The organism is Methylobacterium sp. J-068, from assembly GCF_022829445.1.
In the GTDB taxonomy this organism is placed as follows: Bacteria; Pseudomonadota; Alphaproteobacteria; order Rhizobiales; family Beijerinckiaceae; genus Methylobacterium.
This window is the reverse complement of the sequence record NZ_JAKSXY010000099.1, coordinates 1-53299: the sequence shown is the minus strand read 5'-3', so window position 1 is coordinate 53299 and position 53299 is coordinate 1. Positions and strand designations below refer to the sequence as shown.

Below are 53299 nucleotides of genomic sequence, written 5' to 3'. Positions count from 1 at the left end.
TCGTGAGTGTCGCGTGCCGGACGACGCACGCCGCCTATCTCGGCCTCGGCAGCAATATCGGCGACAAGGCCGCAACGCTGGCCGACGCGGTGGCGCGGCTGGCCGCGACGCCGGGGATTCGCCTCACGGCGCGCTCGTCCGATTACCGCACGCCGCCCTGGGGCGACACGGATCAGGACTGGTTCCTCAACGCGGCCATCGGCGTCGAGACCAGCCTGACGCCGCACGAACTCCTGGAGAGGGGGCTGGCCATCGAGACCGCCATGGGCCGGGTGCGCGAGCGCCGCTGGGGGCCGCGCGTCATCGACATCGACGTGCTGTCCTACGAGGGCGCCGCGATCTCCGACGCGCGCCTGATCCTGCCCCACCGCTTCGTGCGCGAGCGCGCCTTCGTGCTGGTGCCGCTGGCCGAGATCGCGCCCGATCTGCGGATCGGCCCCGAGACGGTGACCGAGGCCCTGGCCAAGCTCGACGCCACTGGCATCGAGCGGGCCTGATTTCCACCGGAATGCCGGTGTCGGCGCGGGCGTCGTGCCCGCCACCTCGGCATTGCCAACCCCGACGCAGACACTCCCCCGTCGACCAGGGCGAGCGCGCTCGGGCGCCGTGCGGGCTGAGCGAGACCGTCTCCGCTTCGATCGAGCGGAGACGGGTATCAGGGCTTCTGGGCACCGAGGAGCGTGTTGCCCTCTTCCTCCAGCAGCGGAACGTCGTAGTCCCGCAGAACCCGCTCGATATCGGCCCGGCGCTTGCGCAGGATCGTGTTGAGCGTCCGCTTCCAGTCGTTCTCTTCCATCCGCACGCCGAGCGCGATGCGGAAGGTGAGTGGCGGCCGGTCGGGCTCCTGCAGCAGGGGCATCACATGCATCGGGACGCCGCTCTGCTTGGCGAGCCAGCCGGCAGCAGGCCCCCACAGGATGGCGGCGTCGATCCGCTTCTCGGCGAGGTCCGCGATCACCTCGGCCGAGACCGTCTGGTGCTTGCGGGCCGGGTCGAGCTGGTAGGGCGCGTAGGCCTTCATCGCGCTGATGAGGCCGACCTCGCCCATTCGGTTCACCGGCGGCGTGCCGCCGATGACGCCGATCGCCTTGCCCTTGAGCTTCGGGTCGTCGAGCCGGGTGACGTCGTCGAGCTCGCCCGCGCGTGTGACCAGGGTATAGGCCGAGCGGTAGTACGGGTTCGAGTGCTGGACGAGTTCGCCACCGGCGGCCGAACCGATGATGATGTCGCACAGGCCCGTGCCCAGGGTGTTGCGGACGAAGCCCGGACCCTGCGTCAGCCAGTAGTAGCGGATCTTGACCTTCAGTTCGTCGGCGATGATCGCCGCGATTCTGTTCTCGAAACCGTCCTCCTTGCGTTCGGAGAACGGCATGTTGCCCGGATCGCCGCAGACGCGCAGCGTGTCCGTGGTCACGAGGTCGGGGAGCGATTGCGCCAACGCGGGTCGCGCCCCTGCCGAGAACAGCAGGAGCGCGAGGGCGAGGCTCGTTCGAATGCCGGTGCGGGTCATCAGCCGCCCAGGCACTCCTTCTCGGCCGTCCGGGCGGCCTCGGGCTTCTCTTCCTTGTCGGTCGGACGCACCCGCGGCATGGCGCCGGAGGCGCGCGCCTTCAGGTAGACGTAGAGGTCGTCCGCGTAGCACATGACGTTCTTGTTGTCGCCGAAGGCGGGCATGACCCGCTCCTGACCGGCCTGCGAGTCACGCTTGCCGCCGGCGATGATGCCGATGAACTCCTCGTAGTTGATCGTCTTGAGGGAGTCCTTGAGGGCCGGCGCGTAGGTCGAGCCCATGGCGTCGGGACCGTGGCAGACGTGGCATTCGGCATGATAGCGGCGGTAGCCCGAATAGGCGTACCAGTCGAACTTCTTGCCGTCATTGGTGATGTGGTAGGTCGGGTGACCTTCGGCATCGAAATACTTGCCGTCGTCGACCTTAACGGCCGCGAACTTGTCGATCAGCTTCTGATCTTTGTCGGGCGCGTTGGGATCGAGCTGGTCGGCGAGCGCCGGATTGGCCTTCTTCGCATCCTCGGAATGAACCGCGAGGGTCGAGACGGAGACGAGCGCGAGTGCCGCCAGGAGCGGACGGATGGCGGCTTGGCTGATGGTGTGCAACGACGTTTCTCCCAGGAACTCCACGTCGGCCGCAAGGCCGCGTGTTTCACGTGTTGTTCTTCCAATTCTAATCACAAAGGTGCCGGCGCGGAAACCCGCGCCGGCACCCAAGTTTCTACCGTATCGTGCGACCGATTAGTTCGGCAGCGAGAAGACGGTCAGCTGACCACCGAGGTTGGTGTAGTTCGAGAGGGCGGCGTAGCCACCCACCGCGCCGAGACCGGCGTTCGGGTCGGTCAGGCCGGCCGCGAGGCCGATGCCGGCCCAGCCACCGACACCCGACAGGATGCCGACGAACTGCTTGCCCTTGTGCTGGTAGGTCATCACGTTGCCGATGATGCCCGACGGGGTCTTGAACTTGTAGAGCTCCTTGCCGGTCTTGGAGTCGACGGCCTTCAGGTAGCCTTCCAGGGTGCCGTAGAACACCACGTCACCGGCGGTGGCGAGGGCGCCCGACCACACCGAGAACTGCTCGGCGTTCGACCACTTGATCTTACCGTTCACGCCGTCCCAGGCGATGAAGTTACCCATGCCGCCGTGGCTGTTGGGAGCCGGGTACATGGCGAGCGTCGCACCGACGTAGGGCTGGCCGGGGGTGTAGGAGACCCGGAACGGCTCGTAGTCCATGCAGACGTGGTTGGTGGGGACGTAGAACAGCTGAGTCTTCGGCGAGTAGGCCGCAGGCTGCTGATCCTTGGAACCCAGCGCCGCCGGGCAGATGCCCTTGGAGTTGGTGTCCTCACCGTTCTGCTCGGTGGAGTACTTGGCCTGGACGAGGGGGCGACCGTAGTTCTTCGAGCCCTTGTCCATGTCGACCTTGGAGGCCCAGTTCACGACCGGATCGTACTTCTCGGCGACGAGGAGTTCGCCGGTGGCGCGATCGAGGGTGTAGCCGAAGCCGTTACGGTCGAAGTGAGTCAGGAGCGGACGCTCCTTGCCGTCAACCTTCTGATCCGTGAGGATCATCTCGTTGATGCCGTCGTAGTCCCACTCGTCGTGCGGGGTCATCTGGTAGACCCACTTGGCGGCGCCCGTGTCGGGGTTACGCGCCCAGATGGTCATGGACCACTTGTTGTCGCCCGGACGCTGCTTGGGGTTCCAGGTCGAGGGGTTGCCCGAGCCGTAGTACATCAGGTCGAGCTTGGGATCGTAGGAGAACCAGCCCCAGGTGCAGCCGCCACCGGTCTTCCACTGGTCGCCTTCCCAGGACTTCAGCGAGGAGTCCTTGCCGACCGGCTTGCCGAGCGAGGTGGTCTTCTCGCCGTCCATGATCATCTGCTCGTCGGTGCCGACGCTGTAGCCGCGCCACACCTTCTTGCCCGTCTTGGCGTCGTAGGCGGTGACGTGGCACTGCACGCCGAACTCGCCGCCGGAGATGCCGACGATGATCTTGTCCTTCACGGGAAGGACGGTGGCGGTGTTGGTCTCACCCTTCTTGGGGTCGCCGTTGACGACCGACCAGTTCACCTTGCCGGACTTGGCGTCGAGCGAGACGACGGTGGTGTCGGCCTGGTGCAGGATGATGGCGCCGTCGGCGTAGGCGAGGCCACGGTTGACCGTGTCACAGCACATCACCGGGATGACCGACGGGTCCTGCTTGGGCTCGTACTTCCAGACGATCACGCCGTCCTTGTCGAGGTCGAGGGCGTAGACGATGTTCGGGAAGGGGGTGTGCACGTACATCATGTTGCCGACGACGAGCGGGGAGCCCTCGTGGCCGCGCAGCACGCCGGTCGAGAACGTCCAGGCGACCTGGAGCTGCTTGACGTTGCTGGCGTTGATCTGGTCGAGCTTCGAATAACGGGTGTTGGCGTAGTCGACGGTCTGAAGGACCTGCTCGGCCGGGTTGGCCGTGCGCTTCAGGACGTCTTCGTTGGCGAACGCCGAGGTCGAAGCGACCATGCCGGCGCCGAGTGCGAGAAGATGTACCGCTCTCATGGATTCCTCCGACAGATCTTTCAGCCGTGATCGCATGGGAAATCCATGAGACCACGCTGTGATCTGACTGTTTGCGACAGGGACGATTTAGCTCTGGTAGCGGACGCCAAGTCCTTGCTGTCGCGCCACGAATGGGCGTTGCCGGACCTGTGCGGTCAGGGGCCGCTATCCCTTTGCGGCGCCCCTCGAAACCGAAGCTTGAATGAACTCTAAGAAAAATTCCGGCGGCGTCAACTCGCTTGCGCGTCGTCTTCCTCCCGTTCGTACAAGTCCTTGTGAACGACAGGGGACGACCCATCCTTGACCATGCTGCGCACCATAAGATGGTGCATCGCAATATAGGCTCGTCCTGAGACAAAGTCTTTTGATCACCTTCCGCTTGTGCTTATGCGCCATACGCATGTGAGCGAGGCTCGGCAGCTGTGGCCATGCGACGGTGAGGGAAATTCACTGTCCTGCCATCTGGAATTTCGGATACCAGAGCATGAAGCGGCGGAAGGCGGCATCATAGTTCCGCGTCGGCCGGTCCGAGATCGCCGGATGGGGGGCTTGTCGTCGAAACGGAGGGCCATCGGCCGGCGCGGTTCGTGCGCGCTCTCGCCGCATCCGGCGCCCGCACTCGGAGGCGGGCTCGGATACTTAAGCAATGACGGACGCGCCGGATGCGCGCTTGCCTGAGAGAATCAGCTTGCGATGACGGCGGGAAAGCGGATCGCGAGTTCGGCCCGCCGGGCCTCGATCCAGGCGCGGTCGCGTGACCCGCGGGGAGCGTCGAGCGGTACGGTTCCCAGGAGGCTCGCGGGCCGACCCGAGACCAGGAGCAGCCGGTCGGCGATCTCGATGGCCTCGGCCACGTTGTGCGTGACCATGAGGACGCCCATCCCCGAGCGCTCCACCGCCGCGACGACGAGGGCGCGCAAGGAGGCGGCGGCGGTGTCGTCGAGGGAGACGAAGGGCTCGTCCAGGATGAGGATGCGCGGCTCCTGCGCGAGCGCCCGCGCCAGGGAGACCCGGCGGGCCATCCCGAGCGAGAGCGCCCCCGGATAGCGGCCGCGCCAGGGCGCGAGACCGAGCGAGGTGAACAGCGCGTCGAGGTTCCGGCCGCGCGCGCCGCGCGGCAGGGCGAGGCGGACGTTCTGCTCCACCGTGCGCCAGGGCAGCAGGCGCGGCTCCTGGAACGCCATGGCGATCCCGGCCTCGTCCGGATGCGGGGTGACGCTGCCCTCATAGGCCGCGTCGAGGCCGAGCAGGATGCGTAAGGTCGTGGTCTTGCCGGCCCCCGAGGGGCCGATCAGGCAGGTGATCTCGCCCGCCCGCACCGTGAAGGCGAGGTCGCGCACGGCCTCCACGGGCTCCCGGCCGCCGGCGCCGTACACCTTGCGGGCGATCTCGACCCGGAGGGCGGCCCCGTCTTCGGGCGCGGCCCGTCGCTCAGCGCCAGCGTCGGACATAGGCCTCGAGCCGCTGGAGGACGAGGATGTCGATGGCGATCATCACGCTCATGAAGACGATGCTGTAGCCGAGGATGGCCGCCACGTTCAGGCTCTGGACGAAGTAGTAGTTGATCGCGAAGCCGACGCCGTTCGGGCGCCCCAGCAGCTCGATCACCAGCACGATCTTCCAGGCGAGCGACAGGCCGGAGCGCGCCGCCGCCACCACGAAGGGCTGGAGCTGCGGCACCAGCACGTGGGCGATCCAGGTGCGGCGGTCGAACCGGTAGGTGCGGGCCATCTCCTCCAGTTGCGGATCGAGGCCGCGCGCGCCCTCGCGCAGGATCACGGCGACGTTCGGCAGCTTGTTGAGCACCACCGCCACGATCGCGGCCGCCTCGTTCAGCCCGACCCAGATGTAGGCCAGCACCGTGATCACCAGCGCGGGGGTGTTCAGCAGGATCAGGAGGGGCGTGTCGAGCACGAGATTGAGGCGGCGCGAGCGCCCCAGCGCGACACCGAGCAGCACGCCGAGCGTCATCGCGAGCAGGAAGGAGACGCCGACCCGCGCGAGGGTGATCCCCACATTCCACCACAGGTCGCCCGTGGCGGATTCGCGGCTCAGGAACGCGAGAATCGCGAGGGGCGCCGGCAGCAGGCGCGAGCCGGCGGCGGAGGCCGAGACCTGCCACCCGGCGAGCAGCACCAGGACGGAGACGAGACGGGTGGCGAACCCCATGGATCAGCGCGTCATCGGGTCAGCGCGTCATGCGCATGCGATGCCGGCGCGCGGGGCAGGCTCGTGCATCGCCGCCTCAGCCATTGCCGCTGCCATCGTAGTAGAGGCCGGGCGGAAGCGTCTTGCCGGGGCCGACGAGGCGGTCTCCCCCGAGCCGTGCCATCACGCCGAAGAGCGTTTCGCCGTCGCGGCGTTCGCTGGCGAGGGGCCGGCGCGGGATGCCCGACAGGTATTCGCGCTTCAGGGCCTCGAAGGTCGCCGCGTCCTCCACCGCCATCAGCGGGCGCACCACGTCCCAGGCCGTGGGATCGGCGGCCAGCGCCTCCTTGGCGGCCCGGGAGGCGCGCAGGAAGCCCGCCACCGCCTCGGGCTTGGCCTTCAGGGTCTCGTCGTCGATGAGGTAGCCGATCAGGGCCATCGAGCCCGCCGCGCCGAAGGCCCGCATGATGTCGTCCGAGCCGATCACCCGGCGGAAGCCCTTGGGCTCCAGGCGGGCGCAGTAGGTCCAGTACAGGAGCCCGGCATCGAGTTCGCCCTGTTCGAGCTTGAGGGCGAGGAGGGGCGGCGCCCCGAACGCGATGGTGGCCTGGGTCTCGAGGTCGATCCCGGCGGCGTCGCGGGCCTGCGCCTTCAGGAGCAGCCAGTTCTTGTCGAGGGGGCCGCCGGCCACGCCGAGGCGCCGGCCCTTGAGGTCGGCCAGCGTCCGGATCGGGCTGTCGCCCGGCACCATCAGCGCGCCCTCGCTGGTCGAGTAGGGAACGAACCGGATCGCGCGGCCCTCGTTGCCGAGCCGGGCGGCCCAGAGCAGATCGCCCACGATGGTGTCGACCTGGGACCCCTGGAAGGCGATCCGCGCCGCGTCGTTGCCCGCGAGCTTGACGACGTCGAGGGTGAAGCCGTTGGCGGTGTCGAGCCTGCGCGCCTTGATCACCGCGGCCTCCCACGAGACCGTGCCGAAGGGCAGGCTGCCGACCTGGAACGACGCCGATGCGGCCTCGGCCCGCCGCGCGAAGCCGCAGGACGCGAAGCCCCAGGTCACGGGGGACAGTGCCGCCGTCGCGAGCAGACCGCGCCGTGACAGCATGGGACACACTCCCTGGATTCGCGGTCGGGCGCTCGGATCGTCCCGAAGGCCGGCGCTGGTTGGCGATCTTCATAGGGGGTCGAAGTCCGGGCGTCCACAGGACGAATCGGCAAGACGTCTGGGGGTAAAGGACGCGGGGTCGGATGGTCGCCCCCTCGCCTGCCGGTTCCTCCAGGGCTCGCCACAGGTTCGCGCGAGACCTTGGGTTCGCGCGAGACCTTGCGCGGGCCCGGTGCCCGGCGCAGGCTTCGTCCGAACCGGGAGAACGAGACCATGGCGGGAACGCGCGAGGACGTGATCGACGACGCGACCATCACGGAGCGGCTGGCGCGGGAGCTGCCGGCCTGGCGCCTGGAGGAGGGCTGGATCAAGCGCACCTACAAGACCGCGAGCTGGAAGAGCACGCTGATGGTCATCAACACGGTGGGACACCTCGCCGAGGCGGCCTGGCACCACCCCGACATCACCGCGTCCTACGCCTGGGTCGAGGTGCGCCTGACCAACCACGCCGCCAAGGGCGTCACCGAGAAGGACTTCGCCCTGGCGCGCAAGATCGAGGAGGTCGTCGGCTGGCAGCCCGGCACGGAGGGCGGCGCGCTGGAAGGCACCCCCACCGACCCGCGCTTCGCCTACATCAAGCACGAGAAGTGATGCCGTCTCCGCCGCCTGATCAAAGCGGAGACGGTCTCACGCAGCCCGCGCGGCGCCTGAGCGAAGCCCAAATCCGCCATCCCGAACGCGATCCCTCAGGGATCGCCGGAAGGGATCGAACGGATTTGGTATGACGGGGGCGCCGGCGGATCACTCCGCCTGCTTCACCCGGCGGCACTCGGTCTTGAGGTAGCTCGTCTTGCCGACCTCGTCGCGCAGGTCCGTGCGAGCGATGATCTCCTGCCAGCCATTGGTGCAGCCGAGTTCGTTGGCGACCCGGACCTTGCGGACCTCGCTCGCCCGGTCGTCGGTGCAGGCCTCGATCGGGATGCCGTTGGCGCAGACGAGGACCACGGCGATGAAGGCGTTCATGGGTGATCTCCGGTCCGGCTCGGCGCCGCGTTGATTCCGGGCATGGTACGCATGCGGGGCGCCCCAGGTCTCACGCGATCGTCAGAATGTGATCGGCCGAGAAGTCCCGGCCCTCGACCGGGTTCGCGACCCAGCGGGTGCGACCCACCCGCATGTCGTGGCCCGCGTGGAAATGCCCCGAGACCCAGAGGTCGGGGCGCGCCGCCTCGGGCAGGTCCTCCAGCACCGTGGTGGCGTAGAACGCCGGAACCCACCAGGGCACGCCGGGCGCGTGGCGGAAGGCATCCGCCGCGCGCGGGCTCGCCGGGTGGTGCGTGACGCAGACCGTGGGCCCGTCATGGGGACGCGACAGGGCCTGGATGAGGCCCTCGCGCTCCCGCGCATGGGCCGCCATCGCGTCGGCGGGGGACCAGATCGTGCCGTCGCCGTTGCGGATCGAGCCCCGGAACTCGCGCGAGCCGGTGACCGGATCGGTCATGCGCGCGGCGGCATAAGCGACCGGGTCCTCCGGCGCGTCGGCCACCGTCCCGTCGAGCCAGCGCCCGGCCAGGGACCAGTCGCTCCACAGGGTCGTGCCGACGAAGCGTACGCCGTCGATGACCGTTTCGGCGCTCCGCTGGAGCAGGTGGATCGCCGTTCCCTCCCCCGCGAGCCGCGCCACCTCGTCCTCCAGGGCGGCGAGGAGTTCCGGGGCGGTGCGCCCGTCGCCGGTCGGCGCGTAATGCTCGTGGTTGCCCGGCACCAGCACGATCGGCCGTCCCCGCGCGAGGGCGACCAGGGCGGCGAGCCCGTGCTCGGGCCGGCCCTCGTGCAGGTCGCCGGGACAGACCAGCACGTCGAAGGTCTTGTGCGGGCGCGGGATCACGTCGAGGCGTCGGCGCTCGAGGTGGAGGTCGGAGATCGGGAACAGGCGCATGGCTTGCGGAGCGGAGTCTCTCAGGGAACCGGGTTCTTGGGCGGGGCTTCGGGGGCGCGGATTCCGGCGGCGCCCGCTTCGGCCGCCCGCCATTCCGCCCGCGCGGCCCGCAGGATGTCGCCCGCCGAATCGGCGTTGAGGATGGCGATGCCGGCCGCCGCGAGCAGGTCGGGCCAGGCCGACAGGGTCAGGGCGGTGGCGATGCCGGCGGCGATGATGGCGAGGTTGGCGTAGGCGTCGTTGCGTGCCGAGAGGTAGGCCGCCCGGGTCAGGCTGCCGCCGCCGGAGCGATGGCGCGCCAGCATCGTCGCGCAGGTGAGGTTCACGGCGAGCGCGCCGAGACCCGTGAGCGTCAGCGGCACGGGGTCCGGCGGCGCCATCGTGGCGAACTTGGCCCAGGCGGCGTAGGCGGTGGCGAGCGCCGGCAGCAGCAGGATCACCGCGAGGACGGCGCCGAGCCGCGCCCGGTTGCGCACGCTCCAGCCGATGCCGGCGAAGATCAGCAGGTTGATGGCCGCGTCCTCGAGAAAGTCGAGGCTGTCGGCGATCAGCGCCAGGGAGCCGATCGCCAGCGCGACGGTGATCTCGATGCCGAAATACGCGAGGTTCAGGCCCGCGACCCGGGCGACGACGGGGCGGAGCGCGGGGGCGGGGGCTGGCTGGGTCACGGTGCGTTCCTCGCGGCCGGCGCCTCTTCGCCGATAGGCGCCGCCCTGTCGAGGGGCGCCACGCGATGCGGGGATCAGGCGCCGCGGGCGATGCGCCGGTTGCGCACCTCCTTCAGGGCGCGCCGGTGCAGGGCGGTCGGGGCCGGCGCCGCCGGCGCCGTCGCGGCGGGGGGCGTCGCGCGGACCAATGCCGACAGGGCCGGGTGGAGCGGTGGGCCGTCCGGCAGGGCCGACCGCGCCGGCGCGGCGTTCCATTGGGCGGTCACCGCCGCGGGCCGGCGCGTCTTCAGGGGCGGGCGCGCCTTGCGGGACCGCCGCGGCTTCGGCGTGTGGCAAAGATCGACCGCGAAGGCGACGAGAGACGCCGCGAGGCAGCCGCAGGCCAGGCCGAGGATCTCGGGTCGCGCCCCTTCTCCCGTCATCAGGGCGACGAGGCCCGTGAGCGAGAGCGCCGCCCCGATATGTCGGGGTGCGAAGGGATCTGAATCGGTCATGCCGGGCAATATGCGGGCGGGAGATCACGGCCGCGTGAAGGCGATCGCTCGAATTGTCCGAAAACGCCGCCCGCCTCCGCGCGACTGGAGACTGGATTTGGCCGTGCGCCTGTGCGAGGCGAAAAGGGATCTTCGGCGCGGCGAACGGGCGCGCCGTCAGCGCGGGCGAGCCCCGCCTGCCACGAACGAGACGGGGGAACTGCCCATGATGCCCGAACTGCGCGTCCTGTACTTCGAGGATCTCGAAGTCGGCCTGTCCGAGACGCTGAACAAGGTCATCGCCTCCTCCGACGTGGTGGGCTTCGCCGAGATCACCGGCGACCGCAACCCTATCCACCTGTCCGAGCACTTCGCGGCGCGCACCCCCTTCGGCACCCGCATCGCCCACGGCCTCTACACCGCCGGCTTGATCTCGGCCGTGCTCGGCACCCGCCTGCCCGGCCCCGGCGCCATCTACATCAGCCAGACCCTGAACTTTCGCGCGCCCGTGCGCATCGGCGACACCGTCCAGGTCACCGTCGAGGTTGCCGAGCTGGTGCCGGAGCGTCGCCGCGCCCGCCTGAAATGCACCTGCTCGGTGGCCGGCGAGGTCGTGCTCGACGGCGAGGCCCTCGTGAAGGTGCCGACTAAGGCCGAGGCCGATCCGCTCGCGGTGCGCATGGGCGGACGCCCGGCGGGCGCCTGACGCGACGTTGCCGCCCGTCCCTACGATCGCCGTCGACGACCCGTCCGACCCGCGTCTCGAGCCCTACACGGCGATGCGCGAGCGTGATCTCGTGGGGCGCGCGGGCCGGTTCATCGTCGAGGGCGAGGTCACCCTGCGGGTGATGCTGTCGGATCGGGCGCGGTTCGGGCTCGAATCGGTCCTGCTCGCGCCGGAGCGCCTGGAGGGCCTGGGCGGCGACCTCGCCCGGTTCCCCGAGGGGAGACCGGTCTACGTCGCGCGCAAAGCCGTGATGAGCGCGATCACCGGGTTTCCGATCCATCGCGGCGTGCTCGGCGTCGGCCTGCGCGGCCTGGAGGCCGAGCCGGGCCTGCCGCCCGCCCCGGATCCGGTCCGGGTGGTCGGCCTCGTCGGGCTGACCAACCACGACAATGTCGGGGCCCTGTTCCGCAACGCTGCCGCCTTCGGCGCCGACGCGGTGCTCCTCGACGCGGCCACCTGCGATCCGCTCTACCGCAAGGCGATCCGGGTCTCGGCCGGCGCGGCGCTCACGGTGCCGTTTCAGCGGCTGGCGGATGCGGATGCGATCCTGGCCTACGCGGCCCGCCACGCCCTGGTGCCGCTGGCCCTGAGCCCGGGCGGGGGCGAAATCCTCTCCGCCCTCGCGCCCCCGGCCCGCACGCTGCTGATCCTCGGCACCGAGGGACCGGGCCTGCCGCCCGCCCTGATGGCGCGCCTGCGCACCCTGCGCATCCCGATGGCGCCGGACTTCGACTCCCTCAACGTGGCCACGGCCGGGGCCATCGCGCTCCATCATCTCGCGGCGGCGCGCTGATCCGGGCGATCCGGCGCGGCGCGACCCGTCACGAAGCGCGACATCGCGCCCCCATTGTCGCCCGCCCCGCCACGGTCAAGATTACGCGGACGGGCCGACGAGCCCTGGACGGACCATTCTCTGCGCGCCACATGCGCAGGGAGTGGGGGGCGGTGTCGAAGGAGTTGCGAGCGTTGTTGCAATCACGGGATGGCTTGCGGGCCCTGTCCGGACGCCGTGTCATCATCGTCGGCGCCGGTCCCGGCGGGCTCGCCACCGCACTGCTCCTGGCCCGTGCCGGCGTCCACGTCACCCTGCTGGAGAAGGACCCGGCCGTGGGCGGCCGCACCAAGACGGTGGAGGCGCCCGGCGGCTACCGCTTCGACATCGGGCCGACCTTCTTCCTCTACCCCCAGATCCTCGCGGACATCTTCGAGACCTGCGGCGAGCGGCTGGAGGACCACGTCAAGCTCGAGCGCCTCGATCCGCAATACCACCTCGTGTTCGAGGGGAAGGACGGGATCTCGGGCGAGATCCGCGCCACCAACGACATGGACCGGCTGGAGGCCGAGGTGGCGCGCATCGCGCCCGACGACGCAAAGAACGTGCGGACGTTCTTCGCCGACAACCGGGTGAAGCTGAAGTTCTTCAAGCCGGTGCTGGAGCAGGCCTTCCACACCCTGCGGGCCATGGCCTCCCCGGCGATGATCGCCGCCCTGCCCCACCTCCATCCGGGCCGCAGCGTCGACCGGGACCTGCAGCGCTACTTCAAGGACCCGCGCGTCCGCCTCGCCTTCGCGTTCCAGACCAAGTACCTCGGCATGTCGCCGTTCCGGTGCCCGAGCCTGTTCACCATCCTGTCGTTCCTCGAATACGAGCACGGGGTCTACCACCCGGTCGGCGGCTGCGGCGCGGTCTCCGAGGCGATGGCGGGGCTCGCCCGCCGGATGGGCGTCGACATCCGCCTCGGGGCCGGGGTCGAGCGGGTGCTGTTCGAGGGCAAGCGCGCCTGCGGCGTCGTCTGCAACGGCGAGACGATTCCCGCCGACGCCGTGGTCGTCAACGGCGACTTCGCCAAGGTGATCCAGGACCTGGTGCCGGAACGGCACCGCCCGCGCTGGCGCGACGCCAAGATCGGCAAGGCGCGCCTCTCCTGCTCGACCTTCATGCTGTATCTCGGCCTCGACGGGCCGATGCCGGAGGCGCTCGGCCACCACACCATCCTGCTGTCGGAGGATTACGCCCGCAACATCCGGGAGATCACCGACGGCATCCTGCCGATGCAGCCCTCGCTCTACGTGCAGCATGCGGGCTTCACTGACGGCGGCATGGCGCCCCCGGGCCAGACCAGCCTCTACGTGCTGGTGCCGGTGCCGAACCTGAAGGCGGACATCGACTGGAAGGCCCTGCGCGCCAGCTACCGCCAGCTCGTGCTCGACCGCCTGCGGCTGCTCGGACTCGGCGACGTCGAATCGCGCATCCGCTACGAGCGCATCGTCGACCCGACGGAGTGGCGCGACGACTTCTTCGTGCACGAGGGCGCCACCTTCAACCTCGCCCACGACCTGATGCAGATGCTGTATTTCCGGCCGCACAACCGCTTCGGACCGGGGCTCTACCTCGTCGGCGGCGGCACCCATCCGGGCTCCGGGCTGCCGGTGATCTACGAGGGCGCGCGCATCACCGCCCGCCTCCTGATCGAGGAGCTCTCCGCCGGGCGCGTCGGCGCGGCCAGCGCCGGGATTCCCGCCACGGCGCCGCTCGCCACCTCGGGCGACGCCTCTTGAGGGTCGCGGCGGGGGGCGGACTCCTCCTCCTCCTCGCGGGCTCCGGCCTCGCGAGCCCCGGGACGGCGCGGGCCGCCAGCGTCGCGGTGGAGGTCGAGGGGATCGAGCCCGGCGGCCTCCTCTCCGTGGCCCTGTGCCAGGACGGCCTGTCGGAGGCCGATTGCCGGATCGGGCAGCAGGCCCCGCCGCGCGCCGCCGCCCAGCGCTTCGTGTTCCCGGACGTGGCGCCGGGCACCTACGCGGCGGTCGCCTACCAGGACAGCAACGGCAATGGCCGCCTCGACCGGACCGGCCTCGGCCTGCCCCTCGAACCCTACGGCTTCTCCGGTGAGTCGCCGCGCTCCGCCCGGCCGGATTTCGCCCGCGCCCGCTTTTCCGTGCGCGAGCCGGCCGTGAGCGTGCGGGTTCGCCTGTCGCGCGCCCTGCCCCGCCGCTGAGCGCGCCCGCCATGACGTCCGGCCGCGAGCCGCTGCTGCGGGTGGCCGGTGCCGCCCTCGCCTATCGCGGCACCCGCGTGCTGGAGGGGGTCGACCTCGCCCTCGACGCCGGCGAGACCCTGGCGCTGCTCGGACCCAACGGCGCCGGCAAGACCTCGCTGATGCGCCTCGTCGCGGGCCGGCTCGCGCCGGGCGCCGGCCGCGTCCTCGTCGCGGGCGGCGATCCCCACCGGGTCCGCGCCGCGCGCCGGGCCATCGGCTGGGTGCCACAGGAGATCGCCCTCTATCCGCGCCTCTCGGTCGCCGAGAACCTGTCGGTCTTCGCCCAGCTCGCCGGGATCGCGCGGGCCGAGCGCTCGCGGGCCGTGGCCGCCGGCCTCGAACTCTGCGCGCTCACGGAGGCCGCCCGGCGGCCGGTCGGCCTGCTCTCCGGCGGCTACCAGCGCCGGGTCAACATCGCTGCGAGCCTGATGGCGCGGCCCCGCCTCGTCCTGCTCGACGAGCCGACGCAGGGCGTCGACCTGCATGCCCGCGCGGCGATCCACGCGGTGCTCGGGCGACTGCGCGAGGCCGGCACCGCGCTCCTCGTCGCCACCCACGATTTCGCCGAGGCCGAGCGCCTCGCCGACCGCGTCGCGATCCTGGCGCGGGGCCGCATCGTCGTCGACGGACGCCTGACCGACCTCCTCGCCCGCATCCGCGCCGACGCGCCCGAGCACGAAGTCGCCCTGGCCGCGCCCGCCGACGCCCCGGCGGAGGCGTTGCTGCGCCGAACCGGCTTCCTGCCGGTCGATACCGGCTCGACCTGGCGCGCCGGCCGCCTCGCCGGGCCGCCCCTCGACGGCGCGGCGCTTCTCGGGGCGCTTCGTGGCGCGGGCGTGCCCGTCGCCGAGATCCGCATCCGCGCGCCCGGCCTGGAGGCGCTCTATCGCGAGGCCCTCGGAGAGGGGATCACCGCATGATCTCGGCCGCGTTCCGCGTGATGCTGCTCGGGCTGGTGCGCGACCGCGCCGCCCTGGTCATGGCCTTCGTGCTGCCGACCGTGATCTTCGTCATCTTCGCGGCGATCTTCTCCGGTGCGCTCGGCGACCGCATCCGCGTTCATCTCGGCCTACTCGATCTCGCCCACACCCCGACGACGCAGCGCCTGATGCAGGCCCTGGAGGCGGATCCGTCCCTGCGGGTCGGGCGCCTCGCCGCCACCGACCTCGACGGGGCCCTCGCGGCCGTACGGCGCGGCGAGGTCGACGTCGCCCTGGTGCTGCGCGGCGACCTCGACGCGGGCTCGGCTGAGACCGGCCAGCCCGTGGTGCTGATCGAGAAACCCGCCAAGGCGCTCGCGACCCCGATCGCGCTGGGCCAGCTCCAGCGCGTCCTCAACGAGGCCCTGCCCGACGTGGTGCTGGCCCGGATCGTCGCCGACGTGGAGCGCTCGGGCAAGATCGGGCCGGACGAGCGCCGCTTCCTGAACGAGGCTTTCGCCGAGCAGCGTGCCCGCAAGGAGCCGTTCTCCTTCGCCACCCTGGTGGAGCGGCGCAGCACCGCCTCCGGCCTCACCAACGACCGCGTGAGCTACTACGCGGGGGCGATCACCGCCGTGTTCCTGCTCTTCGCCGCCATGCAGGGCGCCCTCTCCCTCGTCGACGAGCGCCAGTCCGGCCTCGCCGACCGGCTGATGGCGGGCCCCGGGGGCCTCGCCGTGGTGGTGCTGGGCAAGTTCCTGTTCCTGGTGGGCCAGGGACTCGTCCAGGCCGGCCTGATCTTCGGCGCGGCCTGCGTCCTGCACGGGGTCGACATCCTGCCCCATTGGGGCGCGTGGCTGGTGACCTCGCTCCTCCTCTCCGCCATGGCGGCGGCCCTGGCGCTCGCCGCCTGCGCGGCCTGCGCCACGCGCCAGCAGGCCCATCTCGCGGCGACCTTCGGCGTGCTGCTGCTCTCGGCGGTGGGCGGCAGCATGGTGCCCCGCTTCCTGATGCCGCCCTGGCTGCAGCAGGCCGGCTGGCTCACCCCCAACGCCTGGGCCATCGAGGGCTACCAGAACGCCCTGAGCGAGGGCTGGTGGGCGGCCCTGCCCGCCTGGGGCGTGATGGCGTCGGTGGCCCTGGCGGGTTTGGGCGTCGCGCTGGCGCTGGTCTCGCGGCGAGCAAGCTAGAACGACGCGGCAAAGCCACTGAAAGTCCGTGCCGCGACGGGTTAGCGCGTTGACCGCGCGCCCATCCGGTCTAGCTTCATGCAAGATCAGGGCTTTCGCACCGGCCCGGGGAGTGACACGAACATGCGGGCTGGGTCTTCGGTCGCCGTCGTCGGCGCGGGGTTGGGCGGCCTGGCGGCGGCCTGCGTGAGTGCCGCGCGCGGCCACAAGGTCACGCTCTACGACAAGAACGACTGGCTCGGCGGCAAGGCGGCGGTGCTGCACGAGGGCGGGTTCCGGTTCGACATGGGGCCGACGATCCTCACGGTGCCGAAGGTGCTGGAGCGCATCTTCCAAGAGGCCGGACGTAACATCCACGATTATCTCGACCTGCGCCGGCTCGATCCGCAATGGCGCTGCTTCTTCGACGACAACACCCATCTCGACCTCATGGCCGACGTGCCCACCATGGCGGCCGACATGGAGCGCTTCGCGCCCAATACCGGGGCCGGCGAGGGCTACAGGAAGTTCCTCGAAATCTCCGAGCACCTGCACGACGTCTCGAACAAGTTCTTCTTCTGGAAGCCGGTCGAGGACCTGTTCGACACGATCAACATCCGCGCCAACATGAACCCCGGCACCCTGCGGGACGTGCTCTCGCTGCGCATGGGCTCGTCGGTCGCCGGCACCATCCGCTCGAAGGTCAAGGACGCGCGCCTCGCGCAGATGCTCGATCACTTCGTGCAATATGTCGGCTCCTCGCCCTACGGCGCGCCGGCCGTGCTCTGCGCCATCGCCCACATGCAGACCGCCGAGGGCGTCTGGTATCCGATGGGCGGCACCCGTGCGGTGGCCGAGGCCCTGACGAAGCTGGCCTCCGAACTCGGCGCCACCCTGCGGCCCGGCGACGAGGTCTCGGGCCTCGCCATCGAGAAGGGCGCGGTCAAGGGCGTGCGGACCGCCTCGGGCATCACCCCGTTCGACGCCGTGATCTCGAACATGGATTCGGTGCGCACCTACCGCGAGCTGGTCGGCGGCGACGTCGGCAAGGCCTACGAGAAGAAGAGCTTCGAGCCGGCCTGTTCCGGCGTGGTACTCTATCTGGGGCTGAACAAGCGCTACGAGCACCTGAACCACCATGATTTCGTCTTCTCCCGCGACCCGGAGGAGGAGTTCGACTACATCTACCACAAGGGCGAGCCGGCCCCGGACCCGACCGCCTACCTCGCGGCCCCCTCCTCCACCGACCCGTCCGTGGCGCCCGAGGGCGGCGAGGCGCTCTACGTCCTCGTGCACACGCCGTATCTCCGGCCGCACCACGACTGGTCGAAGATGTTTCCGGCCTATCGTCAGGTCATCCTCGACAAGCTCAAGCGCACCGCCAACATGCCCGACCTCGAGGAGCGCATCGTGGTCGAGCGCCACCTGACCCCGCAGGACATCCACGAGCGCTACAAGGTGCTCAACGGGGCGATCTACGGGCTGGCCTCGCACGGCAAGTTCATGGGCGCCTTCAAGCCGGGCAACCGCTCGCGGCAGGTGCGGGGCCTCTACCTTGCGGGCGGCGCCGCCCATCCGGGCCCCGGCATGCCGATGGTGATGATGTCGGGCTGGATCGCGGCGGACGCCCTCGACACCGACGCGCGGGCGGAGGTGCGCGCCAGCGCCTGAGGGCTCCCGCGTGGCCAGCAAGGAAGCTCCGGCCCGGTCGCCCGCCCTGTGGCGGTTCATGGTCGGGTACTTCGACCGGTACGTCCGACGCCACCTCAACGCCCTGCGGCTCGCCCGCCGGGGAATGCCGCCTGACGCCGATCATCCCGGTCCGATCGTGGTCTACTGCAACCATCCGGCCTGGTGGGACGCCGCCGTCGTCATCCTGCTCGCCGGGCGGCTGTTCCCGCGCCGCGAGAGCTACGCGCCCTTCGATGCGCGGATGCTGGAGAAATACACGGTCTTCGCCCGGATGGGCGCCTTCGCGGTCGACCTCGATTCGGCGCGCGGCGCGGCCCAGTTCCTCAAGGCCTCGCGCCGCATCCTCGGCGCGCCGAACCGGATGATCTGGATCACCGCGCAGGGACGCTTCCAGGACGTCCGCGCCCGTCCGCTCGGTCTGCGCGGCGGCGTGGCGCGCCTGCCCGAGATCGCGCCCGACGCGCTGTTCGTCCCGCTCGCCCTCGAATACGCGTTCTGGGAGGAGCGCGGCGGCGAGGCCTTCGCGGCCTTCGGCACGCCCGTCTCCGGGGCCGACCTGCTCGCTCTGCCCCGGCCCGAGCGGCTCGCGCGGATGGAGGCGGACCTCACCGCCACCCTCGATGCGCTCAGCGCCGACGTGGTCTCCCGCGAGGCGGAGCGCTTCACGGCGCTGGCCTCCGGTGCCAAGGGGATCGGAGGGGTCTACGATCTCTGGCGGCGCCTGCGCGCCGTCCTCGCGGGCCGGCCCTTCGAGGCGGCCCATCGGTCGAAGGGGAACCCGGTCCCGTGATGCTCGGTCTCGCGATCCTGGCGCTGGTCTGCGCGCTGCTGCCGGGGCTGATCGCCTGGATCAACCTTTCCATCCTGCGGACCCCGGAGCCGGACCTCGACGTCCGCGCCAAGGTCTCGATCCTCATCCCGGCCCGCGACGAGGCCGGCGTGATCGCCGGGACGGTGCGGGCGGCGCTCGCCAGCGCGGGGGTGGCCCTGGAGGTCATCGTCGGCGACGACCATTCCACCGACGGCACGGCCGCGATCGTCTCGGGCATCGCCGCGACGGATTCCCGCCTGCGCCTCCTCTCGATCCCGGCCCTGCCGGAGGGCTGGACGGGGAAGAACCACGCCTGCGCACGGCTGGCCGAGGCCGCGCGGGGCAGCTACCTCCTCTTCGTCGATGCCGACGTGACCCTGGCGCCCGCCGCCGCGGCGTCACTGGCCGCGCATGCGCGGCGCACCGACTCGGCCCTCGTCAGCGGCGTGCCGCGCCAGCGCATGGGCTCGCTCGGTGAACGCCTCACGGTGCCGATGATCAACTTCCTTCTGATCGGCTACCTGCCCATGGCGATGATGCGGGCCTCGCCGAGGCCGAGCCTGGGCGCCGCCTGCGGGCAGCTCGTCCTCGTCGCCCGCGAGGCCTACGCGGCGACCGGGGGGCACGGGGCGTTACGCACCAGCCTCCATGACGGCGTGGTGATGCCGCGCCGGTTCCGCCTGGCCGGATACCGCACCGACCTCGTGGCCGCGCATGCCCTCGCCACCTGCCGGATGTATCGCGGCTTGCGCCAGAGCTGGGCCGGCTTCTCGAAGAACGCCCGCGAGGGCATGGCGACGCCGCGTGGCCTGCCCGTCTGGACCCTGCTGCTGGCGGGCGGCCACGTGCTGCCCTGGCTTCTGCTCGCGCTCGCGCTGCTCGGGTTCGGTTCCGGGCACGCGGCCTTCCTGGCCTTCGCGGCGGCCCTGGTCTCGCTGGCGACGCGCGCGGCGATCACCCTCGTCACCCGTGAGCCGGCGGGCACGGTCCTCCTGCATCCCGCCACAATCCTGGTCGCGCTGGCGATCCAGTGGACCGCGCTCCTGCGGCGCAAGGGGGCGGGGACGCCGATCTGGAAGGGACGCAGCTACCCGATCGGCGGCCCCTGAGTCTCGGCCATGATCCAGGCCGCCGTGTCGGGGTCGGCGCCGGTGACGGGAAGATGCAGGATGATCGGCGTCTCGTAGGGGTGGCGCGCCTTCAGGGCGGCGCCGAGGGCCTCGGCCAGGCCCTCCCGGCTCTTCAGGATCGCCGCCGCCTCCGCGCCGTGCTCCACCGCGCCCTTCCAGGCATAGACCGAGAGCATGCCGGGCAGCACGTTGACGCAGGCGGCGAGCCGGAGGCGCACGAGCTCTTCCCCGACTTTCAGGGCGGTGCCGGCATCCGGGAAGGTGGTGTAGACGAGAAGCGCGCGCTCCATGCTATGGGTCTCCGAACAGGGCCCCGGCGCTCCACCGGCGGGAGCGTGCCGGCGGAATCGCCGACGGACCTGGATTGGGGGACGCTGGAGCGAACGCTTCGCGTCGGCAAGTTGGTCGGCAAGGCGGAAGTGAGCCCATGGCGCGGCGTTTCGAACGGCTTGCCTTCGTCGCGAGTCCCACGGAGGACGCTCGCCAAGCCGCCGCCACCCTGATGCGCCGCTACGACCACGTGCCGCCCGACGAGGCCGACGTGGTGGTGGCGCTGGGCGGCGACGGCCTGATGCTCCAGACGCTCCACCGCTTCATGCATGCGGGCACGCCGATCTATGGCATGAACCGGGGCACGGTCGGCTTCCTCATGAACGAATTTCGCGAGGATGGGCTGATCGAGCGCCTGGAGAACACCAAGCGCAGCATCATCCACCCGCTGATGATGGCGGCGGTGGACACCGAGGGGCGCCGGCACGAGGCCCGCGCCCTCAACGAAGTCTACATGCTGCGCCAGACCCACCAAACCGCCAAGCTCCGGATCTCGGTGGACGGGCATGTCCGCCTGCCCGAACTGATCGCCGACGGCGTGCTCGCGGCGACGCCGGCCGGCTCCACCGCCTACAACCTCTCGGTGGGCGGCCCGATCCTGCCCCTGAACGCGCGGCTCCTGGCGCTGACGCCGATCTCGGCCTTCCGGCCCCGGCGCTGGCGCGGGGCCCTGCTGCCGGACTTTGCCCGCATTCTGATCGAGGTGCTGGATGCCGCGCACCGCCCGGTGGCGGCGGTGGCCGACCACACCGAGTTCCGGCGCGTCTCCACCGTCGAGACTTGGCTCGACCACGCCACGAACCTGACCCTGCTGCACGATCCCGGTCACAGCCTCGACGAGCGCATCCTTCGCGAGCAGTTCGGCTGACGTGCCCGCTTCAGAGTGCCTCGTAAACCTCCCGACCACCGCCGGTCCTCACTTTGGGCACGGCGGGGCGGCGGGTGTTTTGTGAGAGACATTCAGGCGGCGATCCGCGCCCGGTCGTCGCGGTAGCTGGCGATCAGGGCCTCGGGGATGGCGTCGAGGACCACCTCGATGGAAACCGCCCGCGTGGACTCGCGGCTGCCCTGGAACTCGGCCAGGAGGGCGTCCGGCAACGCCTCGAGGATGAGGCCGACCGGATCGCTCCGGACTTCCGGCGCCCGCGCGGCGAGGTCCGGGACCGCCGGAGCCTCCTCGACGACCGGCACCGACACCGCCTCGGCTTCCGGAACTGCGTCGGCTTCCGGAACCGCCTCGGCTTCCAGCGCCGGCACGGCCTCGGGCACCGGCATCGTCACGGGTATGGCCACCTGTGTCGGCGTGGCTTCCGGAACCTGCGTGACCAGGCGCTGCGCCTCGCGCCACTCGCCGTCGAGGATCTCGTTCCGGAGGCGCAGGGCCTCCTCGTGCTCGCCCTCCGCCGCGAGTTCGCGAGCGAGCATCCGCGCCTCGTCGCGGGCGGCCTCCGCCTCGAAGCGGGCGAGGAGCGCCATGACGCCCTGGGCCTCGGCGAAGGGCATGGCCTCGCAGGCGGTGAGCGCCCGCTCGATCATCAGGCGCGACAGGCCGGCGCCCGCCTGGGCGATGGTGCCCTGGCCGGCCTCCCGCCAGGCCGAGAGGGCGGCGGTGAAGGCCGGGAGCAGGACGGGGGGCAGGCCGGCCTTGCGGTGCAGCGCCGCGAAGGCGGCGGCCGAGGCATCCTGCAGCAGGCCGGCCACCCGGCGCGCGCTGAGGCCCGAGAGGTCGGCGAGCGCCGCCTCCGCGAAGGCCATCCGGCCCGACAGGATCGCCCGCAGGAGCAGGCCGGCATTGAGCTGCCCGTTGGCTTTCAGGTGGGCCACGAGGCGGGCGAGGTCGACGGGATGGGCGTCGGCGCTGAAGGCGAGGGTGGCGCGCTCCTGCGCCTCCCGGCTGGCGCGCTCGCCGCGCGCCGGCGTGAGCCAGCCGGCCCCCACCGCGAAGGCCGAGAGCGAGGCGGCGAGGCGCGTGGTGACGCTTTGGCGCACCTCGAGCGGCAGGTCGGGCCGGGCCAGGATTGCCTCGCGCAGGACGGCCGCGTCGCCGTGCCGCTCGACCATGCGCATCAGGCTGCCGGTGGTGATCCTGGCGCCGCGGTTGCGGGCGAGCGCGACGAGCGCCTCCGCCTCGCCGATCTCGGCGAGCGCCCCCGCGACGGCGGGCGAGAGGTTCGGGCGCCCCGCGATGGCGAGGCGGGTGGTGAGGCAGCCGATGGCGACGCCGTCGACGAGGTCGGCATCGCCGAGCACCTGGGAACGGGCGAGGACCAGCGCGGCGATCTCGGGCTGGTCGCCGGCCAGGGCGACGATGAGCGTGCGGGGCGCCGTGGCGCAGCCGGCGCAGGCTTCCGCCAGCGCTCGCCGCACCAGGCTGGAGGGATCGTCGAGGAGGGCCAGGAGGGCGGCTTCCGCCTGCCAGGCGACGTCCTCGCCGAGCCCGCCATAGAGATAGGCGCGCGCCAGCGCGCCCGCCGCCTCCGCCCGGCGCGTGGCGGAGCTGTGCTGCGTCCAGGCGAGGAACTGGCGGATGATCATGGGCCGCTCCGGATCGTGAAGAGGGACAGGTCGAGGGGCGCGCCGGACCGGGACGCGCCGGCCGAGGCACCGAATTCCGCCGGCCGGCGCGGCGGCAGCGGCGCGCCGAGGAGGGCGGAGCCCGTCGCGGGCGTCGCGGACGCGGCCTCGGTGTCGCTCGCGACGGCGGCGACGGTGTCCGTGCCGTCCGAGCGCGGGAAGTAGGTCGGCGCGCTGCGGCCGGAGCCGGCATCCTGCCGGCTCGAATCCTGGCTGGGCCCGCGTCCCTGCCAGAGCCGCGCGACGCCGGCCGAGACGCCGCCCTGCTGGCGCGGGTCGGTCTGGAACATCGAGCGCAGCCCGCCCTCGTCGAGGGAGGCATAGGCGGTCGTCACCTCGGGCAGTGCGGCGCCGGCGGAGGCCGGGGCCGTGCCCGCGCGGGCCGTGGCGAGGTGCGCGTAGAGCTCGGCCGCCCCGCGCGGGCGCCCGGACTTGTCGTAGAACAGGCTCCGATTGGCGGCGGCCGCCTCCGGCATGTCGAGGGCGGCGGCCCGGGCCGGGCTCGCCTGCGCGGTGCCGATGAGGGCGGCGGCGCCGCGCGCGCCGAGGACGTGGGCGGCGTAGAGGTCGCCCCCCGTCGGCTCGCGCCCCAGCGCCGCCGTGAGGGTCTCGCGGTTCCGCTCGGTCAGGGCGCCCGCCAGGGTGGCGGCGATCTTCGGGTCGCGCCGCAGGTCGAGGATGGTCTGCTTGGCGGCCGGATCGCTCACCGCGTAGGTGCCGTCGGCCCCCTTCGTGATCGCGTCCGCATAGGTCGAGAGGCCGAGCCGGGGGCCGGCAGTCTTCATGGTGCCGAGCCAGGTCTGCTCGATGAACTGGAACAGGCCGGTGGCCGAGGAGGTGCCGGCCTTAGCACTGGGATCGAGGGACGATTCCCTCTGGGCCGTGGCCAGGAGGTAGTCGAAGCCCGCGCCGGAGGTCTGTGCCCCGTCGCGGATCGCCGTGATCACGTCGCTCGACGCGCCCGCGCGCCCGGTGGTCCCGCGCGTCCCAGCGTCCCGGCTGGCGCCGGTCTCGCGGGTGCTGGCAGGGGGCGTGGTGAACAGGAACATGGCCGTCCGGCTGGAGGCGGGTCAAGGATGCCACCCCGCCGCGAACTTTGTTCCCGGTATGGTAAAGGAAGCTTGAAGGAGCGGGTCTCCGACCTTGATCGATCCCAGGACAGCCCGACGCCCCGAGGGGCCCGATACGGGTCCCTATCGATCGGTTCGATGGGCTGCCGGCCCCCTCTCTCCGCGGGCGCGGCGAAGGGAGGCGCCGTCACGACAGGAGCGATCCATCGGAAACGGTACGCGATGCGCGAAACGCCCCGGGATCGCTCCCGAGGCGCCATTTGACCGGGCGGCCAGTCTGATCGGGCTGGGGATGCTCGGGTCAAATTCCGTGTCGGCCCCTCCGCTCTCAGTAGGTGCCGAACTTGTAGTTCAGGCCGGCGCGCACCACCGCGAACTCGTCGGAGCGGCGGGCGGTGTAACCGGTGGTGGTCGCGTAGCTGGTGCCGGACACGTTGTAGACGGCGCCGGTGCTGTTCGAATAGGCGAACACGCCGTTGGTGCTGTTGCGGTCGAGGCTGACATAGAGGCCTTCGACCTTCAGCGTCACGGCGGACGAGCGGAAGAAGTTCAGGAACGAATCGGTGGGCAGGGCGTACTCGATGCCGCCGCCGGCGGCCCAGCCGGTGCGGAAATTGTCGCTGGTGCTGTTGGGCAGGCCGAAGCTGGAGCCGCCCCCACCGCCATAGGCGAAGCCGCCGGTGCCGTAGACCAGGGTGCGGTCGAAGGCGTAGCCGAGGCGGCCGCGCACCGTGCCGAAGTAATCGAGGTTCGAGAGGCCGTTCGGGTTGACGAAGGTCACGTCGGCGTTGGGCGTGCCGGTGAAGGTCGCGGTGTTCCGGTTGCTGCCGAAGCCGAGATACTGCGCGTCGGCCTCGACGCCGACCACGACGCCGGAGCCCGGCGTGAACTGGTAGTTGTAGCCGATCTGGCCGCCGCCCGAGAAGCCGTCGTTGTTGCGGCTGTTGCTGAAGGTCGCCACACCCGGCGCGCCGCCATTGGCGATGAGCCCGGAGGCGGCCGTGGTGGTGACGGTGGTGGAGCCGCTGGTGCCGCTGCCCGCATCGAAGCCGTAGCCCGCGTTCACGCCGGCATAGAAGCCGGTCCAGGAGAAGACCGGGACCTGCGTGAAGACCGGCGGCGCGGCGCGGCGCGGCAGGTCGGCGGCGGAGGCCGCGCCGGTGAGCAGGACCGCCACCGGGCCGGCGCGAAGAAGATGCTTGATCATGAGATCCTCGTTGTCTCCCTCGCGGGAGATGGTGAGCTCAGGGGAAGGTTTCGACCGCGGCGCCGCACGCGAACCATCGATCCCCGCGCGCGCCGGCGAACGCGCGAAGACCGATTCTCGGATGGGCGGATGCCGCGCGAGGGACCGGCTCACCCGGTCCCTCGCAGGTCCATGGCCTGACGCGACCACACCCCCTGAATGCGTGGGAAGTTTACCCACGTCAAGCCGGGCTTGGCCGTGGGCGTGCGCCCGCGCACGGCGGCGCCCTCAGGGACGGGTTTCGCGGGGCCGCGCGGAAGGCCGGCCGTCGACGTCGAGGAATACGCCCCCCGGCTACCGCCAGATCACCTTATCCCCGGGCCTTTCCTCGCCTCATTCGACCCACTCGCCCGCGCGCATCACCGGCACGGCCCGGCCCTCGGCGGAGAGGCCGTCGACGTCGATCCGGTCCGAGCCGATCATCCAGTCGATGTGGATCAGGCTGCGGTTGGCGCCGCGCGCCGCGAGGTCGTCCTCGCTGAAATCCGCGCCGCCGTTCCGGAAGCACTTGCTGTAGGCCTGACCCAGGGCGATGTGGCTGGCCGCGTTCTCGTCGTAGAGGGTGTTGTAGAACAGGAGCCCCGAGGCCGAGATCGCCGAGGAGGCCGGCACCAGCGCCACCTCGCCGAGGCGGCGGGCGCCCTCGTCGGTCTCCAGCACCTTGGCGAGCACGTCGCCGCCCGTGCGCGCGCTGGCCTCGACGATGCGCCCTTCCTCGAAGCGCACCACGATGCCGTCGATCAGGGTGCCCTGGTAGGAGAGCGGCTTGGTGCTGGTGACGGTGCCGTCGACCCGGTTCCGGTGCGGCGTGGTGAAGACCTCCTCGGTGGGGATGTTGGCGTTGCAGACGATGCCGTTGCGCGAGGCCGAGGCGCCGCCGCACCATTCGTGGTCGTCGGCCAGCCCGACCGTGAGGTCGGTGCCGGGTCCGAAGAAGCGGAGCGCGGCGAAGCGGTGCGCGTTGAGCGCGTTCATCCGCGCGTGCAGCGCCGCGTTGTGGGCCTCCCAGGCGGCCACCGGGTCGGGGCCGTCGACGCGGGAGGCCGCGAAGATCGCATCCCAGAGCCGGGCCATGGCCTCGTCCTCGGGCAGGTCCGGGAACACGGTTCGGGCCCAGGGCTTGGTGGCGGCCGAGACGATGGTCCAGTTGGTGGAGAAGTTGGCGATGAGTTCGAGGGCCGGCACGTAGGCCTTGGAGCGGGCGCGGTTGGCGCGCGCCACCTTGGCCGCATCCTGGCCCGCCAGCAGCGAGGGATCGTCCCCCGCGATGGCGAGACGGGCCGCGCCGCTGCGGTAGGCCTCGGCCATCCCCGCGTAGAGCCAGCCGGCGGCTGTGTCGAAGGCCTCGTCGGGGGCATGGGCGAAGCGCGCCAGGGTGGCGGCGTCGTCGCCGTAGAAGGTGGTGACCAGGGAGGCGCCGGCCTTGTAGGCCTGCTCGGTGATGGCGCGGGCGAGGGGCACCGTCTCCAGGGGGGCGGTGATCACGAGTTCCTGCCCGGGCCGCAGGCCGAGCCCGACCTTGACCGCGACCTCCGCGAGACGCTGCAGGCGCTCGGCGTGCTGCCCTCCATCCGGCGGCGCGGCGCCGTGGCTAGTCTGCGCGATCCCGTCCATGCCGTCTCTCCCGATCCTGCCCGAGCGTTTCAGGCTCAAGATCAGGTCTCGGGACGGCAGGTCAAGCCTTCGCGAAGCCACCTTTCGGGGGTGGGTCCGTCGCGGTGGTCAGGCCGCGCGGGACCAGGTGATGTCGCCGAGGTTCTCGCGGAAGGCGAAGCGCAGGAGATGGTCGGAGACCACGTTCTCAAGGCGCGTCAGCGCGGCCGGATCGGGGGTGGCGACCCGCATCAGCAGGGCGTCGGGGCCGGCCTCGAAGGTGCAGACACGGTCCTCGCCGAACGGCACGCGGCCGGCATCCTCGGTGGCTTCCACCGGAAACTTGTGGCTCCAGTGACGGCAGAGCTGCTTGAGGTAGCGGCTCGCCTCGGCCGTCGGGACTCTCGCCTGGGAAGTCGGCATCGAACGCGTCTCCTGTTCGGTCTTCGGTCGCGATCCGCCTCGGCGGGCCGCCTCGTCGCGATGGTGGCGTTTCTCCTCTCCAGGAGAGCGCCAAAGGGTTAAAGCCGGGCTAACCCGCCGCAGCGCACCCAAGGCTCCATCGTTGCGGTTCAGTCTCTTCCTGCGTCAGCGCAGCCGATTTATGGCGCGTTGCGGTCAACAATCTGGCGGCTCTTTGTGCGCCGCACAACATCAATCCCATTGCGGACCGCGTGGTTCCGGCTAAATTTTTGTTGATGTCGCCTCAAAGGTTTCCGCCCGGCGGATCTTCGCTCGGCACCACCTTGCCGGGATTCAGGATGTCGCGCGGATCGAGGGCCGCCTTGAGGCGGCGCATCAGGTCGAGGGCGACGGGGTCGGCGTAGCGCGCCAGTTCCTCGCGCTTCAGCAGGCCCACCCCGTGCTCGGCCGCGATGGAGCCCTCGAGGGCGTGCACGATGTCGTGCACGATCCGGTTGAAGCGCTCCCACTGGGCGAGGAACGCGGCGCGCTCCATGCCGACGGGCTGGCTCAGGTTGAAGTGGATGTTGCCGTCTCCGAAATGCCCGAAGGCGCAGACCCGCAGGCCCGGCAGCGCGGCCTCGCAGGCGCGCGTCGCCCGCCCGAGGAAGTCCGGCAGGCGCGAGAGCGGCACCGAGACGTCGTGCTTGATCGAGCCGCCCTCGGCCTTCTGGACCTCGGACAGGCTCTCGCGCAGGTCCCAGAAGGCCAGCGCCTGCGCCTCGCTCGCCGCCAGGGCGGCATCCGCGACGATTCCCCGGGCGTGGGCCCGCCCCAGCATCGCCTCCAGGACCGCGCCCGCCGCCTCGCCCGGCCGCGTGGTGGAGACCTCCACCAGCGCGTAGGCCGCGTGCGTCCCGGCCAGGGGGCGGCGGGCCCCCGCGCGGTGGCGCAGCACGATCTCGAGCCCGAAGGGCGCGATGTACTCGAAGGCGGTGAGAGCCGCGCCGCCCTCTGCCCGGAGGTCCCGGAACAGGTCGAGCGCGGCCTCGGCCGAGGCGAGGCCCACGAAGGCCACCGCGCGCGACAGCGGCCGGGGATGGAGTTTGAGCACCGCCGCGGTGATCAGGCCGAGGGTGCCCTCCGAGCCGAGGAAGAGGTGCTTGAGGTCGTAGCCCGCATTGTCCTTGCGCAGGGCCTTGAGCCCGTTCCAGACCCGGCCATCGGCCAGGACCACCTCCAGCCCGAGGACGAGGTCGCGGGCATTGCCGTAGGCCAGCACGGCGGTGCCCCCCGCATTGGTGGAGAGGTTGCCGCCGATGCGGCACGAGCCCTCGGAGGCCAGCGAGAGCGCGAACAGCATCCCGGCGGCTTCGGCCGCCGCCTGCACCTCGGCCAGCACCATCCCGGCCTCCACCGTGATGCTGGCGTTGAGCGGGTCGATCGCGCGCAGGCGGTTCAGGCGCGCCATCGAGACGACGATGCCGCCCTGCGGCAGGCCTCCGCCGACATGGCCGGTATTGCCCCCCTGCGCCACGATCGGCACGCCGGCCTCGGCGCAGGCCCGGACCACGAAGGCGACCTCGGCGGTGTCGGCGGGCCGCACCACCGCCAGGGCATGGCCCCGGCGCAGGCCGCGCGTCTCCGCGAGGTGGGGCGCGAGGTCGTCCGCCCCGGTGAGGATGTGGACCGCGCCGAGGCGTTCGCCGAGGCGCTCTAACAGGAGGTCGGGGTTCGTCACGAAGCGCGTCTCGCGGCGGCGGCGGGATGGCGCGGCCGGGTCCGCCTCCTATGATAGGGATGGCGGGACGTCCTGTGCAGGGCATGCCGAGATTCGCGCATGCCCGCGGGGCGCCGTGCCGCATCCGCTCCTCCGTCGAGGTTGGAACTCCATGTTGTCCGTGATCCCGAACCCGCCGCGCATCGCCCTGCCGATCGTCGGCAGCGACGACCTGTTTCCGGTCCGGCGGGTCTACTGCGTCGGCCGCAACTACGCCGCCCATGCCCGCGAGATGGGCAAGGACCCCGACCGCGAGCCGCCGTTCTTCTTCATGAAGCCCGCCGACGCGCTGCAGATCGTGCCCGGCGACGCGCCCGTCGACCACCCCTATCCGCCGCGCACCGAGAACTACCATTTCGAGGTGGAGATGGTGGCGGCCCTCGGGACCGGCGGCCGCGACATCGCGGAGGCGGACGCCCTCCACCACGTCTACGGCTACGCCGTCGGCCTCGACATGACCCGGCGCGATGTCCAGGACGAGGCCAAGCGCCTCGCACGCCCCTGGGACCTCGCCAAATCCGCCGATGCCTCGGCGCCGATCGGGCCGCTGCACCCGGCCTCCGTCATCGGCCACCCGACGCGGGGGGCCATCACCCTGGCGGTGGACGCGGGCGAGCGCCAGCGCGGCGACCTCTCCGAGATGATCTGGTCGCTGCCCGAGCAGATCGCGCTGCTCTCGACCTATTTCGAGCTGCATCCGGGCGACCTCATCTACACCGGCACGCCCTCGGGCGTGGGCGCGGTCCGGCGCGGCGAGACCATGACGGGGGCCATCGACGGCCTCGGCGCCATCCGGCTGCACGTGGTCTGAGGCGGCATGCTCCTCGACCACCCCTGGGCGCGGCGGCTGTTCCACCTGGGGGCGCTGGCCGCGCGCGGCATGACGCTGGGCGTGCGCGGCGTCGCCATCGACGCCGACCGGCGGGTCTGCCTCGTGCGCCACACCTACGTGGCGGGCTGGCACCTGCCCGGCGGCGGCGTCGAGGCGGGCGAGAGCGCCTGCGCGGCGATGGTCCGCGAATTCCGCGAGGAGGCCGAGATCGTGGTCGATCCCGCTCGTCCGATGCGGCTGCACGGGTTCTACCACAACCGCGCCGCGGCCGGGCGCGACCACGTCGCGCTCTACGTCGCGCCCGCCTTCTCGGTGCGCGCCCCGAAGGCGCCGGACCGCGAGATCGCGGCCTGCGCCTTCTTTCCCCTCAATGCGCTGCCGCCGGAGACCACCGCCGCCACGCGCCTGCGCCTGCGCGAGATCGCCGGCGGCCTGCCTCCGGCGGCGCAGTGGCAGGCCTGACCGGCCGCCGTGACGCCGGCAAACAGCCTTGGCGATTCAGCGCTTGCAACGCCCGGCGGAATGGTGTTTAGAGACGCCGTCCGGGGCCGCCGGCGGGTTCTTTTCCACCAGCGGCGCGGTTGTGAGCGGGTGTAGCTCAGGGGTAGAGCACAACCTTGCCAAGGTTGGGGTCGAGGGTTCGAATCCCTTCGCCCGCTCCAATTGACAGAACGGGACGACCGGAGCGAGTTCCGCCGAACAGCGGTTCAAGGCTTCGTTGAGACGATGGGCCGTCACGGTAGGCGTCTAAGCCTCGCATGACGGTCGTGAGCGGGTGTAGCTCAGGGGTAGAGCACAACCTTGCCAAGGTTGGGGTCGAGGGTTCGAATCCCTTCGCCCGCTCCAATTTTTCCAACCCAGTCGCTGCGATGAAACGCCCTCCGGGGCGTTTTCGCGTTCTGGGGGCCATGTCGCGATCGGCTGACTGGGCGCGGCGGCCGAGGGCCTTTTTCGGAAACCCGCTGTCGTTTTTAGAAACCCGGTGCCTTGGCCGCGCCGAGGATGCGCTTGGGGTGGCCCTCGTCGCCCCCCTGAAGCAGCACGACGTAGGAATCCGCCTCCGCCACCTTGGCCGCGTGGCGCGGCACCTCGAAATGGGCCGGTCGCCCCGTCCAGGGGCCGATCCGGTGCATCCCGCGCACCACGTTGATGTAGTCGAAGACCTGACCCTTGTTCTCGCCTCCGCCGATGGTGATGTGGCGGCGGCGCATCACGGGCAGGAGCCAGAGCTCGGCCTGGGCATCCGGCTTCGCGCTCGCGCCGACATCGATGCAGATGCGGTCGCCCTCCTCCCAGCTCCGGATCATGACCTGGGTCGGGCCGCTCGCCCGGGCGCGGCGCAAGGCGCGCTCCAGGGAGTTCCGGTCCGAGCGGATCATTGAGGGCTCGCCGTTGACGATGGCCTGGGGCGTGAACACCTGCCGCTCGCCGCGCGAGGAGGCATAGGCGCGCTGGCGGGTCGTGAAGGCCGGCATGCCGTAGGCGTCCTTCCAGCCGAGGTAGTCCCAGTAGGTGATCGGGAAGGTCAGGGCGATGATGCCCGGCTCGCGCGCGAATTCGCCGAGGACGCGCGAGGCGGTCTGGCACGAGGCGCAGCCCTGGCTGGTGTAGAGTTCGATCACCACCGGGGCACGCTCGGTGGCGGCGGCCCCCGTCACGCGCGCGCCCTGGGCGGCGGCCAGGAGGGCGAGGCACAGGACGACGGCTCGGCGCGGATGGGACGTCGCTGCGGGGCTCATGATCTCAGGAGACCGCCCGGTCCGCGGGAATCGTGGTCTCTCGCTCGGCCGCGCGCGCCGGCGGCTCGGCGGCGGTGGGCGCGGGCTTCGTCTCGGCTCTGGGTTTGGGCAGCATGGCGGGCCGCCAGCGCCGGTGCATCCAGAGCCACTGGCCGGGATTCTCGCGGATCCAGTCCTCGATCACCCGGGTCATGGCCTGCATCGCGCCCTGGACGTCGACGGCACCCTCGGCATCGCGCGGCAGGTCGAGGGGCGGGGTGAGTTCGAGATGGAAGCGCGTGCCCGCGCGGCGGATCACCCGGACCCCGTGCACGGGGCAATCGTAATGGCGGGCGAGCTTGCCGAGCAGCGGGTTGACGAGGACGGGCCGGCCGAAGAACTCCACCACGACGCCACGGGTGAAGTGCTGGTCGATGAGCTGGCCGAGATGGCCCCCGCGCTCCACCACGCCCTGCATGGCGAAGACGGCGCCCTGCCCCGCCGCCGCGAGGCCGCCCATGGTCTGGCGCCTCACCTCCTGCACCAGGCGGGCGGAGGCGGCGTCGTTCGGCGGCCGGAAGATCGCGGTGGCGTCGAGGCCGAACTGCGCCGCGCAGATCGCGGGCAGTTCCCAGTTCGCGAGGTGGGCGGAGAAGATCAGCCCGGGCTTCCCGTCGTCGCGCAGGTCCGCGAAGTGGTTCTCGCCCGAGACCGTGATGCGCCGGTCCGCCGACAGGTCGGCCGGGTCGAGGTCGAACAGGGTGTGGAGGTGCGCGTATTCCGCGCCGGTCCGGCCGAGATTGTCCCAGGCCTCGGCTGCGAGCGCGCGGATCGCGGCGGCATCGCGCTCGGGGAAGGCCGCCCGCAGGTTGGCCATCGCGGTGCGGTGGGCCGGCAGGAAGGGGCCGATGGTGCGGACGAGGCGGCCGCCGACCCGGCTCGCGCGCTCGGTTCCGAGGATGCGCGCCAGCCAGAACAGGGTCCGGATCAGGGGAATCATCACCAGCCCGGCGAGCCGCGGCAGGTTACGCTTCAGAACGAGGGCAAGGCGAAGCAAATCGATTTCCGTGACGCGGGGCGTTCCGGCGACGACCCTGACGTCTGGCATAATGCATTTTGCGGCGGGATGGCACCCGTGCGCGCCGCAACTCAGAGCGTCACGAGGATTTTGCCGAAGACCTTGCGGGATTCCAGACGTTCCAGACCCGTGGCGAAATCCGCCAGCGGCAGGACCGTGTCCACCACGGGCGTGATCCCCGCGGCCATCTTGGCGAGGGCATCGCGGATATTCGCCATCGAGCAGCCGAAGGACCCGGTGATCCGGTATTGCTGCTGGAACAGCTGCATCAGGTTCATGGTGGTCGAGACGCCGGAGGTGGAGCCGCAGGTGACGAGGCGTCCGCCGCGCTTGAGGCAGAGCAGCGACCCGTTCCAGGTGTCGGGCCCCACATGCTCGAACACCACGTCGACGCCCTTGCGCTTCGTCAGCCGGCGGACCTCGCCCTCGAAGCGTTCCTCGCGGTAGTTGATGACGTGGTCGGCGCCCAGCGCCCGCGCCCGCTCGCCCTTGGCATCGTCGCCCACCGTGGTGAAGACGGTGCAGCCGATGGCCTTGGCCATCTTGATCGCCGCCGTGCCGATGCCGGAGCCGCCGGCATGCACCAGGATGCTCTCGCCGGGTTCCAGGCGGGCATTGTCGAACAACATGTGCTGCACGGTGCCGAACGCCACGGGCGCGCAGGCCGCGTCGGTGAAGCTGACGCCGTCGGGCATCTTCACCACGAGGCGGGCCGGCATGGTCACGCGCTCGCGGGCGAAGCCGTCGATGTGGAAGCCCATCACGCCGGAGACGTCCTCGCAGAGGTTGTCGCGCCCCTCGCGGCAGGCCTTGCAGCGCCCGCAGGTCTGCGCGCCGTACATCGCCACCCGGTCGCCGGGGGCCAGATCCGCGACGCCCTCGCCGACGCGGACGATCTCGCCCGAGGCCTCGGCGCCCACCGTGAGCGGCAGCTTGCGCTTGGCGAAGGCCATGCCGCGAAAGCCCCAGACGTCGATGAAGTTGAGGCCGACCGCGCGCACGCGGATCTGGACCTCGCCGGGGCCGGGAACCGCCGGTTCCGCGACGTCCTCGAGACGCAGGTCGCGGTCACCGTGGAGCTGGAGGGCTTGCATGGGGCTCGTCTCTATTCGCTGGCACGCCTTGACCATGATCACCTGAAATCAGGCCGATCGCAGGTCATGACGCGCCGTCATTCCAGGTCGACGAAGGCGAGCTCGGAATCCGGAGCCGCCGGCGGTATCATTCTTTGCGCCGCCTGCGTTTCTTGATCCTGGGTTCCGCTGCGTGGACCCAGGATGGCGGTGCTTCTCGGGAAAGGTATCCGTCAGGACGACCCTTCATATGTCATCGCCCTGCCCGCTCAAGGACCGAGAGCGATACGGTCGCGGGCCCTGGCTAGCCTTCGAGGCTCTCGGCATCAACCTACGCGCTTCGTCTCACTCCGGCGAGAGGTAGCGCCGGCGCGCCCAGCCGAGGATCGGACCGGCCTTCACCCGGCACCAGGTCAGTCCGCTCGGGGTGTCGGCGGTGCAGCCGAAGCCGCGCAGGCGGGCCCCGGCCGGGGCCTGCCCCAGGGCCGGCGCGGCGGCGTCCGGCGTCTCGCGGATGCTCAGGCTCTCGCCGCGCGGCAGGCCGTCGACGCGGAAGGCCTCGGCGGCCAGGGCCGGCGCGGGCGCGAGGAGCACGAGAGCCAGCGCGGCGGGGAACGGGGACATGAGGCGCGGGGGCATGAGGCGCGGGGACATGGTGCCTCGGTCTCAGGAGCGGTGGACGCCCATCATCGCGGTCAGGCCGCCGTCGACCGGCAGCACCGCCCCGGTGATGTAGGCCGCACCCTCTCCCATCAGGAAGGCTGCGAGGGCCGCGACGTCCTCGGGCCGCGCGAAGCGTCCGGCGGGGATCTGCCTCTCCATGGTGGCGCGGTGGGCGGCGTAGGGCGCCATCATCCCGGTGTCGATGAAGCCCGGCGCGATCACGTTGACGGTGACGCCGCGCTTGGCCGACTCGATCGCCAGCGTCCGGCAATAGGCGATCAGCGCGCCCTTGCTGGCGGCATAGGCCGCGTTGCCGGGATTGGCCCGGAGCGCGGCCACGGAGCCGATGGCGACGATGCGGCCCGAGCGGGCCCGGATCATGCCCCGGACCAGGGACTTGGCCAGGCGGGTGAGCGACCAGAAGTTCACCTGCATGGCGGCCTCGGCGCGGTCCTGGTCCAGCATCGCCGCCAGGGCGTCGGAGGATTGCCCGGCATTGTGGACGTAGCCGTAGAACCCCTCCGCCTCGATCCGGTCGCAGAAGGCCTCCAGGCTCGGCCGGTCGGCGAGATCGAGGGCCTCGGCGGCGATCGCGCGGCCCGGATGGGCCGCCGAGAGGTCCGCCACGAGGCGCTCGGCCGCCTCGGCCGACGAGCGATAGGTGAAGGTGACGTCGTGGCCGGCCGCGGCGAGCGCCCGCACGATGGCCGCGCCGAGGCCGGAGGCGCCCCCGGTGACGAGGACGCGCCGGGTGGTGTCCGCGCTCATGCGGGCTCGTCCGCGAGCACGAGGCAGGTGTTCTGGCCGCCGAAGCCGAAGGAGTTCGAGAGCACGCGGCGCACGGGCACGTCGCGGGCCTCCGCCACGATGTCGAGGGGGATGCCGGGGTCCGGCACCGCGTAGTTGATCGTCGGCGGGATGCGCCCCTGCGCGATGGTCAGGAGGGAGATCACCGCCTCGACCGCGCCGGCGGCGGTGAGCGTGTGCCCGATCATCGACTTGTTGGAGGAGACCGGCAGGTCGCGGATGCGCGCGCCGAACACGGCCGCGCAGCTCATCGCCTCCATCTTGTCGTTCTCGGGCGTCGAGGTGCCGTGCGCGTTCACGGTGTCGATGGCGTCGGGCGTCGTGCCGGCATCGTCCAGCGCCGCGCGGATCGCCGCGATGCCGGGCGCCCCGTCGGGGCTGGAGCGGGTGCGGTGGAAGCCATCGCCCTTCTCGCCGCAGCCGAGCACGTAGCCGAGGATCCGGGCGCCGCGCGCGCGCGCGGCCTCCGCGTCCTCCAGCACCAGGGCCCCGGCGCCCTCGCCCATGACGAACCCGTCGCGGTTCTTGGAGAACGGCTTCGAGGCGCCCTCCGGCGGGTCGTTCTGGGTCGAGAGCGCGGAGAGCAGCGAGAAGCGGATCAGGGATTCGGGGTTCACCGAGCCGTCGGTGCCGATGCACAGGGCCGCCTTGACCTCCCCGCGCCGGATCGCCTCGACGCCGAGCTGGATCGCGGTGGCGCCCGACGAGCAGGCGGTGGAGAGCGAGATCGGCGAGCCCCGGGTGCCGAAGCGCTCGGCGATGCGGTCGGCCACCGTGCCGAAGATGAAGAGGTCGTGCCAGGGATCGAAGCGGCGGCTCGCGGCGGCGCGCTGCAGGTCGGTGTAGGTGATCGGACCGTTCTGGCCGGACGCCTCGGCCAGCGCCTGGCGCTGGGGCCACTCGATCTCCACCGGGGGCACGGCGATGAAGAGTGCGCCGGGAAAGTCGCCGGGGCGGCCGATGCCGGACTGCGCGATCGCCTCGTCGGCGGCTTCCTCCGCGAAGCGCTGCGACAGGGCGGGCGCCACCAGCGGATCGGTGTCGAGGAAGTCCACCGTGCCGGCGATGCGGGTGCGCAGCCCGTCCGTGGAGAAGCGCCGGATGGCGTGGATGCCCGAGCGCCCGGCCGTGAGGGCGGCCCAGTTGTCGGCCTGCCCCTGCCCCAGGGAGGTGACGATGCCGAGGCCGGTCACCGCCACCAGGGGGCGGCCTTTCGCGTCGCGCAGGGAATGGTTCGTCATCGCGCCGTCCTACACTCTATTTTCCACGGCCGGACCGTGCGGCGATCCTTGTCGCAGGATCAGGCCGCCGTCACCCGGATCACGCCCTCGCCGCGCCGATGGCCCACCACCGTCACCGCGACCTCGCGCAGGCCCTTCTGCGAGACCAGGGCCGCCGCCAGGGCCGTGCCGAGGGGCGCGACGGTTTCGAGCGTATGGCCGGCGAGATCGCCGAGCGCCGTCACCCGAGCGCCGGGAGCGAGGCGCGCCAGGGCCGCTCCCTCCTCGGCCGTGATCGGCGCGACGCCGGTGGCGCCCGCGATCACCGCGTCCGGGGCCTCCAGGCCCGCCGCCGCCCAGAGGGTCGCGAGGCTGGCCTCGGTGCTGCCGGGCGCGCGCCGGGTCCGGTCGCTCGCCACGGTGCCGAGGCGCGCCAGCGCCTTCGCCCCGCGCGCCTCGGCATGGTCCGCCGCCTCCAGGACGAGGAAGGCGGCGGCACTTCCGAGGATGAAGCCGGCCTCGTCCGCGCCGCCCCGGTCGAAGACGGCGCGGAAATCGCGGGCGCGCAGATAGCCGCCCATCTCGTGGATCACCATCACGTCGGGGCGCTCGGCGCTGTAGGAGCCGCCGACCAGCATGCAATCGACCTGCCCCGAGGCGATCCGCGCCTGGGCGATGCGCAGGGCGTCGGTTCCGGCGGCCTCCTCGCCCATGAAGGTGCGCGAGGCGCCCGTGACGCCGTGGACGATGCCGATATTGCCGGCGAGCAGGTTCGAGAGCTGGGCCAGGAACAGGGTCGGGCGCAGGTCGTTCTGGAGGTGTTCGTTGAGGTAGGCGCCCGGATCGGCGGCCTCGCGCAGGCCGGTGAGGATGGCGCCGTCGACCGCCGTGTCGCGCTCACCGCCGCCGGCCGAGACCACGAGGTGCATGCGCCCCTTGAGATCGGCATCGCCCTTCACCCCGGCGGAATCGAGGGCGAGGCCGGCGGCATAGACGCCGAGGCGCTGCCACGGCTCCATCTGACGCTGGTCGGACTTCTTCGGTATCTGCCCGTCGAGGGCGAGCGGCGCGACCGGATGCACCGTGTAGGGCGCGAAGGTCTCCGTATCGGTGCGCGCCGGGGCGCCCGCGTCGAAGGCCGCGAGGTGCGCGGCGACGCCCTCGCCCGCGCAGGACACGAGACCGATGCCGGTGACGACGACGTCGCGCGAAGTGTTCATCTCAGGCACAGGCTCATATCCGAGGGCTCATGCGGGCTCGCCCGCGAGATCGAACAGGCCGATCCTGCGGGCCCGCTCGCGCATCGGCGCGTCGAGCCCGGCCGGGAACGGCATGGTGCGAAAGCGCAGTTCGGCATTGGCCAGCGGCTTGTCGTCGTGGCGGATGGCCGCCTTGGTCACGGCGTAGCCCGAGCCGTCATGCTCCAGGCTGGCCTCGATCCGAAGTTCCGCTCCGGGGCCGACGAAGGAGCGGAAGCGCGCCTTGTCGACGCCCATGAGGAACGGCATCTGCCGGAAGCCGAGATGGGCGAGCACGAGGTAGCCCGAGGCCTGGGCCATGGTCTCGGTCAGCAGCACGCCCGGCACCAGGGGGTGGTCGGGGAAGTGGCCCTCGAAGACCGGGCTCTCCATCGGCACGCGGGCCAGGGCCTCGATCCGGCCGGCCTCCCGGTCGAACCGGGTCACGGCGTCGATCATCTCGAAATATTCGAGGCGCATGGCGTCCAGGGTTCCGTGCGGGCCGGTTTCGCTGCGGGCGCCGGCCCGTCCGCGGCGGACCGGGTCGGGCCGCGATGATCGGCCTGACAGGCGCGCCCCGGCATCCGGGGTCTGACGGTCAGGCTCGGCAAGTCAGGCTCGGCAAGTCAGGCTCGGTAACTCAGGCTTTGGCGGCCTTCTCGGCCACCAGCGCGTCGATGCGGGCGCAGAGGTTCTTCAGCACGAAGTACTCCTCGGCCGGCACCTTGCCCTCGTTGACCTCCTGGGTCCAACGCTCGAGGGGAAGCTTGATGCCGAAGGCCTTGTCCACCGCGAAGGCGATGTCGAGGAAGGCGAGCGAATCGATCCCGAGATCGTCGATGGCGTGGCTCTCGGGCGTGATCGTGTCGCGCGGGATGTCGGCGGTGTCGGCGATGATGTCCGCGACGCGATCAAAGGTGGCGGTGTGGGTCTGCTCGGACATGCGTTCTCGCCGTGTAAACTGGAGATCCGGCCGGAACCGGCCCGTGCCGATCTTGGCCGGAACGATCCGGCGCATGATGCCCGGTGCCCCGGTCGCGCAGCATGCCCCTCGGGCCGGCCTGCGCCGGCCCCGGATATGAAGGCGGTCCCTTACACGAGGGGGTCGGGAGGGGCAACCGTGGCCCTCACGGCGTCGCGATGGCGTCGCGCCGGCCATTCCGATCCGGCTCGGCCGGACTAGATGGAATCCTGAAACGTGGCGGGCCGCCGGCACCGCTTCGCCCGAGGTCGATCGAGACGATGGCACACGAGACGATGGCACAGGATCCGAACCCGAAGCGGCCTCCGGCCGAGCCCTTCGTGGCGCCGATGCCCGGCGCGGAGCGTGCGCCGGCGCACGCATCCCCGAATCCCCCGCCCAGCCACGCGCCCGGTCCGCTCTCCGGCCAGGGGCAGGGCCTCGCCCGCGTCGTCCTCGTCGTCGCGCTCTCGGCCCTCGGCCTCTGGGTGCTGCACCCCTTCGTTCCGGCCCTGGTCTGGGCCGTGATTCTGGCGATCGCCCTCGGGCCGCTCTACGCGCGCGCCGAGCGGCGCTGGCCGCCGGGCGGCCACAACATCGCCCTGCCGGCCCTGTTCACGGCCGCCGTCGCCCTGGTGTTTCTGGTGCCCCTCGTGGTGCTCGGCGTGCAGGCGGCGCGCGAGGCGCACGACGTGGCGGCCTGGATGCGCTCCTTCGAGAAGACCGGCATCCCGGTGCCGGACCTCCTGGCCCGCCTCCCCTTCGGCGCGGCGCAGGCGCAGGCCTGGTGGGCGGAGAACCTGAGCCATCCGGCGGCGGGCTCGGAGCTGCTGCACCGCTTCGACAATTCCTCGGTGCTCGGGGTGACGCGCAGCCTCGGGGCGCAGATCGTCCGACGCACGGTCCTGTTCGGGTTCACGCTGGTGGCGCTGTTCTTCCTGTTCCGGGACGGGCGCGCCGTGGCGGCGCAGGTTTTGACCGCCAGCGCGAAGCTGTTCGGCCCGCGCGGCGAGCGGGTGGCGCGCCAGATGGTGGCCTCGGTCCACGGCACCGTGGACGGGCTGGTCCTGGTGGGGCTCGGCGAGGGCGTGCTGCTGGGAATCGTCTATTACTTCGCGGGCGTGCCGCACCCGGTGCTGCTGGGAGCACTCACCGCGGTGGCGGCGATGATCCCGTTCGGGGCGCCCCTGGTCTTCGGCGCGGCGGCCCTGGTCCTGCTCGCCAACGGCGCGGTGGTGCCCGCCCTCGTGGTGGTGGCGGCCGGCCTCGTCGTCACCTTCATCGCGGACCACTTCGTGCGCCCGGCGCTGATCGGCGGCACGACCCGCCTGCCCTTCCTCTGGGTGCTGCTCGGCATCCTCGGCGGCGTCGAGAGCTTCGGCCTGCTCGGCCTGTTCCTCGGCCCCGCCGTGATGGCGGCGCTGATCCTGCTCTGGCGCGAGTTCACGCAAGGTGCGGACCCCCGGGCCTGAACGCCGGGGGCACGCGGGCGGAATTCCCTCAGGCCGGGCGCGGCAGCTGGCAGCTGTCGAGGGCCGAGAGCGCCTTGGCGCGGGCCGAGTCATTGAAGTAGCCGGTGCTGCGGTAGGCATCGAGCTCGCCCCGGTCGAGGCTCGCGAGCGTCCGGTTGGCGTAGCAGCCGCAGGGACGCGCGAGGGAGACCTCGGAGACGTTCTGCAGGCGGGCCTGCGTGACGGTGCAGGCGTGGCGCACGCGGCCCGTGAGGTTGCCGGCGGAGGCGGTCTTCAGCGCGGGATCGGGGGTGTAGCCCTCGAGCGACGCGGTCGGGCCGGCCTTGTTGGCATTGCAGGCGGCAACGAGCGAGAGCAGGCCGGCGGCGAGCAGGAGCCGGCCGGTGCGCGGGGCGATGAGGCGCATGGGATCGATGGGTCCGTGAAAGCGATTCGGGAACGAACCGGTTTCACGTTCGCGTCCCCGCCGCGCAAGGGCGCCGGGGCCACACCGGCCGCCAAACGCCGCCGCCCCGACGGGCCGCGGCGTCGGGCGCGGCACTCAGCCGGCGATGTCGGCGTCCTGGAAGAACTGGGCGATCTCGGCCTTGGCGTTCTCGAGGCTGTCCGAGCCGTGGACCGTGTTTTCGCCGACCGATTCGGAGAAGGTCTTGCGGATGGTGCCCTCGTCGGCATTGGCCGGGTTCGTGGCGCCCATGACCTCGCGGTAGCGCGCGACGGCGTTCTCGCCCTCGAGCACCTGGACCACCACCGGGCCGGAGGTCATGAATTCCACGAGCTCGCCGAAGAACGGGCGCTCCTTGTGGATCTCGTAGAATTTTTCCGCCTGGGCGCGGCTCATCTGGATGCGGCGCTGGCCGACGATGCGCAGGCCCGCCTTCTCGATCACGGCATTGACCGCGCCGGTCAGGTTCCGCTTCGTCGCGTCGGGCTTGAGAATGGAGAAGGTGCGCTCGGTGGCCATGGTCCGTCCGGTTGTGATCGCTCAGCCGAAAATGGCTTCGGCGCCGGGCTTATAGCGGGCGGGCTCCCCACCCTCAACCCGAGGCGAAATCGCGGGGGATAACCGGGCGGGCGGCGCGCGAATTCCGGCCATCATGGCTTTGGCGCAACAAAGCCGGAAAAACGCCCGATTGCGGACGCCTCCTGTGGTCAGACGACAACGGCCCCCTTTCCGCAGCCACGCCACACGGAGACCAGGACATGCGCGTCGCCCTCCCCGCCGCCCTCATCCTCGCCAGCCTCGTGCCCGCCTCCGCCGCACCGGCCCAGGACCCGACGGGCACCTGGCTCACCGGGGACGGCCGCGCCAAGGTCCGCATCGATCGCTGCGGCCCGGGCGCCGCCAACATCTGCGGCAAGGTTGTCTGGGCCAAGACCGCCACCAACGAGGACGGAAGCCCGCGCACGGACATCAAGAACCCCGACCCCAAGAAGCGCGCCCGCCCCCTGCTCGGCCTGACGCTCCTCGACAACCTGAAGCCCGAGGAGGCGAAGTTCTCGGGCGAGATCTACAACGCCGACGAGGGCAAGATGTATCAGGTCAGCCTGGAGCGCGAGAGCGGCTCCGAGCTGTCGGTCTCCGGCTGCCTGCTCAGGGTGCTGTGCGGCTCGCAGACCTGGACCCGCGTGCCCGACGTGAACCAGCAGGCCTCCGCCCAGCCCGAGCCCGCCCCGGTCGTCAAGGCCGCCCCGAAGCCCGCGAAGGCGGCGCCCGCCAAGGCGCCCGCGCCGGCCGAATGAGCCGCGCGGGATAAGCCGGCGCGCCTCAGACCGCCGCGAAGCCGCGCTGCACCGCTGGGCGCGCCATGATGCGGTCGAGCCAGGCCCGGACGTTGGGCAGGCCGGCGAGGTCGATGTTCTGCTTCTCGTGATACTTGGCCCAGGGCAGGATCGCGATGTCGGCGATGGAGAACGCGCCGGCCACGTAGTCCCGGTCGGCGAGGCGCCGGTCGAGCACCCCGTAGAGCCGGTGGGCTTCCGCCGTGAACCGTTCGATGGCGTAGGGGATCTTCTCCGGCGCGTAGATGCGGAAATGATGGGCCTGGCCGAGCATGGGCCCGAAGCCGCCCACCTGCCAGAACAGCCACTCGTCCACCGCGATCCGCGCCCGCTCGTCGGCGGGATAGAGGCAGCCGGTCTTGCGCCCGAGATATTGCAGGATCGCGCCCGACTCGAACACCGTGACGGGCTCGCCCCCCGGCCCGTCCGGATCGACGATCGCGGGAATCTTGTTGTTCGGCGAGATCTTGAGGAAATCCGGGGCCATCTGGTCGCCCCGGCCGATATTCACCGGCACCACCCGGTAGGGCAGGCCGCACTCCTCCAGCATGATCGGGATCTTCCAGCCGTTCGGCGTGCTCCAGGTGTGCACGTCGATGGGTTTTCCCGGGGCGTGTGCCATGCGGTTCTAAATCCAGCGCAGATCAGGCTCGTCTCATGCCCCGGATCAATCCGGAACGCGAGCCGATGGTTGCAGGGGCCGTGCCGACGATGGTTGCAGGGGGGCTGCCGGCGGCTTGGACCGGTGGACCGTGCCGCGACCCGTGTGATTGGCGCTTGCCCTCGCCCAGGGTTGTGCTGTGATGCGGCCGGCCCGCCCCCCGGCGGCGCCCAAGGTTTCCCAGGGGTCCTCATGCAGCCGTTCCGTATCCGTCCGACCGTCGCGTTGTTCGCGGCCTTCGCGCTCCTGGCAAGTGCTCTGACACCCATCGCGTCCGGCGACGCCTGGGCGCAGGCGGCGGCCGCGAAGGAGACCGCCAAGGACACGGCCAAGGAAACCACAAAGCAGCCGAGCGTCGGACAGAGCGCGGCGCGCGAGCGCCAGAAGAAGTGCGGCGCCGAGTGGCGCGCCCTCTCGGTCGCCGACAAGGCCGCGCAGGGTCCGAAATGGCCGCAATATTACAGCAAGTGCGTGAAGCGCTTGAAGCAGATCAAGGCGTGACGCGCCCGGCGCGGTCTTTTCCGCGCGGAACGCGGCCTTTCGCGCGCGCAACGAAGGAACGGAAGCCTGGCCGCCCCGGTTGCCGATCCGGTTAAGATGCGAGTCTCAACGGACGCGACGATGCGGGAACGGCAGGCGCTGCAGCGCGTGGTGGCGGTGGTGGCCCTGGTTCCGGTGGTCTCCGGCCTCTACGGCGTGCTGTTCGGGCTGAACGGGATCGGCCGTAGCGGCCTCGTGGACGTCTCGGCCGACAGCCACTTCCGCTACCTCTCGGGGTTGCACCTCGGCATCGGCATCCTGTTCTGGACCTGCGTGCCCGGCATCGAGACCAAGACCACGCTGTTCCGCTTCCTCACCCTGGTGGTGGCCCTCGGCGGCCTGGCGCGCCTGCTCGGGCTGGCGCTGACCGGGCTGCCCTCCCTGGTGATGCTGGCGGCCCTGGCCGTCGAACTGGCGGTGACGCCGCTGCTCTGCCTCTGGCAGGCCCGCGTCGCCACCCGGTCCGGCGACGTCCCGGCGCGGGAGAATGCCGGGTGAGCGAGCTGGCGCCGGCACGGTCCACCCTGTCAGACCGGGCCCTCGCGCTGGCCGAGCGCTTGGTGCCGAGGCCCGCCGCCTGGGCCTTCGCCGTGCGGATCTGGCTCGCCATGATCCTGGCGCTCTACGCGGCGTTCTGGCTGCAATTGTCGGGTGCCTCCTCGGCGGCGGTCTGCGTGGCGATCCTGGCCCAGCCGACGCGCGGTCAGGCCCTCTCCAAGGCCCTCTATCGCTTCCTCGGCACGCTGGTGGGCGCCGCCGTGGCGATCGTCCTGATAGCGCTGTTCGCGCAGGACCGGGTCCTGCTGCTCGTCTCCTTCGCGACATGGCTGGGCTGCTGCGTCTTCACCGCGCACTTCCTGCAGGACACGCGCGCCTACGGCGCCATGCTCTCGGGCTACACCGTGGCGATCATCGCCATCGCGCATATCGACACGCCGCAGAGCACCTTCGAGGCCGCCGTCGACCGGGTCGCGGCGATCACCCTCGGCATCGTGGCGATCACCTTCATCAACGATGCCCTGGGGAGCCCGAGCATCTGGCGCTCGGTGCGCGACACCCTGGCGGGGGCGATCGCGGAGACGCAGGCCTTCGCCCGCGAGACCCTGACGCGGGGCGATCCGGGCTCCGAGCGCGCCGCCGCGCTGATCCGGAAGATCGCCGTCCTGCGGGGCGATGCCGGCGCCATCGCGGGTGAACTCGATGACGGGCCGGATCGGGCCGCCGGGGCCCGCAGCGCCATCGCGGCGCTCTACGTGATGGCCGCCACCGCCCGCCATGTCCGGGCGGCGATCGCGCGCCTGCCCGAGCCCTCTCCGGCCGTCGCCGAGGCGCGCGGCCTCTGCCTCGGCCTGACCGGGCCGGAGGGCGACCCGGCAGCGGCCGTGGCGCGCCTGTCCGACCTCGTGGACGAGGCCCTGCGCGCGGGCGACGAACCCCTCGACGCGGTTCTGGCGCTGCAACGCTCCCTCGATTTCGCCCGCGCCGCCCTGTTCGCGCAGGACGGCCACCGGGCCCTGGCGCGGGGCGGGCGGCCCCTGCGCAGGGTGGCGCTGCCGACGCATCGTGACATGCCGGAGGCCCTGCGCGGGGCCCTGCGGGTCGCGATCGCCTTCGGCCTGACCGCGCTGTTCTTCGCCGCCACCGGCTGGCCCGCCACCTCCTTCGCCCTGGTGCAGGTGGCCTCCACCTGCGCCCTGTCCTCGATCACGCCGGACCCGCGCGTCTTCGCCAAAGGCGTGCTCATCGGCATGCCGCTGGCGGCCCTCTCCGCCGGGATCGTGCTGTTCGGCATGCTCGCGGGGGTGCAGGGCTTCCCCCTCCTCGCCATCGCCATGGCGCCGGTGGTGTTCGTCGCCTGTTTCCTCAGCCTCAACCCGCCGACCTTCGGCATCGGCTTCATCCTGCTGGTGTTCTTCCCTGTGCTGCTCTCGCCCGCGAACCCGCAGAGCTACGATCCGCAGGGGTTCCTCACCAACGCCTTCCTGGTCGTCGTCGCGGCCCTGATCCTGTTCTTCACCGTGCGGATCATCCTGCCGATCTCGAACGCCCGGCACCGGGCCTTCGCGCTCGATTCGGCCCGCCGCGCCCTCGTCGATGCCCTGGCCGGGGCGGGCGGCGACGCCACCACCCGCACCAGCCTCAACAGCGACCGCCTGCTGCAATTCGCCCGCTGGAGTTCGGGCAGCGGCGCCGTGCGCCGGGCCAGCCTCGACCGGGCCTTCGACCTCGCCCGCATGGAATCGGCCGCCGCCCGGGCCCATGCGCAGCTGCGGGGTCTGGCGCACGATGCAGGCCTCTCCGGCGAGACCGCGCGCGCCCGCGCGGCGATCGAGACCGTCGACGCCGCCGGGATGCTGGAGGCGGCCCGCGCGCTGCTGGCGGCGGCGCCCGGAGCCTTACCGGAGACGCGCTCCCACCTCGCCCGCGCGGTGAGCGACCTCGTCACGGCCGCGCACGTGATCGAGCGGCAGGGCCGCTTCCTGCGCCGCCTCGGTATCGGAACGGCCTGATGCGGAGCGACCTCGACCTCGGCGGCGTGCTGCTCTCGCCCTTCGTCGCCTACGCGGCCGGGGCGCTGGCGATCCTCGTGGCCTTGCGCTTCCTGTTCGCGCGCCTGCGCATCGGCCGCTACGTCGCCAACCCGCCCCTGGCGGAGGCCGGCCTCTACGTCTGCATCCTCGCCCTCCTGATCGTGTTCCTCTGAGCAATGGCCGACGACAAGACCAAAGACGCGCCCGCCACCGATGCCGGGCGGGACCGGAGCCCGGACACGAGCCCGCGCCGGGCCGGGCGCGGGCGCCGCGTCCTGCGGATCCTCGCGACGGTGATCATCCTCGCCTGCGCCTTCGTGGCGGCGGCTCTGGTCTGGCAGTTCTACGTCACCGCGCCCTGGACCCGCGACGGACGGGTGCGGGTCCAGGTGGCGAGCGTGGCGCCGCAGGTCTCGGGCCAGATCACGGAGCTGCGGGTCGACGACAACCAGCCCGTGCGCAAGGGCGACGTCCTCTACGTCATCGACCCGTTCGACTTCGAGGTCTCCGTCACCTCCGCCGAGGCCGAGGTCGAGAACCGGGAGGCCGACCTCCAGGTCAAGCGCACCCAGGCGGCCCGGCGCGAGGCGCTCACCACGCTGTCCACCTCCGTGGAGGAGAAGCAGCAATATGCCGGCACCGCCAAGATCGCGGAGGCGGCTCTGGCCTCGGCCAAGGCGCAGCTCTCCCAGGCCAAGATCAACCTGCAGCGTACGCAGGTGCGCTCCCCCGTGAACGGCCGGGTGACCAACCTCCTCCTGCGCACCGGCGACTATGCCACCACCGGCACCGTCAACATCGCGGTGATCGACACCGACTCGTTCTGGATCGACGGCTATTTCGAGGAGACCAAGATGGCCCATATCCACGTGGGCGACCCGGTCTCGGCCGAACTCCTCGGCTACGATCCGCTGATCCGCGGCACCGTGGAGAGCATCACGCTCGGCATCAGCACGGCCAATGCCGCGGCGAGCACGCAGGGGCTGCCGAACGTCGACCCGGTCTACACCTGGGTTCGGCTCGCCCAGCGCGTGCCCGTGCGCATCCGGATCGAGGCCGTGCCGGACGGCATCACCCTGGTGGCGGGCATGACCGCCACCGTCTCGGTGGGAGAACCCGGCCGCCACCGCGAGGACTGGCTCGCCCGCCTGCGCGGCCGCTTCTCCGGCGCGACGGCGCCGACGCCCTGAGGCCACCTGCCGGGGAGGACGAGGTCGCGCCGTGGGCCAAGGGCCTGTGCCGACAGGAATTTTTAAGGCTGTCGAGACGGGAAACAATACGATCGCAAAAACGCATAAATAGGGCCTTGACGTCTTCGCGATTGGGTCGCACCTTAGTCGAGTGCTTCGACGGCAAAGCACAGCTCAAGCAACGAGGAGGCCTTGATCGGATAACGATCATGACCGACGAGACGCAGGAGATTTGGGAATGACGCCACCCCAGCAGGCGGCTGCGGCGATCATCCGGGTGTAATTCGACCCGGACGCTGAGCAGCGCACACGCGAATCACGGGACGGAAGCGGTCTCCAGGGGCGCAGAAGCGGCCACACGGCACGACTTCGGACATGCACCAGCCCCACTTCGGCCGCTTCCGCCGCCGGTTGATCTTGTTCAATCTTGGCGGTTAAGAGCAAGAACCATCAAGACTTCGTCGTAGAAGACATCGTTGACCTTCAGGGCGCGCGGTTCCAGGCGCGTAACGCGCGAAACCGGCTGCCTCGTAGCGTCGGATCGCTTCCTGATTGGTGGCACCCACCGACAGAGCGACATCCTCCACCCACGCGGATGCATGGCCGAGCACGGCGGCGATGAGCCCCGAGCCGATGCCCGTTCCACGGGCGGCCGGGCTGACGAAGACGCCCCACAACGTGCCCTTGTGGCGGAGCTTGGGCGCCTCGGGCACGTAGAGTCCCGCGACGCCGACCAGTTCGCCCTGCCCGCACCAGGCGCCGAACACGGCTTGGCCCTCCAGGGTCGCGGTGAACCACGCCAGCGGCTGGCGGGATTCCACTTCCCACGAGGCCCCGAACGCCTCCGGGTGCCGGGCGAGGCCGTCGAGGCGCAGGGCACGGAACGCCGCCGCGTCGTGCGGGCCGAGACGGCGGATCGCTACAGCGAGCGTCGGAGTCACGGCGTCGGTCCCGCACCAGGGCGGCCCGCCCTCATGGGGGTAGGGCGCATACCCCCCTACTCGATTCCGAGCTTGGCCTTGAGCAGGGCGTTCACGGCTGCCGGGTTCGCCTTGCCGCCGGTGGCCTTCATGGTCTGGCCAACGAACCAGCCGAGCAGGGTCGGCTTCTCGCGGGCCTGGGCAACCTTGTCGGGATTTTTGGCGATGATGTCGTCCACCGCCGCCTCGATGGCGCCCGTGTCGGTGACCTGACGCATGCCGCGTGATTCGACCAGCGCGCGCGGCTCACCGCCCTCGGACCAGACGACCTCGAACAGATCCTTGGCGATCTTGCCCGAGATCACCCCCTCGCCGATGAGATCGACGATGGCGCCGAGCTGATCGGCCGAGACCGGGCTCGTCTCGATGCTGTGGCCCTCCTTGTTGAGGCGGCCGAACAGCTCGTTGATGACCCAGTTCGCGGCGGCCTTGCCGTCGCGGCCCTTCGCCACCGCCTCGAAATAATCGGCCGAGGCGCGCTCGGCGATGAGCACGCCGGCATCGTAGGCGCTGAGGCCGTAGCTCTCGATGAAGCGCGCCTTCTTGGCGTCTGGCAATTCGGGCAGGCCCTCGGCCAGGGCGTCCACATAGGCCTGGTCGAATTCCAGCGGCAGCAGGTCCGGGTCGGGGAAGTAGCGGTAATCGTGCGCCTCTTCCTTCGAGCGCATGGAGCGGGTCTCGCCCTTGCCCGGATCGAACAGGCGGGTCTCCTGGCTGATCGTGCCGCCATCCTCGATGATCGCGATCTGGCGGCGCGCCTCGGTCTCGATGGCCTGCCCGATGAAGCGGATCGAGTTGACGTTCTTGATCTCGCAGCGGGTGCCGAGCGGGTCGCCGACCTTTCGCACCGAGACGTTGACGTCGGCGCGTAAGGAGCCCTTCTCCATGTCGCCGTCGCAGGTGCCGAGGTAGCGCAGGATCGTGCGCAGCTTGGTCACGTAGGCGCGCGCCTCCTCGGAGGAGCGCAGATCCGGACGCGAGACGATCTCCATCAGGGCGACGCCCGAACGGTTCAGGTCGACGAAGCTCTGGGTCGGGTTCTGGTCGTGCAGGGACTTGCCGGCATCCTGCTCGAGGTGCAGCCGCTCGATGCCCACCGTGATCGACTCGCCGTCGGGCAGATCGACCAGCACCTCGCCCTCGCCGACGATCGGGTCTTTGAACTGCGAGATCTGGTAGCCCTGCGGCAGGTCCGGATAGAAGTAGTTCTTCCGGTCGAACACCGAGCGATGGTTGATCCGCGCTTTGAGCCCGAGACCGGTGCGCACGGCCTGGGCCACGCATTCCTCGTTGATGACGGGCAGCATGCCGGGCATCGCCGCGTCGACCAGGGAGACGTGATCGTTCGGCTCGCCGCCGAATTCCGTCGAGGCGCCGGAGAACAGCTTCGAGCGGCTCGTGACCTGGGCGTGGATCTCCATGCCGATCACGACCTCCCAGTCGTGCAGGCCGCCCTTGATGAGTTTTTTTGGGTTCACGGCTGCGGTCATGATGGCCCGGAAATCAGTGCGGTGGGGCGCCGGTAAGCGCCTGAAGGGTGGGAGTGCCGGCCCGCGCGGTCAAGCGCGCAGGCGGTAGAGCTGGTGCGCGAGGAAGCCCAGGGTGCCCCAGACGAAGGCCGCGATCCAGCGCACGGGGAAGAAGGTCGGCCCGTCGTGGCTCACGGGCGCGGGCCAGGGGATGCCGATCGCGGTGACGCCCCACGACACCAGCACCGAGACCGCGAAGGCCATCAGCGACACCAGGATGATCTTCACGAACTGGTCCGACTTCCAGCCCATGACCAGCGCGATGCCGATGAGCACCGGGTCGAAGGCGGCCCAGATCCAGACGTCGAAGGGATAGACCGGGACGGTCATCGGGTGTGCCCCCAGGTCGAGGTGTGCGGTCCGTCATTGGATCGCGCCGGGCTCCCTCTCCTGGAAGGAGAGGGTTGGGGTGAGGTGTGGTCCATGTCCGTGACTGTCGCACACCTCACCCTGTCCCTCTCCTTCCAGGAGAGGGGACCGGCGCTTGGGACCAAAAGCTTGCTCATGCCCACCACGCGGCCGGCAGCCTGGTACGCCCGGCGGCCTCCTCGATCACCTGCGCGGCGGCGAACAGGGTCTCCTCGTCGAAGGGACGGCCGATGAGCTGGAGCCCGAGGGGCAGCCCCTGTGCGTCGAGGCCCGCCGGCACCGAGATGCCGGGCAGGCCCGCCATGTTCACCGTGATGGTGAAGACGTCCTGCAGGTACATCTCGACGGGATCGCCCGAGCCCTTCTCGCCGATGCCGAAGGCGGCGGACGGGGTCGCGGGCGTCAGGATCGCGTCGATGCCGGCGGCGTAGGCCTGCTCGAAGTCCCGCTTGATCAGGGTGCGGATGCGCTGCGCCCGCACGTAATAGGCGTCGTAATAGCCGGCCGAGAGCACGTAGGTGCCGATCATGATGCGGCGCTTCACCTCGCGCCCGAAACCGGCCGCGCGGGTGTTCTCGTAGAGCCCGGCGATGTCCTTGCCGGGCACGCGCAGGCCGTAGCGCACGCCGTCGTAGCGGGCGAGGTTCGAGGAGGCCTCGGCGGGGGCGACGATGTAGTAGGCCGGCAGCGCGTACTGGGTGTGCGGCAACGAGATCTCGCGGATCGTGGCGCCGGCATCCCGGAGCATCTCGGCGCCCCGGTCCCAGAGCGCCTGGATCTCGGCGGACATGCCCTCGACCCGATACTCCTTCGGAATGCCGATGGTCAGGCCCTTCACGCCGCGCGTCACCGCCGCCTCGAAATCGGGCACCGGCAGGTCGGCGCAGGTGGTGTCGCGGGAATCCTGGCCCGCCATCGAGCCGAGCAGGATGGCGCAGTCGCGCACGGTGCGGGCGATCGGGCCGGCCTGATCCAGCGAGGAGGCGTAGGCCACCGTGCCCCAGCGCGAGCAGCGGCCGTAGGTCGGCTTGATGCCGACCGTGCCGGTGAAGGCGGCGGGCTGGCGGATCGAGCCGCCCGTATCCGTCGCGGTGGCGCCGAGGCAGAGATGGGCCGCCACCGCCGCCGCCGAGCCACCGGACGAGCCGCCCGGCACCAGCTTCGTCTCCGAACCGGCTCGGCGCCAGGGCGAGACGGCGTCGCCGTAGGCCGAGGTCTCGTTGGACGAGCCCATGGCGAACTCGTCGAGGTTGAGCTTGCCCAGCATCACGGCGCCGTCGCGCCAGAGATTGGCCGTCACGGCGGATTCGTAAGCGGGCGTGAAGCCCTCCAGGATCTTGGAGCCGGCGGTGGTGGCCACGCCGTCCGTGCAGAACAGGTCCTTGATCCCGAGCGGGATTCCCTCCAGCGGCCGCGCCTCGCCGGCGGCGAGTTTCGCGTCGGCGGCGTCCGCCATCGCCAGCGCCCGCTCGGGCGTCTCGACGAGGTAGGCGTTCAGGCCGCGCGCCTTCTCCATGGCGGCGAGGTGCGCCCGGGTCAGGTCGGCGGCGGAGAAGTCCCCAGCCTTCAGCCCGTCGCGGGCCTCCGCCAGGGTGAGTTCGTTGAGAGAGGTCATGTGCGAGAAAGTCCTGGGCGCTCGTCCTGTTGAACCCCGGCGTGACGCCGTCGCCATGGTGGGGGCGCCGGGCCGATTCGGAGACGAAACTGGTGCCGCGCGTTGCGGTCGCGTGCGGTGCGGGCGCGTCGCGCCTACTCGACCACCTTCGGCACGAGGAAGTAGTGGTCCTCGGTTTCGGGCGCGTTGGCCACGATGGCGTCGGCCTTGGCCCCGTCGGTGACCAAGTCGGCCCGCTTCTTCATCGCCATCGGGGTCACGGAGGTCATCGGCTCGATCCCCGTCACGTCGACGGCGCCGAGTTGCTCGACGAAGGCCAGGATCGCGTTGAGTTCGCCCTGGAGGGGGGCGACCTCGTCCTCGCTCACCGCGATGCGCGCCAGGTGCGCGATGCGCCTCACCGTCGTTGCGTCGACCGACATGCTGCCTTCAAATCCTCGCGGTGCCCGCCCGCATCCGCGCGGATGTCGCGGGCGGTGGCACGTTGCGCCGGGCTATAGCACCCGCCCTCGCGCGCTCGCAACGCCGGCCGGATCCGGGCGATCCCGCCGGAGGTCTTCAGGTGATGACGTGGTGCGCCAGAGCGGGTGCCTCGATGAGGATGCCGGCCCGGCGCGGGGTCAGGTCGGCCCGCTGGAAGCCGAGGAGCAGGACCTCGCAGGCCAGGACCAGCATCAGCTTGTGCCGGAGCGGCATGGCCCGCCGGGTCGGACGTGATGCGGGAGCGGCTGAGGTCATGGGGTCGGCACCGGGTTCGTTAACGAACGCTTAACGATGCTCTGGCGGCCCGGGTCCCCGCAAGGGTATGACAACGTTTCTTTAACGTTAATGCGTCGGAAGGGTGTTTCAGATGTGGGAGACGGTGTTCGCGCCCTGCGCGCCGGGGCCGGTCTCGAGCGCGGCCGAGCTCGACCGCGCCGAGGCCGAGCTCGGATTTCCGTTGCCCGAGAGCTACCGGACCTTCTGCCTGAGCCTCGGGGCAGGGCTCGCCAACGGGTATTTCCGCGTCGCGATCCCGAGCATCGATCCGGAGACGGACCTCGTCGGGCGCTCTGAACTCATGGCCCACAGCATCGCGTCCGTGCTGGCCGAGCGGGTGGACCACCGCTTCGAGGTCGAGGGCGACGACCCGAGCGTGATCGAGCGCGCGGGCTTCTTCGGCCAGACCGAGGCCGGCGCGTTCCTGTTCTGGGACGTGGTGCCGGGACGCGACGAGTACGAGATCTGGGTGCTGGACGCCGACCTCGAATCGATCCGCTTCGGCGGCGCCGACCTCGTGGACCTGATGCGGCGCAGCCGCGGGGCGGCCGTGCGCGGCATCCTCGGCATGGGCGCCGCGCCCCTGCCCACCGCGTTCGTCGGCGACGGCACCGAGGGCGCGGCCGGCCTGCACTGATCCGGGGAGCGATCCGGCCCCTCCCTTGCGGGCCGTCGCCGGATCGATCAGGAGGGACGCGTCACGGGAGAGCGGCGGACATGGACGAGGCCGAGATGCGGGCCTTCGCGGAGGCGTCGCGGGGCGGCCCCCGCCTCATCGGGATCGATCTCGGCACCAAGACGATCGGGCTCGCCCTGTCGGATGTGGGCCGCCAGATCGCCTCGCCCCTCGAGACCATCCGGCGGGTCAAGTTCACTCCCGACGTGGCCCGCCTGCGGACCCTGTGCGAGACGCACGGCGTCGGCGGCCTCGTGATCGGATTGCCCCTCAACATGGATGGCAGCGAGGGGGTGCGCGTGCAGTCGACCCGCTCCTTCGTGCGCAACATGAAGCCGCTGCTGCCGCTGCCCGTGCTCTACTGCGACGAGCGCCTGTCCACCGCCGCCGTCACCCGCGCGCTCATCGCGGCGGATGCCTCGCGGGCCAAGCGCGGCGAGGTCGTGGACATGCTGGCCGCCGCCTACATCCTCCAGGGCTGCCTCGACCAGATGCGCAGGGCCCTCGGCGAAGAGCCGGACGAGGAGGTCTGAGCCTCAGGGCGCGAGCCGCTCAGCGGAAGAGCGAGAGCAGGCCGGCGCCCGCGCCGTTGGCGATGCTGAGGGATTGGGTCGCCAGCTGCTGCTGGGTCTGGAGCGCCTTGAGCTTGGTCGACTCCTCTTCCACGTCGGCGTCCACCAGGATGCCGATGGTGCGGTCGTTGGCCTTCATCAGGGTGTCGACGAAGGTCTTCTGGC

At 71.2% G+C, this 53299-nt stretch carries 60 protein-coding genes and 2 tRNA genes (1 of these 62 cut by a window edge); 26 read left to right on the top strand and 36 right to left on the bottom strand.

Going from position 1 to position 53299, the window contains the following annotated elements:
• Both folB and folK read left to right on the top strand, forming a co-directional pair.
• A protein-coding gene (gene folB / locus MKK54_RS16815; protein WP_244012345.1) for a dihydroneopterin aldolase crosses the window boundary here: on the top strand, positions 1-6 show its final stretch. 369 nt of this gene lie to the left of the window's left edge; the window shows 6 of its 375 coding nt (coding positions 370-375); its start codon lies off the left edge, out of view; its stop codon occupies positions 4-6.
• Entirely contained in the window at positions 3-497 is a 495-nt protein-coding gene (gene folK / locus MKK54_RS16810; RefSeq protein WP_244012344.1) for a 2-amino-4-hydroxy-6-hydroxymethyldihydropteridine diphosphokinase, read from the top strand. The genes folB and folK overlap by 4 nt, the downstream gene beginning before the upstream one ends.
• A gap of 158 nt (positions 498-655) precedes the next feature.
• On the opposite strand, the gene xoxJ is transcribed toward folK, so the two are convergent.
• From xoxJ to MKK54_RS16780, 6 genes are all read right to left on the bottom strand, one after another.
• Positions 656-1510 (bottom strand): rare earth element methanol dehydrogenase accessory protein XoxJ, encoded by an 855-nt coding sequence (gene xoxJ / locus MKK54_RS16805; protein WP_244012370.1) that lies wholly within the window; start codon positions 1508-1510, stop codon positions 656-658.
• Positions 1510-2115: a c-type cytochrome, methanol metabolism-related gene (locus tag MKK54_RS16800; protein WP_279597403.1), complete on the bottom strand. Its 606-nt coding sequence runs from the start codon at positions 2113-2115 to the stop codon at positions 1510-1512. The genes xoxJ and MKK54_RS16800 overlap by 1 nt, the downstream gene beginning before the upstream one ends.
• 135 nt (positions 2116-2250) lie before the next feature.
• On the bottom strand, positions 2251-4053 hold the full coding sequence (gene xoxF1 / locus MKK54_RS16795; RefSeq protein WP_244012343.1) for a lanthanide-dependent methanol dehydrogenase XoxF1: 1803 nt from the start codon (positions 4051-4053) through the stop codon (positions 2251-2253).
• 683 nt (positions 4054-4736) lie between these two features.
• Positions 4737-5504 (bottom strand): ABC transporter ATP-binding protein, encoded by a 768-nt coding sequence (locus MKK54_RS16790; RefSeq protein ID WP_244012342.1) that lies wholly within the window; start codon positions 5502-5504, stop codon positions 4737-4739.
• Positions 5485-6222: an ABC transporter permease gene (locus MKK54_RS16785; protein ID WP_244012341.1), complete on the bottom strand. Its 738-nt coding sequence runs from the start codon at positions 6220-6222 to the stop codon at positions 5485-5487. Before MKK54_RS16785 ends, MKK54_RS16790 begins: the two co-directional genes overlap by 20 nt.
• Before the next feature lie 76 nt (positions 6223-6298).
• Positions 6299-7306, bottom strand: coding sequence for an ABC transporter substrate-binding protein (locus MKK54_RS16780; RefSeq protein ID WP_244012340.1), 1008 nt, complete (start codon positions 7304-7306; stop codon positions 6299-6301).
• 273 nt (positions 7307-7579) lie between these two features.
• Here MKK54_RS16780 and MKK54_RS16775 point away from each other — a divergent pair, with 273 nt between their 5' ends.
• Positions 7580-7957, top strand: a complete 378-nt coding sequence (locus MKK54_RS16775) for a 4a-hydroxytetrahydrobiopterin dehydratase (protein ID WP_244012339.1) — start codon at positions 7580-7582, stop codon at positions 7955-7957.
• Between the two features lie 150 nt (positions 7958-8107).
• Here MKK54_RS16775 and MKK54_RS16770 read toward each other — a convergent pair whose 3' ends face one another.
• The 4 genes from MKK54_RS16770 to MKK54_RS16755 all read right to left on the bottom strand — a co-directional run bounded on the left by MKK54_RS16770 (position 8108) and on the right by MKK54_RS16755 (position 10407).
• Positions 8108-8329: a hypothetical protein gene (locus MKK54_RS16770; RefSeq protein ID WP_244012338.1), complete on the bottom strand. Its 222-nt coding sequence runs from the start codon at positions 8327-8329 to the stop codon at positions 8108-8110.
• Between the two features lie 70 nt (positions 8330-8399).
• A complete protein-coding gene (locus MKK54_RS16765; RefSeq protein ID WP_244012337.1) occupies positions 8400-9245 on the bottom strand; it encodes a metallophosphoesterase in 846 nt (281 codons plus the stop codon).
• 20 nt (positions 9246-9265) lie between these two features.
• A complete protein-coding gene (locus MKK54_RS16760; protein ID WP_244012336.1) occupies positions 9266-9913 on the bottom strand; it encodes a cation transporter in 648 nt (215 codons plus the stop codon).
• 74 nt (positions 9914-9987) lie between these two features.
• The gene (locus tag MKK54_RS16755) at positions 9988-10407 is read right to left on the bottom strand and encodes a hypothetical protein (RefSeq protein WP_244012335.1); all 420 of its coding nucleotides are present in this window, start codon (positions 10405-10407) and stop codon (positions 9988-9990) included.
• 205 nt (positions 10408-10612) lie between these two features.
• On the opposite strand from MKK54_RS16755, the gene croR reads away from it, so the two are divergent.
• The 9 genes from croR to MKK54_RS16710 all read left to right on the top strand — a co-directional run bounded on the left by croR (position 10613) and on the right by MKK54_RS16710 (position 19852).
• The gene (croR, locus tag MKK54_RS16750; RefSeq protein ID WP_244012334.1) at positions 10613-11092 is read left to right on the top strand and encodes a 3-hydroxybutyryl-CoA dehydratase; all 480 of its coding nucleotides are present in this window, start codon (positions 10613-10615) and stop codon (positions 11090-11092) included.
• Between the two features lie 73 nt (positions 11093-11165).
• The gene (locus tag MKK54_RS16745) at positions 11166-11906 is read left to right on the top strand and encodes a TrmH family RNA methyltransferase (RefSeq protein ID WP_244012368.1); all 741 of its coding nucleotides are present in this window, start codon (positions 11166-11168) and stop codon (positions 11904-11906) included.
• A gap of 173 nt (positions 11907-12079) precedes the next feature.
• A complete protein-coding gene (gene crtI / locus MKK54_RS16740) occupies positions 12080-13672 on the top strand; it encodes a phytoene desaturase family protein (protein ID WP_244012333.1) in 1593 nt (530 codons plus the stop codon).
• The gene (locus MKK54_RS16735) at positions 13669-14109 is read left to right on the top strand and encodes a DUF2141 domain-containing protein (protein ID WP_279597402.1); all 441 of its coding nucleotides are present in this window, start codon (positions 13669-13671) and stop codon (positions 14107-14109) included. The genes crtI and MKK54_RS16735 overlap by 4 nt, the downstream gene beginning before the upstream one ends.
• Before the next feature lie 11 nt (positions 14110-14120).
• The gene (locus MKK54_RS16730; protein WP_244012332.1) at positions 14121-15071 is read left to right on the top strand and encodes an ABC transporter ATP-binding protein; all 951 of its coding nucleotides are present in this window, start codon (positions 14121-14123) and stop codon (positions 15069-15071) included.
• Complete coding sequence (locus tag MKK54_RS16725; protein ID WP_244012331.1) at positions 15068-16261, top strand: ABC transporter permease; 1194 nt, start codon at positions 15068-15070, stop codon at positions 16259-16261. Before MKK54_RS16730 ends, MKK54_RS16725 begins: the two co-directional genes overlap by 4 nt.
• 123 nt (positions 16262-16384) lie before the next feature.
• Positions 16385-17911, top strand: coding sequence for a phytoene desaturase family protein (locus MKK54_RS16720; RefSeq protein ID WP_244012330.1), 1527 nt, complete (start codon positions 16385-16387; stop codon positions 17909-17911).
• A 58-nt stretch (positions 17912-17969) separates the two neighbouring features.
• Complete coding sequence (locus MKK54_RS16715) at positions 17970-18722, top strand: lysophospholipid acyltransferase family protein (protein ID WP_244012366.1); 753 nt, start codon at positions 17970-17972, stop codon at positions 18720-18722.
• Positions 18722-19852, top strand: coding sequence for a glycosyltransferase (locus MKK54_RS16710; RefSeq protein WP_244012365.1), 1131 nt, complete (start codon positions 18722-18724; stop codon positions 19850-19852). The genes MKK54_RS16715 and MKK54_RS16710 overlap by 1 nt, the downstream gene beginning before the upstream one ends.
• Here MKK54_RS16710 and cutA read toward each other — a convergent pair.
• Entirely contained in the window at positions 19831-20163 is a 333-nt protein-coding gene (gene cutA / locus MKK54_RS16705) for a divalent-cation tolerance protein CutA (protein WP_244012329.1), read from the bottom strand. The two genes, MKK54_RS16710 and cutA, sit on opposite strands and share 22 nt — an antisense overlap.
• A gap of 137 nt (positions 20164-20300) precedes the next feature.
• Between cutA and MKK54_RS16700 the strand changes: the two genes are divergently transcribed.
• Positions 20301-21071: an NAD kinase gene (locus MKK54_RS16700; protein ID WP_244012328.1), complete on the top strand. Its 771-nt coding sequence runs from the start codon at positions 20301-20303 to the stop codon at positions 21069-21071.
• A 92-nt stretch (positions 21072-21163) separates the two neighbouring features.
• Here the strand turns inward: MKK54_RS16700 and MKK54_RS16695 are convergent, their stop codons facing one another.
• The 6 genes from MKK54_RS16695 to MKK54_RS16670 all read right to left on the bottom strand — a co-directional run bounded on the left by MKK54_RS16695 (position 21164) and on the right by MKK54_RS16670 (position 28829).
• A complete protein-coding gene (locus MKK54_RS16695; protein ID WP_244012327.1) occupies positions 21164-22738 on the bottom strand; it encodes a DUF2336 domain-containing protein in 1575 nt (524 codons plus the stop codon).
• Complete coding sequence (locus MKK54_RS16690) at positions 22735-23826, bottom strand: lytic transglycosylase domain-containing protein (RefSeq protein ID WP_244012326.1); 1092 nt, start codon at positions 23824-23826, stop codon at positions 22735-22737. Before MKK54_RS16690 ends, MKK54_RS16695 begins: the two co-directional genes overlap by 4 nt.
• Before the next feature lie 349 nt (positions 23827-24175).
• Positions 24176-25054 carry an outer membrane protein gene (locus MKK54_RS16685; protein WP_244012325.1) on the bottom strand — a complete coding sequence of 293 codons (879 nt, stop codon included), beginning with the start codon at positions 25052-25054 and terminating at the stop codon, positions 24176-24178.
• 372 nt (positions 25055-25426) lie between these two features.
• Positions 25427-26707: an aminopeptidase gene (locus MKK54_RS16680; protein ID WP_244012324.1), complete on the bottom strand. Its 1281-nt coding sequence runs from the start codon at positions 26705-26707 to the stop codon at positions 25427-25429.
• A gap of 108 nt (positions 26708-26815) precedes the next feature.
• Positions 26816-27109 (bottom strand): DUF2218 domain-containing protein, encoded by a 294-nt coding sequence (locus tag MKK54_RS16675; RefSeq protein WP_244012323.1) that lies wholly within the window; start codon positions 27107-27109, stop codon positions 26816-26818.
• A gap of 283 nt (positions 27110-27392) precedes the next feature.
• A complete protein-coding gene (locus tag MKK54_RS16670; RefSeq protein WP_244012322.1) occupies positions 27393-28829 on the bottom strand; it encodes an FAD-binding oxidoreductase in 1437 nt (478 codons plus the stop codon).
• 151 nt (positions 28830-28980) lie between these two features.
• On the opposite strand from MKK54_RS16670, the gene MKK54_RS16665 reads away from it, so the two are divergent.
• From MKK54_RS16665 to MKK54_RS16650, 4 genes are all read left to right on the top strand, one after another.
• Positions 28981-29679 (top strand): fumarylacetoacetate hydrolase family protein, encoded by a 699-nt coding sequence (locus MKK54_RS16665; protein ID WP_244012321.1) that lies wholly within the window; start codon positions 28981-28983, stop codon positions 29677-29679.
• A gap of 6 nt (positions 29680-29685) precedes the next feature.
• Positions 29686-30162: an NUDIX domain-containing protein gene (locus MKK54_RS16660; protein WP_244012320.1), complete on the top strand. Its 477-nt coding sequence runs from the start codon at positions 29686-29688 to the stop codon at positions 30160-30162.
• Positions 30163-30287: 125 nt separating this feature from the next.
• Positions 30288-30362 (top strand) — tRNA-Gly (locus tag MKK54_RS16655).
• Positions 30363-30471: 109 nt separating this feature from the next.
• A tRNA-Gly gene (locus MKK54_RS16650) sits at positions 30472-30546 on the top strand.
• 125 nt (positions 30547-30671) lie between these two features.
• Here the strand turns inward: MKK54_RS16650 and MKK54_RS16645 are convergent.
• From MKK54_RS16645 to MKK54_RS16605, 9 genes are all read right to left on the bottom strand, one after another.
• Positions 30672-31439, bottom strand: coding sequence for a DUF1223 domain-containing protein (locus tag MKK54_RS16645; RefSeq protein ID WP_244012319.1), 768 nt, complete (start codon positions 31437-31439; stop codon positions 30672-30674).
• Between the two features lie 4 nt (positions 31440-31443).
• Positions 31444-32475 carry a lipid A biosynthesis lauroyl acyltransferase gene (locus MKK54_RS16640; RefSeq protein ID WP_244012318.1) on the bottom strand — a complete coding sequence of 344 codons (1032 nt, stop codon included), beginning with the start codon at positions 32473-32475 and terminating at the stop codon, positions 31444-31446.
• Positions 32476-32567: 92 nt separating this feature from the next.
• Positions 32568-33590: a zinc-binding dehydrogenase gene (locus tag MKK54_RS16635; RefSeq protein WP_244012317.1), complete on the bottom strand. Its 1023-nt coding sequence runs from the start codon at positions 33588-33590 to the stop codon at positions 32568-32570.
• A 324-nt stretch (positions 33591-33914) separates the two neighbouring features.
• Positions 33915-34223: an SH3 domain-containing protein gene (locus MKK54_RS16630; protein WP_409564197.1), complete on the bottom strand. Its 309-nt coding sequence runs from the start codon at positions 34221-34223 to the stop codon at positions 33915-33917.
• Positions 34224-34235: 12 nt separating this feature from the next.
• Positions 34236-35000, bottom strand: a complete 765-nt coding sequence (locus MKK54_RS16625; protein ID WP_244012316.1) for an SDR family oxidoreductase — start codon at positions 34998-35000, stop codon at positions 34236-34238.
• Positions 34997-36280, bottom strand: a complete 1284-nt coding sequence (locus MKK54_RS16620; RefSeq protein WP_244012315.1) for a beta-ketoacyl-ACP synthase — start codon at positions 36278-36280, stop codon at positions 34997-34999. The genes MKK54_RS16625 and MKK54_RS16620 overlap by 4 nt, the downstream gene beginning before the upstream one ends.
• 59 nt (positions 36281-36339) lie before the next feature.
• Positions 36340-37479 carry a beta-ketoacyl-ACP synthase gene (locus MKK54_RS16615; protein WP_244012314.1) on the bottom strand — a complete coding sequence of 380 codons (1140 nt, stop codon included), beginning with the start codon at positions 37477-37479 and terminating at the stop codon, positions 36340-36342.
• A gap of 27 nt (positions 37480-37506) precedes the next feature.
• Positions 37507-37977, bottom strand: coding sequence for a 3-hydroxyacyl-ACP dehydratase FabZ family protein (locus tag MKK54_RS16610; protein ID WP_244012313.1), 471 nt, complete (start codon positions 37975-37977; stop codon positions 37507-37509).
• Between the two features lie 160 nt (positions 37978-38137).
• Complete coding sequence (locus tag MKK54_RS16605; RefSeq protein ID WP_244012312.1) at positions 38138-38440, bottom strand: acyl carrier protein; 303 nt, start codon at positions 38438-38440, stop codon at positions 38138-38140.
• Between the two features lie 314 nt (positions 38441-38754).
• Between MKK54_RS16605 and MKK54_RS16600 the strand changes: the two genes are divergently transcribed.
• Positions 38755-39930, top strand: coding sequence for an AI-2E family transporter (locus MKK54_RS16600; protein ID WP_244012311.1), 1176 nt, complete (start codon positions 38755-38757; stop codon positions 39928-39930).
• A gap of 28 nt (positions 39931-39958) precedes the next feature.
• Here the strand turns inward: MKK54_RS16600 and MKK54_RS16595 are convergent, their stop codons facing one another.
• Both MKK54_RS16595 and ndk read right to left on the bottom strand, forming a co-directional pair.
• A complete protein-coding gene (locus MKK54_RS16595; RefSeq protein ID WP_244012310.1) occupies positions 39959-40336 on the bottom strand; it encodes a hypothetical protein in 378 nt (125 codons plus the stop codon).
• A 135-nt stretch (positions 40337-40471) separates the two neighbouring features.
• Complete coding sequence (ndk, locus tag MKK54_RS16590) at positions 40472-40894, bottom strand: nucleoside-diphosphate kinase (protein ID WP_244012309.1); 423 nt, start codon at positions 40892-40894, stop codon at positions 40472-40474.
• A gap of 239 nt (positions 40895-41133) precedes the next feature.
• Between ndk and MKK54_RS16585 the strand changes: the two genes are divergently transcribed.
• The gene (locus tag MKK54_RS16585) at positions 41134-41673 is read left to right on the top strand and encodes a DUF2147 domain-containing protein (RefSeq protein WP_244012308.1); all 540 of its coding nucleotides are present in this window, start codon (positions 41134-41136) and stop codon (positions 41671-41673) included.
• A 25-nt stretch (positions 41674-41698) separates the two neighbouring features.
• Here MKK54_RS16585 and MKK54_RS16580 read toward each other — a convergent pair whose 3' ends face one another.
• Complete coding sequence (locus tag MKK54_RS16580; protein ID WP_244012307.1) at positions 41699-42334, bottom strand: glutathione binding-like protein; 636 nt, start codon at positions 42332-42334, stop codon at positions 41699-41701.
• 231 nt (positions 42335-42565) lie between these two features.
• On the opposite strand from MKK54_RS16580, the gene MKK54_RS16575 reads away from it, so the two are divergent.
• The 5 genes from MKK54_RS16575 to MKK54_RS16555 all read left to right on the top strand — a co-directional run bounded on the left by MKK54_RS16575 (position 42566) and on the right by MKK54_RS16555 (position 46634).
• On the top strand, positions 42566-42874 hold the full coding sequence (locus tag MKK54_RS16575; protein ID WP_244012306.1) for a hypothetical protein: 309 nt from the start codon (positions 42566-42568) through the stop codon (positions 42872-42874).
• 120 nt (positions 42875-42994) lie between these two features.
• Positions 42995-43411, top strand: coding sequence for a DUF4345 domain-containing protein (locus tag MKK54_RS16570; RefSeq protein ID WP_244012305.1), 417 nt, complete (start codon positions 42995-42997; stop codon positions 43409-43411).
• Positions 43408-45423 carry an FUSC family protein gene (locus MKK54_RS16565; RefSeq protein WP_244012304.1) on the top strand — a complete coding sequence of 672 codons (2016 nt, stop codon included), beginning with the start codon at positions 43408-43410 and terminating at the stop codon, positions 45421-45423. The genes MKK54_RS16570 and MKK54_RS16565 overlap by 4 nt, the downstream gene beginning before the upstream one ends.
• Positions 45423-45617 carry a DUF1656 domain-containing protein gene (locus MKK54_RS16560; protein WP_244012303.1) on the top strand — a complete coding sequence of 65 codons (195 nt, stop codon included), beginning with the start codon at positions 45423-45425 and terminating at the stop codon, positions 45615-45617. The genes MKK54_RS16565 and MKK54_RS16560 overlap by 1 nt, the downstream gene beginning before the upstream one ends.
• A gap of 3 nt (positions 45618-45620) precedes the next feature.
• The gene (locus tag MKK54_RS16555; protein WP_244012302.1) at positions 45621-46634 is read left to right on the top strand and encodes an efflux RND transporter periplasmic adaptor subunit; all 1014 of its coding nucleotides are present in this window, start codon (positions 45621-45623) and stop codon (positions 46632-46634) included.
• A gap of 434 nt (positions 46635-47068) precedes the next feature.
• Here MKK54_RS16555 and MKK54_RS16550 read toward each other — a convergent pair whose 3' ends face one another.
• From MKK54_RS16550 to MKK54_RS16525, 6 genes are all read right to left on the bottom strand, one after another.
• Positions 47069-47575: a GNAT family N-acetyltransferase gene (locus MKK54_RS16550; protein ID WP_244012301.1), complete on the bottom strand. Its 507-nt coding sequence runs from the start codon at positions 47573-47575 to the stop codon at positions 47069-47071.
• Positions 47576-47631: 56 nt separating this feature from the next.
• On the bottom strand, positions 47632-49104 hold the full coding sequence (gene gatB, locus MKK54_RS16545; RefSeq protein ID WP_244012300.1) for an Asp-tRNA(Asn)/Glu-tRNA(Gln) amidotransferase subunit GatB: 1473 nt from the start codon (positions 49102-49104) through the stop codon (positions 47632-47634).
• Positions 49105-49173: 69 nt separating this feature from the next.
• Positions 49174-49473 (bottom strand): hypothetical protein, encoded by a 300-nt coding sequence (locus MKK54_RS16540; RefSeq protein WP_244012299.1) that lies wholly within the window; start codon positions 49471-49473, stop codon positions 49174-49176.
• 172 nt (positions 49474-49645) lie between these two features.
• Positions 49646-51127 (bottom strand): Asp-tRNA(Asn)/Glu-tRNA(Gln) amidotransferase subunit GatA, encoded by a 1482-nt coding sequence (gatA, locus tag MKK54_RS16535; protein ID WP_244012298.1) that lies wholly within the window; start codon positions 51125-51127, stop codon positions 49646-49648.
• A 134-nt stretch (positions 51128-51261) separates the two neighbouring features.
• A complete protein-coding gene (gatC, locus tag MKK54_RS16530) occupies positions 51262-51549 on the bottom strand; it encodes an Asp-tRNA(Asn)/Glu-tRNA(Gln) amidotransferase subunit GatC (RefSeq protein WP_244012297.1) in 288 nt (95 codons plus the stop codon).
• Between the two features lie 136 nt (positions 51550-51685).
• Positions 51686-51865, bottom strand: a complete 180-nt coding sequence (locus tag MKK54_RS16525) for a hypothetical protein (RefSeq protein ID WP_244012296.1) — start codon at positions 51863-51865, stop codon at positions 51686-51688.
• A gap of 112 nt (positions 51866-51977) precedes the next feature.
• Between MKK54_RS16525 and MKK54_RS16520 the strand changes: the two genes are divergently transcribed.
• The gene (locus MKK54_RS16520) at positions 51978-52523 is read left to right on the top strand and encodes an SMI1/KNR4 family protein (protein WP_244012295.1); all 546 of its coding nucleotides are present in this window, start codon (positions 51978-51980) and stop codon (positions 52521-52523) included.
• 80 nt (positions 52524-52603) lie between these two features.
• Positions 52604-53095, top strand: coding sequence for a Holliday junction resolvase RuvX (gene ruvX / locus MKK54_RS16515; RefSeq protein WP_244012294.1), 492 nt, complete (start codon positions 52604-52606; stop codon positions 53093-53095).
• Positions 53096-53114: 19 nt separating this feature from the next.
• On the opposite strand, the gene MKK54_RS16510 is transcribed toward ruvX, so the two are convergent.
• A partial coding sequence (locus MKK54_RS16510; RefSeq protein WP_279597401.1) for a flagellin occupies positions 53115-53299 on the bottom strand: 185 nt, incomplete at its 5' end.

Coding starts and splice junctions, on each gene's coding strand:
- xoxJ (WP_244012370.1), bottom strand. CDS start 1,510: ATGACCCGCACCGGCATTCGAACGAGCCTCGCCCTCGCGCTCCTGCTG.
- xoxF1 (WP_244012343.1), bottom strand. CDS start 4,053: ATGAGAGCGGTACATCTTCTCGCACTCGGCGCCGGCATGGTCGCTTCG.
- MKK54_RS16790 (WP_244012342.1), bottom strand. CDS start 5,504: ATGTCCGACGCTGGCGCTGAGCGACGGGCCGCGCCCGAAGACGGGGCC.
- MKK54_RS16785 (WP_244012341.1), bottom strand. CDS start 6,222: ATGGGGTTCGCCACCCGTCTCGTCTCCGTCCTGGTGCTGCTCGCCGGG.
- MKK54_RS16780 (WP_244012340.1), bottom strand. CDS start 7,306: ATGCTGTCACGGCGCGGTCTGCTCGCGACGGCGGCACTGTCCCCCGTG.
- MKK54_RS16775 (WP_244012339.1), top strand. CDS start 7,580: ATGGCGGGAACGCGCGAGGACGTGATCGACGACGCGACCATCACGGAG.
- MKK54_RS16770 (WP_244012338.1), bottom strand. CDS start 8,329: ATGAACGCCTTCATCGCCGTGGTCCTCGTCTGCGCCAACGGCATCCCG.
- MKK54_RS16765 (WP_244012337.1), bottom strand. CDS start 9,245: ATGCGCCTGTTCCCGATCTCCGACCTCCACCTCGAGCGCCGACGCCTC.
- MKK54_RS16755 (WP_244012335.1), bottom strand. CDS start 10,407: ATGACCGATTCAGATCCCTTCGCACCCCGACATATCGGGGCGGCGCTC.
- croR (WP_244012334.1), top strand. CDS start 10,613: ATGATGCCCGAACTGCGCGTCCTGTACTTCGAGGATCTCGAAGTCGGC.
- MKK54_RS16745 (WP_244012368.1), top strand. CDS start 11,166: ATGCGCGAGCGTGATCTCGTGGGGCGCGCGGGCCGGTTCATCGTCGAG.
- MKK54_RS16730 (WP_244012332.1), top strand. CDS start 14,121: ATGACGTCCGGCCGCGAGCCGCTGCTGCGGGTGGCCGGTGCCGCCCTC.
- MKK54_RS16725 (WP_244012331.1), top strand. CDS start 15,068: ATGATCTCGGCCGCGTTCCGCGTGATGCTGCTCGGGCTGGTGCGCGAC.
- MKK54_RS16720 (WP_244012330.1), top strand. CDS start 16,385: ATGCGGGCTGGGTCTTCGGTCGCCGTCGTCGGCGCGGGGTTGGGCGGC.
- MKK54_RS16715 (WP_244012366.1), top strand. CDS start 17,970: ATGGTCGGGTACTTCGACCGGTACGTCCGACGCCACCTCAACGCCCTG.
- MKK54_RS16710 (WP_244012365.1), top strand. CDS start 18,722: ATGCTCGGTCTCGCGATCCTGGCGCTGGTCTGCGCGCTGCTGCCGGGG.
- cutA (WP_244012329.1), bottom strand. CDS start 20,163: ATGGAGCGCGCGCTTCTCGTCTACACCACCTTCCCGGATGCCGGCACC.
- MKK54_RS16700 (WP_244012328.1), top strand. CDS start 20,301: ATGGCGCGGCGTTTCGAACGGCTTGCCTTCGTCGCGAGTCCCACGGAG.
- MKK54_RS16695 (WP_244012327.1), bottom strand. CDS start 22,738: ATGATCATCCGCCAGTTCCTCGCCTGGACGCAGCACAGCTCCGCCACG.
- MKK54_RS16690 (WP_244012326.1), bottom strand. CDS start 23,826: ATGTTCCTGTTCACCACGCCCCCTGCCAGCACCCGCGAGACCGGCGCC.
- MKK54_RS16685 (WP_244012325.1), bottom strand. CDS start 25,054: ATGATCAAGCATCTTCTTCGCGCCGGCCCGGTGGCGGTCCTGCTCACC.
- MKK54_RS16680 (WP_244012324.1), bottom strand. CDS start 26,707: ATGGACGGGATCGCGCAGACTAGCCACGGCGCCGCGCCGCCGGATGGA.
- MKK54_RS16675 (WP_244012323.1), bottom strand. CDS start 27,109: ATGCCGACTTCCCAGGCGAGAGTCCCGACGGCCGAGGCGAGCCGCTAC.
- MKK54_RS16665 (WP_244012321.1), top strand. CDS start 28,981: ATGTTGTCCGTGATCCCGAACCCGCCGCGCATCGCCCTGCCGATCGTC.
- MKK54_RS16660 (WP_244012320.1), top strand. CDS start 29,686: ATGCTCCTCGACCACCCCTGGGCGCGGCGGCTGTTCCACCTGGGGGCG.
- MKK54_RS16645 (WP_244012319.1), bottom strand. CDS start 31,439: ATGAGCCCCGCAGCGACGTCCCATCCGCGCCGAGCCGTCGTCCTGTGC.
- MKK54_RS16635 (WP_244012317.1), bottom strand. CDS start 33,590: ATGCAAGCCCTCCAGCTCCACGGTGACCGCGACCTGCGTCTCGAGGAC.
- MKK54_RS16630 (WP_409564197.1), bottom strand. CDS start 34,223: ATGTCCCCGCGCCTCATGCCCCCGCGCCTCATGTCCCCGTTCCCCGCC.
- MKK54_RS16625 (WP_244012316.1), bottom strand. CDS start 35,000: ATGAGCGCGGACACCACCCGGCGCGTCCTCGTCACCGGGGGCGCCTCC.
- MKK54_RS16620 (WP_244012315.1), bottom strand. CDS start 36,280: ATGACGAACCATTCCCTGCGCGACGCGAAAGGCCGCCCCCTGGTGGCG.
- MKK54_RS16615 (WP_244012314.1), bottom strand. CDS start 37,479: ATGAACACTTCGCGCGACGTCGTCGTCACCGGCATCGGTCTCGTGTCC.
- MKK54_RS16610 (WP_244012313.1), bottom strand. CDS start 37,977: ATGCGCCTCGAATATTTCGAGATGATCGACGCCGTGACCCGGTTCGAC.
- MKK54_RS16605 (WP_244012312.1), bottom strand. CDS start 38,440: ATGTCCGAGCAGACCCACACCGCCACCTTTGATCGCGTCGCGGACATC.
- MKK54_RS16600 (WP_244012311.1), top strand. CDS start 38,755: ATGGCACAGGATCCGAACCCGAAGCGGCCTCCGGCCGAGCCCTTCGTG.
- MKK54_RS16595 (WP_244012310.1), bottom strand. CDS start 40,336: ATGCGCCTCATCGCCCCGCGCACCGGCCGGCTCCTGCTCGCCGCCGGC.
- ndk (WP_244012309.1), bottom strand. CDS start 40,894: ATGGCCACCGAGCGCACCTTCTCCATTCTCAAGCCCGACGCGACGAAG.
- MKK54_RS16585 (WP_244012308.1), top strand. CDS start 41,134: ATGCGCGTCGCCCTCCCCGCCGCCCTCATCCTCGCCAGCCTCGTGCCC.
- MKK54_RS16580 (WP_244012307.1), bottom strand. CDS start 42,334: ATGGCACACGCCCCGGGAAAACCCATCGACGTGCACACCTGGAGCACG.
- MKK54_RS16575 (WP_244012306.1), top strand. CDS start 42,566: ATGCAGCCGTTCCGTATCCGTCCGACCGTCGCGTTGTTCGCGGCCTTC.
- MKK54_RS16570 (WP_244012305.1), top strand. CDS start 42,995: ATGCGGGAACGGCAGGCGCTGCAGCGCGTGGTGGCGGTGGTGGCCCTG.
- MKK54_RS16560 (WP_244012303.1), top strand. CDS start 45,423: ATGCGGAGCGACCTCGACCTCGGCGGCGTGCTGCTCTCGCCCTTCGTC.
- MKK54_RS16555 (WP_244012302.1), top strand. CDS start 45,621: ATGGCCGACGACAAGACCAAAGACGCGCCCGCCACCGATGCCGGGCGG.
- gatB (WP_244012300.1), bottom strand. CDS start 49,104: ATGACCGCAGCCGTGAACCCAAAAAAACTCATCAAGGGCGGCCTGCAC.
- MKK54_RS16540 (WP_244012299.1), bottom strand. CDS start 49,473: ATGACCGTCCCGGTCTATCCCTTCGACGTCTGGATCTGGGCCGCCTTC.
- gatA (WP_244012298.1), bottom strand. CDS start 51,127: ATGACCTCTCTCAACGAACTCACCCTGGCGGAGGCCCGCGACGGGCTG.
- gatC (WP_244012297.1), bottom strand. CDS start 51,549: ATGTCGGTCGACGCAACGACGGTGAGGCGCATCGCGCACCTGGCGCGC.
- MKK54_RS16525 (WP_244012296.1), bottom strand. CDS start 51,865: ATGACCTCAGCCGCTCCCGCATCACGTCCGACCCGGCGGGCCATGCCG.
- MKK54_RS16520 (WP_244012295.1), top strand. CDS start 51,978: ATGTGGGAGACGGTGTTCGCGCCCTGCGCGCCGGGGCCGGTCTCGAGC.
- ruvX (WP_244012294.1), top strand. CDS start 52,604: ATGGACGAGGCCGAGATGCGGGCCTTCGCGGAGGCGTCGCGGGGCGGC.